Annotated in this window: 46 protein-coding genes (1 of these 46 running past the window's edge); 21 read left to right on the forward strand and 25 right to left on the reverse strand. The window is 44.7% G+C overall.

Annotated elements, in window-relative coordinates:
* The first annotated feature begins 442 nt into the window (after positions 1-442).
* On the forward strand, positions 443-1,711 hold the full coding sequence (locus AB4503_RS21925) for an O-acetylhomoserine aminocarboxypropyltransferase/cysteine synthase family protein (RefSeq protein WP_017061406.1): 1,269 nt from the start codon (positions 443-445) through the stop codon (positions 1,709-1,711).
* Positions 1,712-1,813: 102 nt separating this feature from the next.
* Here the strand turns inward: AB4503_RS21925 and glmS are convergent, their stop codons facing one another.
* Both glmS and AB4503_RS21935 read right to left on the reverse strand, forming a co-directional pair.
* Positions 1,814-3,646 (reverse strand): glutamine--fructose-6-phosphate transaminase (isomerizing), encoded by a 1,833-nt coding sequence (glmS, locus tag AB4503_RS21930; protein ID WP_017061405.1) that lies wholly within the window; start codon positions 3,644-3,646, stop codon positions 1,814-1,816.
* Between the two features lie 107 nt (positions 3,647-3,753).
* Positions 3,754-4,524 carry a DeoR/GlpR family DNA-binding transcription regulator gene (locus AB4503_RS21935; protein ID WP_017061404.1) on the reverse strand — a complete coding sequence of 257 codons (771 nt, stop codon included), beginning with the start codon at positions 4,522-4,524 and terminating at the stop codon, positions 3,754-3,756.
* Positions 4,525-4,953: 429 nt separating this feature from the next.
* On the opposite strand from AB4503_RS21935, the gene pykF reads away from it, so the two are divergent.
* Positions 4,954-6,366, forward strand: a complete 1,413-nt coding sequence (gene pykF, locus AB4503_RS21940) for a pyruvate kinase PykF (RefSeq protein WP_017061403.1) — start codon at positions 4,954-4,956, stop codon at positions 6,364-6,366.
* A 176-nt stretch (positions 6,367-6,542) separates the two neighbouring features.
* Positions 6,543-7,214, forward strand: coding sequence for a GntR family transcriptional regulator (locus tag AB4503_RS21945; protein WP_136979312.1), 672 nt, complete (start codon positions 6,543-6,545; stop codon positions 7,212-7,214).
* Between the two features lie 581 nt (positions 7,215-7,795).
* Here AB4503_RS21945 and AB4503_RS21950 read toward each other — a convergent pair.
* From AB4503_RS21950 to AB4503_RS21995, 10 genes are all read right to left on the reverse strand, one after another.
* Positions 7,796-9,679: a diguanylate cyclase gene (locus tag AB4503_RS21950; RefSeq protein WP_372115723.1), complete on the reverse strand. Its 1,884-nt coding sequence runs from the start codon at positions 9,677-9,679 to the stop codon at positions 7,796-7,798.
* Positions 9,680-9,792: 113 nt separating this feature from the next.
* Positions 9,793-10,287 carry an acetolactate synthase small subunit gene (gene ilvN, locus AB4503_RS21955; protein ID WP_008219984.1) on the reverse strand — a complete coding sequence of 165 codons (495 nt, stop codon included), beginning with the start codon at positions 10,285-10,287 and terminating at the stop codon, positions 9,793-9,795.
* 1 nt (position 10,288) lies between these two features.
* On the reverse strand, positions 10,289-12,046 hold the full coding sequence (locus AB4503_RS21960; RefSeq protein WP_017062926.1) for an acetolactate synthase 3 large subunit: 1,758 nt from the start codon (positions 12,044-12,046) through the stop codon (positions 10,289-10,291).
* Positions 12,047-12,506: 460 nt separating this feature from the next.
* Entirely contained in the window at positions 12,507-14,315 is a 1,809-nt protein-coding gene (locus tag AB4503_RS21965) for a long-chain fatty acid--CoA ligase (RefSeq protein ID WP_136973936.1), read from the reverse strand.
* Between the two features lie 201 nt (positions 14,316-14,516).
* Entirely contained in the window at positions 14,517-15,476 is a 960-nt protein-coding gene (gene leuO / locus AB4503_RS21970) for a transcriptional regulator LeuO (protein WP_017062928.1), read from the reverse strand.
* A 346-nt stretch (positions 15,477-15,822) separates the two neighbouring features.
* Complete coding sequence (locus tag AB4503_RS21975; protein ID WP_372115724.1) at positions 15,823-16,878, reverse strand: MJ1255/VC2487 family glycosyltransferase; 1,056 nt, start codon at positions 16,876-16,878, stop codon at positions 15,823-15,825.
* A 54-nt stretch (positions 16,879-16,932) separates the two neighbouring features.
* Positions 16,933-17,457, reverse strand: coding sequence for a phosphatase PAP2 family protein (locus AB4503_RS21980; RefSeq protein ID WP_017062930.1), 525 nt, complete (start codon positions 17,455-17,457; stop codon positions 16,933-16,935).
* A gap of 294 nt (positions 17,458-17,751) precedes the next feature.
* Complete coding sequence (locus tag AB4503_RS21985; RefSeq protein ID WP_017066938.1) at positions 17,752-20,859, reverse strand: efflux RND transporter permease subunit; 3,108 nt, start codon at positions 20,857-20,859, stop codon at positions 17,752-17,754.
* Positions 20,856-22,193, reverse strand: a complete 1,338-nt coding sequence (locus AB4503_RS21990; RefSeq protein ID WP_017062932.1) for an efflux RND transporter periplasmic adaptor subunit — start codon at positions 22,191-22,193, stop codon at positions 20,856-20,858. The genes AB4503_RS21985 and AB4503_RS21990 overlap by 4 nt, the downstream gene beginning before the upstream one ends.
* Complete coding sequence (locus tag AB4503_RS21995; RefSeq protein ID WP_372115725.1) at positions 22,193-22,852, reverse strand: TetR/AcrR family transcriptional regulator; 660 nt, start codon at positions 22,850-22,852, stop codon at positions 22,193-22,195. Before AB4503_RS21995 ends, AB4503_RS21990 begins: the two co-directional genes overlap by 1 nt.
* Before the next feature lie 568 nt (positions 22,853-23,420).
* On the opposite strand from AB4503_RS21995, the gene leuA reads away from it, so the two are divergent.
* The 5 genes from leuA (at position 23,421) to AB4503_RS22020 (ending at position 29,244) form a co-directional block, all read left to right on the forward strand.
* Positions 23,421-24,968: a 2-isopropylmalate synthase gene (gene leuA / locus AB4503_RS22000; protein WP_017066940.1), complete on the forward strand. Its 1,548-nt coding sequence runs from the start codon at positions 23,421-23,423 to the stop codon at positions 24,966-24,968.
* 98 nt (positions 24,969-25,066) lie between these two features.
* Positions 25,067-26,158, forward strand: coding sequence for a 3-isopropylmalate dehydrogenase (gene leuB / locus AB4503_RS22005; RefSeq protein WP_017061390.1), 1,092 nt, complete (start codon positions 25,067-25,069; stop codon positions 26,156-26,158).
* Positions 26,159-26,275: 117 nt separating this feature from the next.
* Entirely contained in the window at positions 26,276-27,688 is a 1,413-nt protein-coding gene (leuC, locus tag AB4503_RS22010) for a 3-isopropylmalate dehydratase large subunit (protein ID WP_017062936.1), read from the forward strand.
* A gap of 14 nt (positions 27,689-27,702) precedes the next feature.
* Positions 27,703-28,305, forward strand: a complete 603-nt coding sequence (gene leuD / locus AB4503_RS22015; RefSeq protein WP_017062937.1) for a 3-isopropylmalate dehydratase small subunit — start codon at positions 27,703-27,705, stop codon at positions 28,303-28,305.
* A gap of 156 nt (positions 28,306-28,461) precedes the next feature.
* On the forward strand, positions 28,462-29,244 hold the full coding sequence (locus AB4503_RS22020) for a DUF547 domain-containing protein (RefSeq protein ID WP_372115726.1): 783 nt from the start codon (positions 28,462-28,464) through the stop codon (positions 29,242-29,244).
* Between the two features lie 95 nt (positions 29,245-29,339).
* Here AB4503_RS22020 and AB4503_RS22025 read toward each other — a convergent pair whose 3' ends face one another.
* Both AB4503_RS22025 and djlA read right to left on the reverse strand, forming a co-directional pair.
* Positions 29,340-29,885 (reverse strand): DUF924 family protein, encoded by a 546-nt coding sequence (locus AB4503_RS22025; RefSeq protein WP_017066942.1) that lies wholly within the window; start codon positions 29,883-29,885, stop codon positions 29,340-29,342.
* A gap of 57 nt (positions 29,886-29,942) precedes the next feature.
* On the reverse strand, positions 29,943-30,797 hold the full coding sequence (gene djlA / locus AB4503_RS22030; protein WP_017061385.1) for a co-chaperone DjlA: 855 nt from the start codon (positions 30,795-30,797) through the stop codon (positions 29,943-29,945).
* A gap of 149 nt (positions 30,798-30,946) precedes the next feature.
* On the opposite strand from djlA, the gene lptD reads away from it, so the two are divergent.
* The 6 genes from lptD (at position 30,947) to AB4503_RS22060 (ending at position 37,715) form a co-directional block, all read left to right on the forward strand.
* The gene (gene lptD, locus AB4503_RS22035) at positions 30,947-33,280 is read left to right on the forward strand and encodes an LPS assembly protein LptD (protein WP_081326293.1); all 2,334 of its coding nucleotides are present in this window, start codon (positions 30,947-30,949) and stop codon (positions 33,278-33,280) included.
* Between the two features lie 43 nt (positions 33,281-33,323).
* Positions 33,324-34,622: a peptidylprolyl isomerase SurA gene (gene surA / locus AB4503_RS22040; RefSeq protein ID WP_372115727.1), complete on the forward strand. Its 1,299-nt coding sequence runs from the start codon at positions 33,324-33,326 to the stop codon at positions 34,620-34,622.
* Positions 34,609-35,601 carry a 4-hydroxythreonine-4-phosphate dehydrogenase PdxA gene (gene pdxA, locus AB4503_RS22045; protein WP_017062941.1) on the forward strand — a complete coding sequence of 331 codons (993 nt, stop codon included), beginning with the start codon at positions 34,609-34,611 and terminating at the stop codon, positions 35,599-35,601. Before surA ends, pdxA begins: the two co-directional genes overlap by 14 nt.
* Positions 35,598-36,413 (forward strand): 16S rRNA (adenine(1518)-N(6)/adenine(1519)-N(6))-dimethyltransferase RsmA, encoded by an 816-nt coding sequence (gene rsmA, locus AB4503_RS22050; protein WP_017062942.1) that lies wholly within the window; start codon positions 35,598-35,600, stop codon positions 36,411-36,413. Before pdxA ends, rsmA begins: the two co-directional genes overlap by 4 nt.
* Before the next feature lie 88 nt (positions 36,414-36,501).
* The gene (apaG, locus tag AB4503_RS22055; RefSeq protein WP_004735899.1) at positions 36,502-36,882 is read left to right on the forward strand and encodes a Co2+/Mg2+ efflux protein ApaG; all 381 of its coding nucleotides are present in this window, start codon (positions 36,502-36,504) and stop codon (positions 36,880-36,882) included.
* Between the two features lie 29 nt (positions 36,883-36,911).
* On the forward strand, positions 36,912-37,715 hold the full coding sequence (locus AB4503_RS22060) for a symmetrical bis(5'-nucleosyl)-tetraphosphatase (RefSeq protein WP_372115728.1): 804 nt from the start codon (positions 36,912-36,914) through the stop codon (positions 37,713-37,715).
* A gap of 74 nt (positions 37,716-37,789) precedes the next feature.
* Here AB4503_RS22060 and folA read toward each other — a convergent pair whose 3' ends face one another.
* From folA to rplU, 6 genes are all read right to left on the reverse strand, one after another.
* Complete coding sequence (folA, locus tag AB4503_RS22065; protein ID WP_017062944.1) at positions 37,790-38,269, reverse strand: type 3 dihydrofolate reductase; 480 nt, start codon at positions 38,267-38,269, stop codon at positions 37,790-37,792.
* Between the two features lie 36 nt (positions 38,270-38,305).
* Complete coding sequence (locus AB4503_RS22070; protein WP_017062945.1) at positions 38,306-38,779, reverse strand: threonine/serine exporter family protein; 474 nt, start codon at positions 38,777-38,779, stop codon at positions 38,306-38,308.
* Positions 38,779-39,546: a threonine/serine exporter ThrE family protein gene (locus AB4503_RS22075; protein ID WP_017061378.1), complete on the reverse strand. Its 768-nt coding sequence runs from the start codon at positions 39,544-39,546 to the stop codon at positions 38,779-38,781. The genes AB4503_RS22070 and AB4503_RS22075 overlap by 1 nt, the downstream gene beginning before the upstream one ends.
* 164 nt (positions 39,547-39,710) lie before the next feature.
* Positions 39,711-40,883 (reverse strand): Obg family GTPase CgtA, encoded by a 1,173-nt coding sequence (gene cgtA, locus AB4503_RS22080; RefSeq protein WP_017061377.1) that lies wholly within the window; start codon positions 40,881-40,883, stop codon positions 39,711-39,713.
* Between the two features lie 323 nt (positions 40,884-41,206).
* A complete protein-coding gene (gene rpmA, locus AB4503_RS22085) occupies positions 41,207-41,464 on the reverse strand; it encodes a 50S ribosomal protein L27 (RefSeq protein WP_004735905.1) in 258 nt (85 codons plus the stop codon).
* 19 nt (positions 41,465-41,483) lie between these two features.
* Positions 41,484-41,795 (reverse strand): 50S ribosomal protein L21, encoded by a 312-nt coding sequence (rplU, locus tag AB4503_RS22090; RefSeq protein WP_004740823.1) that lies wholly within the window; start codon positions 41,793-41,795, stop codon positions 41,484-41,486.
* Positions 41,796-42,063: 268 nt separating this feature from the next.
* On the opposite strand from rplU, the gene ispB reads away from it, so the two are divergent.
* Positions 42,064-43,035, forward strand: a complete 972-nt coding sequence (ispB, locus tag AB4503_RS22095; RefSeq protein ID WP_017061376.1) for an octaprenyl diphosphate synthase — start codon at positions 42,064-42,066, stop codon at positions 43,033-43,035.
* Between the two features lie 103 nt (positions 43,036-43,138).
* On the opposite strand, the gene AB4503_RS22100 is transcribed toward ispB, so the two are convergent.
* Complete coding sequence (locus tag AB4503_RS22100; RefSeq protein ID WP_372112557.1) at positions 43,139-43,321, reverse strand: hypothetical protein; 183 nt, start codon at positions 43,319-43,321, stop codon at positions 43,139-43,141.
* A 124-nt stretch (positions 43,322-43,445) separates the two neighbouring features.
* The gene (gene mdh / locus AB4503_RS22105; protein WP_009847834.1) at positions 43,446-44,381 is read right to left on the reverse strand and encodes a malate dehydrogenase; all 936 of its coding nucleotides are present in this window, start codon (positions 44,379-44,381) and stop codon (positions 43,446-43,448) included.
* 332 nt (positions 44,382-44,713) lie between these two features.
* Between mdh and argR the strand changes: the two genes are divergently transcribed.
* From argR to AB4503_RS22125, 4 genes are all read left to right on the forward strand, one after another.
* Positions 44,714-45,184, forward strand: coding sequence for a transcriptional regulator ArgR (gene argR / locus AB4503_RS22110; protein ID WP_004740827.1), 471 nt, complete (start codon positions 44,714-44,716; stop codon positions 45,182-45,184).
* A 342-nt stretch (positions 45,185-45,526) separates the two neighbouring features.
* Positions 45,527-46,495, forward strand: coding sequence for a TAXI family TRAP transporter solute-binding subunit (locus AB4503_RS22115; RefSeq protein ID WP_017061374.1), 969 nt, complete (start codon positions 45,527-45,529; stop codon positions 46,493-46,495).
* Between the two features lie 255 nt (positions 46,496-46,750).
* Positions 46,751-49,330 (forward strand): TRAP transporter permease, encoded by a 2,580-nt coding sequence (locus AB4503_RS22120; RefSeq protein ID WP_372115729.1) that lies wholly within the window; start codon positions 46,751-46,753, stop codon positions 49,328-49,330.
* A 104-nt stretch (positions 49,331-49,434) separates the two neighbouring features.
* Positions 49,435-49,872, forward strand: a complete 438-nt coding sequence (locus AB4503_RS22125) for a universal stress protein (protein WP_017061372.1) — start codon at positions 49,435-49,437, stop codon at positions 49,870-49,872.
* Positions 49,873-49,955: 83 nt separating this feature from the next.
* Here the strand turns inward: AB4503_RS22125 and AB4503_RS22130 are convergent, their stop codons facing one another.
* Positions 49,956-50,918 carry a D-2-hydroxyacid dehydrogenase gene (locus AB4503_RS22130; protein ID WP_372115730.1) on the reverse strand — a complete coding sequence of 321 codons (963 nt, stop codon included), beginning with the start codon at positions 50,916-50,918 and terminating at the stop codon, positions 49,956-49,958.
* A gap of 36 nt (positions 50,919-50,954) precedes the next feature.
* Positions 50,955-51,689 carry a pseudouridine synthase gene (locus AB4503_RS22135; protein ID WP_372115731.1) on the reverse strand — a complete coding sequence of 245 codons (735 nt, stop codon included), beginning with the start codon at positions 51,687-51,689 and terminating at the stop codon, positions 50,955-50,957.
* Positions 51,690-51,847: 158 nt separating this feature from the next.
* Here AB4503_RS22135 and AB4503_RS22140 point away from each other — a divergent pair, with 158 nt between their 5' ends.
* Positions 51,848-53,125, forward strand: coding sequence for an NRAMP family divalent metal transporter (locus AB4503_RS22140; RefSeq protein WP_372115732.1), 1,278 nt, complete (start codon positions 51,848-51,850; stop codon positions 53,123-53,125).
* Between the two features lie 92 nt (positions 53,126-53,217).
* On the opposite strand, the gene rapA is transcribed toward AB4503_RS22140, so the two are convergent.
* Positions 53,218-56,127 (reverse strand): RNA polymerase-associated protein RapA, encoded by a 2,910-nt coding sequence (gene rapA, locus AB4503_RS22145; protein WP_017062952.1) that lies wholly within the window; start codon positions 56,125-56,127, stop codon positions 53,218-53,220.
* Positions 56,128-56,593: 466 nt separating this feature from the next.
* Between rapA and AB4503_RS22150 the strand changes: the two genes are divergently transcribed.
* Positions 56,594-57,671: the 5' portion of a PhoH family protein gene (locus AB4503_RS22150; RefSeq protein WP_017062953.1), read on the forward strand. 302 nt of this gene lie beyond the right edge of the window; the window shows 1,078 of its 1,380 coding nt (coding positions 1-1,078); its start codon is at positions 56,594-56,596; its stop codon lies beyond the right edge, outside the window.

Genomic DNA, 57,671 nt, shown 5'->3' on the forward strand with positions numbered 1-57,671 from the left:
TCCTGTCTTTCCCCCCAACTTTACCCCCATAACCTCGTCGGCGTCGTCGTACTAAATTCCCCCCATCATCCTCATCAACCCCGTCGTCGACGTCAGAGAATTCATGCTGATAATCAGGTGATGTGATTTTGCTGGTGGATTTCAGAGTGATTCGGGGCAGGGTTACTATGTTGGTTACAGGGCTGAAGCTTGGCTCATAATCGTTCGGTCCCCAGTTCAAATCTGGGAGGGGCCACCAAATTAGAAAAGCCAGAACAGTTCATGCTGCTCTGGCTTTTTGCTTTTCTAAATCTGTACAACTTACGCCCTGCATTTCCTAACCAATAACGAATCATCCCGCACACAATTCCAATTGCCTCTCTGTGACTAAACATACTTTTCTTTTATAAAAAAATCGGCAATATGAGAGTACATAAATCGCTCAATAGTTCAGGGAAGACTCATGAAAGACGAAACACTCTCGATTCACTTCGGTTACGACACTGATCCAACAACCAAATCGGTTGCCACTCCAATCTACCAAACCGTCGCGTACGAATTCGATGACGCACAACACGGCGCCGACCTCTTCAACCTTGCGGTGCCAGGCAATATCTACACTCGCATAATGAACCCAACCAATGATGTGTTAGAAAAACGCATGGCCGCCTTAGAAGGAGGTATCGCAGGCTTAGTGGTAAGTGCGGGCAGTGCTGCGATCAACTATGCGATTCAGACGTTGGCGCAAATCGGTGACAACATTGTTTCAACACCTCAGCTTTACGGTGGTACTTACACCCTATTTGCTCATATGCTGCCAAACCAAGGGATCGAAGTTCGTTTTGCTAAAGACGATAAACCAGAAAGCTTAGCGGCACTGATTGACGAAAAAACCAAGGCGGTTTACTGCGAAAGTATCGGTAACCCAGCAGGTAATATTATCGACTTAGAGCGTGTTGCTGAACTTGCTCACGCACAAGGTGTACCTGTGATTGTTGATAACACGGTGGCGACGCCTGTACTGTGTAAACCTATCGATTTTGGTGCTGACATCGTGGTGCACTCACTAACTAAATACGTGGGTGGTCACGGTACAACGTTAGGTGGCGTGATTGTCGACTCAGGTAAATTCCCATGGGCACAGCACAAGGACCGCTTCCCTGTGTTTAATCAGCCAGAGCCTTCTTATCATGGCGTGGTTTATACCGAGGCCTTTGGTGAGGCTGCGTTTATTGGTCGTGCTAGAACGGTTCCCCTACGTAATACAGGTGCAGCACTGTCACCAATGAATGCTTTCATGTTGATGCAAGGTTTGGAGACGTTGTCGCTACGCATGGAGCGACACACAGAGAATGCCTTGAAAGTAGCGGAATACCTCAAGCAACACGAGAAAGTCAGTTGGGTAAGTTACGCTGGCCTGCCTGATTCAGAATTCTATCCACTCGCTGAAAAGTACATGCAAGGTAAGCCATCGGCCATTCTATCTTTTGGTTTAAAAGACGGTTATGAAGCCGGTGTTCGCTTCTATGATGCACTGCAAATCTTCAAGCGCTTAGTTAACATTGGCGATGCGAAATCTCTCGCTTGTCACCCAGCTTCGACGACACACCGTCAACTAAGCGAAGCTGAACAGAAACAAGCCGGTGTATCACCGGAGATGATTCGCCTATCAGTAGGTATCGAGCACATTGACGATATCTTGGCTGACCTAGAGCAAGCACTGAGCGCTTAATGACGCTACAGCTAGCTCTAACACTGATCGTTAACTAACAGACATAAAAAAGCCCATCACAGGATGGGCTTCTTATTATCTATATCTTAGGTAAGCTGTCGATTACTCAACTGTTACCGCTTTCGCTAGGTTACGAGGTTGGTCAACGTCGGTACCTTTGATTAGTGCGACATGGTAAGACAGCAGCTGCATCGGTACTGTGTAGTAGATAGGCGCTGTTACTTCACTTACGTGAGGCATCTTGATGATCTTCATGTTCTCATCGCTTTCAAAGCCCGCATCTTCATCAGCGAATACGTAAAGTAGACCGCCACGAGCACGCACTTCTTCAACGTTCGATTTCAGCTTCTCTAGCAAGTCGTTGCTTGGTGCAATAACGACTACAGGCATATCTGCATCGATAAGAGCCAAAGGACCGTGCTTAAGCTCACCAGCTGCGTATGCTTCTGCGTGGATGTAAGAGATCTCTTTCAGTTTAAGAGACGCTTCCATCGCGATTGGGTAGAACTCACCACGACCCAAGAACAGTGTGTGATGCTTATCAGCAAAATCAGGTGCCAGTGCTTCAATTTCTTTATCGAACGCTAATGCTTTCTCGATATCAGCAGGCAGTTGGTGAAGTGCTTGAACGATTTCCGCTTCTTTTTCTTCATTGATACGACCTTGTAGACGACCAATTGACGTTACCATCATCAGCATCGCTGCTAGTTGAGTTGTGAAAGCTTTAGTAGAAGCAACACCGATCTCTGTTCCTGCGCGAGTCATGAAGGCAAAATCAGATTCACGAACCAGTGAAGAACCCGCAACGTTACAGATAGTCATTGCAGACATATAACCCTTCTCTTTTGCAAGACGAAGTGCAGCAAGCGTATCCGCCGTTTCACCAGATTGAGACAGAGTCACCAATAGGCTGTTCGGACGAACAACGAAATCACGGTAACGGAATTCAGAAGCAATCTCTACGTCACAGCTTACGCCAGCTAGAGATTCAAACCAGTAACGCGCTGCCATGCCTGAGTTGTAAGACGTACCACATGCGATGATCTGCACGTGTTCAACCTTGCTTAGGATCTCTTCAGCTTTAACGCCGATCGCGTTAGTGATAACCGAAGTGTCAGAGATACGGCCTTCCATTGTATTGATCAGCGCTGTTGGCTGCTCGAAGATCTCTTTCTGCATGAAGTGGCGGTATTGACCTTTGTCGCCTGCGTCGTGTTCAGCGTTTGACTCAACGATTTCACGCTCAACACGCTCACCCGCTACATCAAATACCGTAACATCACGACGAGTTACCTCAGCAACATCACCTTCTTCTAGATACATGAAGCGACGAGTTACGCTCAGTAGCGCCAGTTGATCAGAAGCAAGGAAGTTCTCGCCGACACCAAAACCGATAACGATCGGGCTACCAGAACGAGCTACAACGATACGGCTAGGATCTTTACGATCAACCGCAACCGTGCCGTACGCACCGTCTAATTGTTTTGCTGTTTTCTGTAGCGCTTCAACCAAAGAAGCTGAAGTGCGAAGTTCCCACTCAACTAAGTGAGCAATAACTTCTGTATCCGTTTGTGAAGTAAATACGTAACCACGCTCTTGCAGCATAGCGCGCAGTGCTTCGTGGTTTTCGATAATGCCATTGTGTACAACGGCAATATCACCAGACATGTGTGGGTGTGCGTTCGCTTCAGACGGCTCACCGTGTGTCGCCCAACGTGTATGAGCGATACCTGTACCACCAATCACTTGTTGCTCTTCTACTGCGTCAGCTAGCTCTTGTACTTTACCTAGGCGGCGTACACGAGTTAGGTTAGATTCAGTATCGACTACAGCGACACCAGCTGAATCGTAGCCACGGTATTCTAGACGACGAAGGCCTTCTACTAAAATTTCAGCTACATCACGCTGTGCTACTGCACCAACAATTCCACACATAGTTTCACTCCATCAATTTTGTTTTATTCCTATTGGCAGCAAGCAAAGGCCAAATCTTCATTAAGATCAATTATAGGAAGGTAAATGCATAATACTTAAATTTGTTTTTACGCTGGATCGGTCAGGATCACTCGAACATCATGTGATTCGATACTTGCTTTGGATTCTTCGCCTAAGTCTGTATCGGTAATTAAGATGTCAATGTGTTCCCATGCCAGCTCTAAGTTAGGGATCTTTCGTCCCACCTTTTCCGACTCAACCATCACGATCACTTCTCGTGACACTTCAGCCATTACTTTGCTCAGGCCAACCAGTTCGTTAAACGTGGTTGTGCCTCTATCGAGGTCGATACCATCAGCCCCAATAAATAGTTGGTCAAAATCGTAAGCACGAAGTACCGACTCTGCAACTTTGCCTTGGAAAGAGTCCGAATGGGTATCCCAAGTGCCGCCAGTCATTAATAACGTCGGCTCGCTTTCAAGCTCATTAAGCGCATTAGCAACGTGCAATGAGTTGGTCATAACAACCAAGCCACGCTTAGCATTAAGCTGCTGAATTAGAGCACCGGTCGTACTGCCACTATCGATCACGATGCGGTTATGGTCGCGAATTAAATCTGCAGCGGCTTTTGCCAATGAAATCTTTCGAGTCGAAACTTGTTGACCCAGTTCTTCGTTGACAACCTCTTTCGGTAACGAAATCGCACCACCATAACGGCGTAAAAGCTGACCGTTTTTCTCTAAAGACGCCAAGTCCTTTCTAATAGTGACTTCTGAGGTTTCGAACTTAGCGGATAATTCATCAACACTAACCTCCCCTTTTTCATTCACTAGGTTAGAAATTGCATGTCTTCTGAGCTGGGTGTTTCGTTTCGACATTTAAAAAAGGCCATTAAGTTTCGATATGAAACATATTATAGTTACAACGAAACTATTTAGTCCATTTATTTTGAACCAAAAAATTAATAAATAGCGATAAAACCTTGTCCTAAGACAATTGTTAAGCAGTGATATTGAACTCATTAGGTGGTAGAATCCGCACCCGAAAAGAAAAAAAATTACAAAACTGACTGTTATTTTTTTGCAACTTACCCCCTATATAGTGGGGTAAGTCACAGAAAACCGATATTGAATCAAAATCTTTTAGTCATAAAATGACTAAAATTGATGAAAGACTTACAACTCTGAAGGACATATTGGAAGTCCCGCGCTTTTACACAACAGGCACAAAATGTTGATGTAGCGGACCAATCTTCAGAACTTAAATAAATTTCAAATTGTAACAATACTTACCGGAGAGTACCTTCCATGAAAAAGACCAAAATCGTATGTACGATTGGCCCTAAAACTGAATCTGTAGAGAAGCTAACTGAACTAGTAGATGCTGGCATGAACGTTATGCGTCTTAACTTCTCTCACGGTGATTTCGCAGAGCACGGCACTCGTATCGCGAACTTCCGTAAAGTAATGGAAAACAAAGGTGAGCAACTTGCTATCCTTCTAGATACTAAAGGTCCAGAAATCCGTACTATCAAACTTGAAGATGGTAACGACGTAGATCTAGTAGCTGGTCAAGAGTTCACTTTCACAACTGACGCAACAGTTGTTGGTAACAAAGACGTAGTAGCAGTAACTTACCTAGGTTTCGCTAAAGATCTAACAGCAGGTAACACTATCCTTGTTGATGACGGCCTAATCGAAATGGAAGTTATCGCAACAACAGAAACTGAAGTTAAGTGTAAAGTTCTTAACAACGGTGCTCTAGGCGAAAACAAAGGTGTTAACCTTCCTGGCGTTTCTGTTCAACTTCCTGCTCTTTCTGAGAAAGACAAAGCTGACCTTAAGTTTGGTTGTGAGCAAGGCGTAGATTTCGTTGCTGCTTCTTTCATCCGTAAAGAAGAAGACGTTAAAGAAATCCGTGAGCTTCTAAACGCTAACGGCGGCGAGAACATCCACATCATTTCTAAGATTGAAAACCAAGAAGGTGTAGATAACTTCGATTCAATCCTTGAAGCTTCTGACGGCATCATGGTTGCTCGTGGTGACCTAGGTGTTGAAATCCCAGCTGAAGAAGTAATCTTCGCTCAGAAGATGATGATCGAGAAGTGTAACCGTGCACGTAAGATGGTTATCACTGCAACTCAAATGCTTGACTCTATGATCAGCAACCCACGTCCAACTCGTGCTGAAGCGGGTGACGTTGCGAACGCAATCATGGATGGTACTGATGCAGTAATGCTTTCTGGTGAAACTGCTAAAGGTAAGTACCCAGTTGAAGCTGTTACTATCATGGCTCAAATCGCGAACCGTACTGATTCAGCTCTTAAAGCTGAGCTAGGTTCTCGTCTAGACAGCCCACGTCTACGCATCACTGAAGCAGTATGTAAAGGCGCTGTAGACACAGCAGAGAAGCTAGCTGCTCCTCTAATCGTTGTTGCAACTGAAGGCGGTAAATCTGCACGTTCAGTACGTAAGTACTTCCCAACTGCAAACATCCTAGCTCTAACAACTAACGAAAAGACAGCTGCACAGCTAGTTCTTACTAAAGGTGTTAAGCCAGTTCTTGTTGACTCTATCGAGAACACAGACGCGTTCTACATCAACGGTAAAGAAATCGCTCTACAATCTGGCCTAGGTAACAAAGGCGACATCGTAGTTATGGTTTCTGGTGCTCTAGTAGCTTCTGGTACTACAAACACGGCATCTGTTCACGTTCTATAAGAATGAACCGATTCGCATAAAATATAAAAGAGGGCTTCGGCCCTCTTTTTTTATGAAACAAAATCTTGCCTAACTTTTCAGTACGCTGTATTATCAATCGCAATAGAACTACGTACTGTTAACCTCCAATTGACTCTTTCTAAGAGACGGATTAGCAGACTAGAAATCATATATAGATGAGGTTTGTAATGTCTAGTCCTACGCTCACTGAAAAAGTATCAAAGATGATTCGCCAAGATATTCTTAATGGTGAGTTAACCCCAGGCCAAAAGCTTGTTGTTGCTGATCTAAAAGCACGCTACAACGTTGGCGCATCCCCTATTCGCGAAGCCTTGGTACAGTTATCTTGGAGCAAATACGTAAAGCTAGAGCCACAAAAAGGCTGCTGGGTATCTCCTGTATCAAAGAAAGAACTGAATGACCTATACGAAAGCCTTCGTGTTGTATCATCGGTTCTGCTTAAAAAAGCGATTGCAGCAGGTGATGAGAGCTGGGAACTGGATGTACTAACGTCTTACCATAAACTATCGCGAGTACAGTACGTATCTGAAGAGTTTGACTGTGTAGAATGGGAAGAGCGCCACCAGCAATTCCATGTCGCACTGCTTGAAGGTGCAGATTCAGAGAACATGTTTAAGTTCTTTGATGACCTAATTAACCAAGTGAAACGTTACCGCTTCCTCGCTATGTCTGCAGAAAGCGCATCTGATGATCTGTTCAATATTGATGAGCACGAAATGATCATGAAACTAGTACTCTCTAAGAATGTAGAACAAGCAACAGAACTGCTTGATCAACACTTACTAGGTTCAATGAAACGAATTGAAGAAGTTATCGAAGCGGCATGATGCCAAGATAGATTCTAACCAAATAAAAACGGAGCCCAGCGGCTCCGTTTTTTTGTTTCCAGTACCACGACTGAACTACCACCCAAAAAACTCTTTGTGATGAGTATTGAGCAGCACAACCATAGGTAAAAAATACAATGCACTAAGTTGAAAGCCAAGAATGGCTAATGTGCCTATGGTTAACCTAACTAAAAAATCGACAAACATACCACGCCTCTTTTAACCAGACTGTATGATCCCCAAACTCTTGCTCCAGCTAACCTAATTCTACTGCTGCCTTTCAAACCATTGAAAAGGCTAGCTAATCAGTTGAATTAAGTTAACGGTGTCATCCTTTTACATCTGGTAAACACTCTAATTATTACACCGTTAAGCACGATGTAATCTGAAGCAAGGTAGTTTACTTATTGTTCATTTTAGCTCAAATTTCCACCAGCATTAGACTTTAGTCTAACTGTATAGATTTTGTGACATAGGTCGCTCAAAAGTGAGATTCCTATAAAAAGGGGGAGAGATAAAGTGAGTCGGGGCCAGCTTGAAGAGGTGAAGCAAATAGAAGACAGGACTAGATAGAAGCGAGCCTAAGCGACATCATCATAGCTAGGACACATAGAGACCGTATTACGGCCAGACGATTTAGATTCGTAAAGCGCAACATCCGCACACTTGTATGAGCGAGTGCTGTTACTGGTTAAATCTGTAAAGCCAACACTCACTGTTACCTTAGTTCCGGCCGCTAGCTCAATCTCGATTCGTAAGCGATCCAATACGCGCTTTGCTTCTGGCAGTGAGGTGTGTGGCATCAAGAGTGCAAACTCTTCCCCTCCGACACGTGCAACAAAATCCGTCCCACGAAGACTGTCTTGCAGAAGCTTAGCAACACCAGCAATCACACGGTCACCTTCGTCGTGGCCAAGTTCATCATTGATTCGCTTGAAGTTATCGATGTCGACTAAGGCTAAGCAAGTGGTCGCTTCGTTCGGGTAACGCTCAACCAAGCGAGAATAGTAGGCCAACTGCTCTTCGAACTTTCGTCTGTTCCAGAGGTTACTCAAAGAGTCACGTTCACTTAAGATCCTCAAACGCACCTCAAGCTCCTTCCTTACGGAAATATCAACCAACGAGGTGATGTAGTAACTGACTTTGCCTGAATTGTTTTTGACCGCATGCACTCGCATGATCGCAGTAAAAGGAATACGCAGCTTGTTCTTACACTGAACCTCCCCTTCCCATACTTCTTCTTGCTCTAAATGACTCCAAATAGCCGAGCTTGAGAGCACTTGGTCGGTATTCTCAAGCAGCAACTGCAATGCATTTTGACCGATCACCTGTTTTTTGCAGTACCCAGTCATGTTCTCAAATTCGTTGTTGATCATCATTGTGCGGTGCTGCTTGTCAGAGATCATCACTGCCGACATACCATTCAATGCGGCTCGTGCCAATTTACTCTCTAGGCTTCGGCGTCGGCAGTGCGTCACCAGGTAAGCAAACGGGAAAGCGAATATCAGCACCGTAATCAGAACAATGATCTCTTCATGGGCCAAATCATCTAGATCACGCTCAGCCCGATCCATCAGTTGCTTTTGATTAAGTTGAATCAGTAAATGGACCTTTTGACTGTTCGCGAGCATAACCGTGTTAAAGGCAAACAAATTACCATCTTCAAAAACGTATCCCACCTGATCATTGGAGATCGCATCCCACGTCTTCGGCGCGATATTTTTCAGGTTATAGCCTTTTCTTTCAGGAATAGAGTCTCCGAACAACTTACCGCTGTTGTTACTCGCGATGAAGTAACCCGCGTCATTGAGAACTTCTGCTCTAAGATCGTTATCTGGTGAAAAGCTCAGACGCGACGATAAGCCCCATACATCAAGATTGATGACGAGGTAGCCTACTCTTTCGTCAGGGGTTTCTACTGGGGTAAAGACACGGATTACCGGCGAATAAGGGAAGGTGACTTCACCATGCTCAGTTTCAAGCTCAATACCCCAACCGCCAATCTGTTCGGCTTCTAGTTTTTGAGCGTATTGGAAGTAGTTAGAATCCGACCTATCTTGCAGCTGTTGAGGAAACGTCACTCTACCGGTATCAGAGGAGTAGTTAACACGCACCAATTCTTTGCCAGTGACATCTAACAGATGGATTTGTGTATACCACTTCTGGTTCACGAGAACAGATTGCCAGACCTCTTCAAGTAGATGTTTGGTTTGGTCTGAGGGAGAGGAAGCAAAGTTAACCAAGCTCTGGCTATGACTGAGTAGCTCCATGACCGAGACTAACTGAGTCTTGAGAAGATCATAATCTCGCTTGGCATACACTAACTGATAAACGGCTTGCTTAGCTGAGTAGTCAAAGCTCTGCTGTTTTACTTCTTTGTAGCGCTGCAAATAATACAGACATACTGCAGAAGACAATATGATAGAGATAATCAGCAATGTAATTATTGATTTTTTATTTCGCATTGCTAACTCAGATGAATGGAAGTGCAGCGCGGGATTATAGCACTCTAAAAAATTAACAAAATAAAAGCCGCTTAAAAAAGCGGCTTTAAAGTTATTTTTTAAAGACTTATCGTCTAGGCTTTCAACGCACGTTCGCCTCGTGCGATACCAACAACACCACTTCGAGCTACTTCAAGCACTTCCGTCACTTCAGACAGCGCCTGAATGAAGGCATCCAGTTTCTCGCTAGTACCCGCCATTTGAACCGTATATTGAGAAGCCGTAACATCAACGATCTGACCACGGAAGATATCCGCTGTGCGCTTCACTTCCGCACGAGCAAAGCCGCTCGCACGTACTTTTACCATCAACAGCTCACGTTCAATGTGTTCAAGTTCAGACACTTCTTGCACTTTTAGTACGTCGATTAGCTTATGCAGCTGTTTCTGGATCTGCTCAAGCTGCATTTCGCTCGAGTTAGTGGTTACATTAAGACGAGACAGCGTCGGATCATCGGTTGGCGATACGTTCAAAGACTCGATGTTGTAGCCACGCTGAGAAAACAAGCCAACTACACGAGAAAGCGCACCAGGTTGGTTTTCCATTAGTAGTGAAATAATGTGTCTCATATTATGTTCTCTCCGTTTTGCTTAGCCACATGTTATCCATACCCTCGCCTTTGATTTGCATTGGGTATACGTGCTCAGTGTCATCCACACTAATATCGACAAATACCAAACGGTCTTTCATCGCTAGTGCTTTTTCCAAACCTGATTCCAGTTCATCCGGAGATGAAATACGCATACCAACGTGGCCATAAGCCTCAGCAATAGCAGCAAAATCAGGAACAGAGTCCATATATGAGTTAGAGTAACGGCCTTGATAAACAATGTCTTGCCACTGTTTTACCATGCCTAGGAAACGGTTATTAAGATTAATAATCTTAACCGGGATATTGTATTGCAGCGCAGTCGACAGCTCTTGGATATTCATTTGAATGCTGCCGTCACCGGTTACCACAACCACCTCTTCATCTGGCTTAGCAAACTTAACGCCCATACCAGCAGGCAGGCCAAAGCCCATCGTGCCTAGACCACCAGAGTTAATCCAACGACGTGGCTTGTTAAACGGGTAGTATAAAGCAGCAAACATTTGGTGTTGACCTACGTCAGAAGCAACATAGGCATCGCCATTGGTTACTTTATGCAGTGTTTCAATTACTTGCTGTGGTTTGATGCGCTCAGACGATTTCTCGTAAGCTAGGCAGTCACGCTCTTGCCACTGCTTGATTTCACTCCACCAGCTTTCAATCGCTTCTGCATCGTTAGTGCCGCCTTGCTCAACGAGCAAGTTCACCATGCTCTCTAGAACCTTTTCAGCAGAACCTACAATCGGTAGATCCACTTTTACGTTCTTAGAGATCGAAGATGGGTCGATATCAATGTGCATGATCTTCGCATCAGGGCAGTACTTATCTAGGTTATTAGTCGTTCGATCATCGAAACGTACGCCAATACCAAAGATCAAATCCGCATTGTGCATCGCCATATTGGCTTCATATAAACCATGCATGCCTAACATACCCAAAGAGTTTTTATGGGTGCCAGGGAAAGCGCCAAGCCCCATTAGGGTGCTTACCACAGGTAAATTCAGTGCCTCTGCTAATTTTAACAGCGGCTTATCTGCCTCAGAAATAACCGCACCACCACCGACATAAAGTACCGGCTTCTTCGCTTCAAGAAGGGCTTTTAGCGCCTTTTTGATCTGACCTTTATGACCCGTAACCGTTGGGTTATACGAACGCATTTTGAGCGTTTCTGGGTATTCATAAGGAAGCTTGATTTGTGGGTTTAAGATATCTTTCGGCAGATCAATAACCACAGGACCGGGACGCCCTGTCGTTGAAATATAGAATGCTTTTTTAACGACTTCAGGGATATCTTCCGCTTTCTTAACTAAGAAGCTGTGTTTAACGATCGGGCGTGATACACCCACGATGTCACACTCTTGGAAGGCGTCATTACCAATGAGGTTATTTGGTACGTTACCAGAAATAACAATCATTGGGATTGAGTCCATGTAGGCTGTTGCAATGCCAGTAACGGTATTGGTCGCACCTGGACCAGAACACACAAGTACTACGCCCGGTTTGCCGGTAGAACGAGTATAGCCATCAGCCATGTGGGTAGCGGCTTGTTCATGTCGTACTAATACGTGTTTAATTTCAGCAGTTTTAGCATGCAGCGCATCGTAGATATCAAGTACAGAACCACCTGGGTAACCAAAGATTTGTTCTACACCCTCTTCAATTAGAGACTGCACCACCATCTCAGCGCCGGATAACATTTCAGCGCCGGATGACATGGCTGTTTCAGGTTTTGTTGTCATATTGCTCTCCTCACCAGTTTCCAATCATATTTGGTGAACATGTTGGGCTGGTTTTTCATAGTCTAGGGCTTATTCGTAGCCTAATTCGAAATACTTCCACTTTTTCGGCTATGGCTGTCTGTCGTGATAACAACAAACAGTAATACGAAACAACTTTAACGCTTTATTATCATCTGGTCTAACACCTGTTATTCGGCAACTATGCCAAAAAACCAACTATTAGCTCAAAGCATTAAATAAAACCCAACTCAGCCCTCCACGCTAGGTTTAAACACTAGTTAGCGAACAAAAAAAAGCACTTAATATTTTAATAGATCGCTATTTATCGATAAACCGCGAGCTTGCTGGTGTGCGCTTTCGCACATTGTGCTGTGTCATTAGATACAAAAAATCCCCCTAAAAATGCAATCACATTCGTAGGGGGATTTTTAAACAACTGAAAATTTATCTAAGCAGAAAACTACTTATCTTTAGGCTTTTCGTTGTACATTTCTTCGATTTCGTCTTGATACTTATCGTTGATAACTTTACGACGCAATTTTTGAGTTGGTGTCAGTTCACCATCATCCATAGAGAATGCTTTTGGTAGCAGTTTGAATTTCTTTACTTGCTCAAACTTAGCCAGTTCTTGCTGTAGGTCATTCACACGCTTTTCTAGCATCTCGACGATTTGGTGATGCTTAACCAGCTCAACGCGATCGTGATACTTGATATTAAGCTCTTTGGCGTACTCTTCTAGCGAGTCATAACAAGGAACAATCAGCGCAGAAACGAATTTGCGCGTATCAGCGATAACAGCAATCTGTTCGATAAAGTGATCTTTACCAATCGCACCTTCAACCACTTGCGGGGCAATATACTTACCACCAGAAGTTTTCATCAGCTCTTTGATACGATCAGTAATGAACAGGTTACCATTTTCATCAAAATGACCCGCATCACCGGTTTTCAAGAAACCGTGCTCATCGAATGTCTTAGCTGTCTCTTCTGGCATCTTGTAGTAGCCACGCATCACCATTGGACCGCGAACAAGAATCTCGTCCTTAGCACCAATTTTTACTTCTGCGCCCGGCATCGACATACCAATCGAATCAGGGTTAAAACAGCGATCATCCCAACAAGATACTGTTGCCGTGGTTTCTGTCATGCCGTAGCCAAGTTTTACGTTGATGCCGATAGCATGGAAGAAACGACCAATCGTCTCATCAAGCTTCGCGCCACCACATGGCATGAAGTTGATGTTACCGCCGAGTAGAGCGCGCAGTTTAGATAGCACAAGCTTATCAGCTAGCGCATGGCTCTTCTTCAGCATCAACGATGGAGTACGACCTTCTTGGTGACAAACTGAAAGCTTTGCTCCCATGTTCACCGCCCAAGTAAATAGCACTTTACGAATAAATGGTGCTTTAGATACCTTCTCGTGAATCGCAGAGAAGATCTTCTCGTAGAAGCGTGGAACCGCACACATTACAGTAGGTTTCACATCACTTAGCGCATCACGCACTTGCATCGTATCTTGCAGGTAGCAGTTGGTTGCGCCTTTATAAAGAACGTAGAACGTCCAAGCACGCTCAAATACGTGTGATAACGGTAGGAAACACAATGAGACATCGTCTTTGCTCAGGCTAAGGCGCTCATCGTGGCCTTCTAACTGGTAGCCAATGTTGGTGTAATCAAGCATTACGCCTTTTGGCTGACCTGTGGTACCAGAGGTATAGATAAGAGTCAGCAGGTCGTCCATGCTTGCATCAGCAAGACGCACGTCAAGTTCAGCTTGTTGTGCTTCAACGCCGCGCGCCATGAAATCAGCCCAAGATACCGCAAAGCTATGGCCTTGAAGATCGATATCATCAGACATCGCGACAACCACTTCTAGCTGTTCACACTCTTCGAATAGGCTCACCGCCGCGTCAAATTGAACTTGCTCACCAACGAATAAGATCTTCACATCCGCATTTTGGATGATGTAAGACGACTGTGCTGCTGTATTCGTTGGATAAATCGGCACAGTCACAAGACGAGCTTGTAAAGATGCAAAATCTGCCACGGTCCATTGAGGCATATTATTTGAATAGATACCGATCTTATCTTGAACTCTCAGTCCCTGAGCCAATAGTGCTAATGAAAGCGTATCGATTTGTTGTCCAAACTGCTCCCAGCTAATACCTTGCCATACATTGTCTACTTTGTGCTTCAAAGCTGTACGGTTGCCGCCTTGGGCAATTTGGTCACGAAGTCTTTTTACGATATGAAAATCTAAATTGGCCATCTCTTTACCTTTGGCTTACACCTGTAAGCTTTTTTGAGCGCACAAGTGTACCTCTGATCATGGAAAAGGCAACTGATGAAGCTCAAAGTTATAAGTAATAGTACGTCTCACGCTAAGTTTTCTATCAACAAAAATAGCAGGTACAAAAAAGCCCCAAGCCAGACTCCTAGCTTAGGGCTTATAAAACATAGGGATTAGTGTCTAGTTAAGTGCCACTACTTCGCCACAGATCATCATTAACTGATCTCGTAACCAAATGTGTCCTTTGTCCTTTTCACTTGATTCGTGCCAGCTTAGGAAGCCTGAAATTGCCGCATTATCACATGGGAAATCTAGAATCTGAAGCTGCTCTTTGTTTGCTGCATGTTCTACCATCCAACGAGGAGCAATCGTTACTAGTTCAGACTGACCTACAACGTAAAGAACGTTGCTTAGGCTCGTGCCTTCGTAGAAAGGCATGCAGTCTAGGTCACGGTAAGCTTGCTCAGAGAAGCTACGTTGACCGTGAATGCGAGACAATTTCGCGTGCTTTTCGTTAAGCAGCTCTGCCGCTGTTACTTCACCGTTAATGCGTGGGTGAGAAGCAGAAGCGACAACAACCAACTCATCTTGGAAGATTTCAGTGCTTGAGAAACCTTGCTCATCAAAGCGAGCGTAATCGATCACGAAGTCGATTTCTTGGTAGCGCATACGCTCAGAAAGTTGACGATCGAATTCAGCATCCATGTGCAGTTTAACGCTAGGTGCTTGCTCGTTGATAGTCGACATAATCTTAGGTGCAAAACGCATGTCACAAGGGCTGCAAATCGCAAGCTTGAACAGGCGAGAAGAAGACTCTGGAGAGAACACAGAACTTGGTAATTCGTTGCGTACTAATTGTAGCGCTTGGCGGATAGGACCAAACAACTGACGTGCACGTTGAGTCGGTTGAATACCACGACCTTGGCGCATGAATAGTTCGTCGTTAAACATCACTTTTAGACGAGCAACAGCGTTACTTACAGCAGGCTGAGACATACCCAGATTGTGAGCTGCACGTGTAATGTTTTGCTCTTGCATAACTGCATCAAATACAGTCAAAAGATTTAAGTCGACTCCACGAAGTGTGCTTTCCATTCTGTAGCTTGCAATAGCACTCATTGCGTCTTTCTTATCTAACATTCAAGTTGCCTCTTGTCGGTTCGACAGCGTTAAATTGGTAATGGTATGAGAATAGATAACCACTAATTCTTATATTTATCAGACCGATGTTTTTCGGATTGACATTACTATTAACCAATACATCTCGAGCTACCAACAAGATTGATAAAGAATAATTTTATTTTACCTTAATGATTAAACAACATCTAAAAATCAATTATTTATAGAGTTATAAAAAAACATAAAATGCGTCACTTATGAGTTTAATTTCGACTTATTTAGCTGTTCTATCGTTTGGTTACATTTGTTACAATTTATTGAGCTCGTGAATTGTTCAGCCGGTCAATTCAGAAATGGCACTTATGAGTTAGGTGAGCGATGCATAACTTGGAAAGTCGACCTTGTCCCAAAGTTGCTTTCTTAAATCATCTTGATTAGACCAATTCCCTGCTAATACCCACTCAACGAGTGCACTTGCCACGTCTGGATAGGTGACCACTTCGGCCTGTTTTTCACTGAGCCAAGCGCGCAAGATAGCCGCATCTAAAAAGGTCATGGTTTGAGCTAACCCAAGGGCCTCTAGCGTCGCCACATTGCTCTGTTGTTCGAACTGTCCTTCGAGTGGTTTGAGAAGCAATTTCTTCCCCAAAGTTAGGGCTTCAGATGGCAATTCAAAGCCGCCATTTGCGACCACACCAGAGCACTGATTGAGGTCGAATTGAAAGCCCGCATGACTCAGTGGTTTGAACTCAATATTTTCAACTCGGCTATGCTCAATCACATCCGGGTGGTAACAGACAAAGTTTTGCGAAATGAACTTCATCAGCAGCTCTGAGATCGACTCAAGATCCTCAAATGGCAAATAGACCAACGTAAAGTCTTGTGCTGTTTTGGTTTGTTGCTCACCAACCAGCGTGTGAACGATAGGCGGCAAAATCGGCTGTTCAAAGTGATACCAGTGCAAGCCAATAGAGTGCTCGGTTGGGGCGAAATGTTGAATCACTGAATGTTCAATCCAGTTGCCCCCTTCTTTGGGTACATCATAACGAAACGCATTCTGGTGGCTTATCCCAATGCATGGCACACCTTGTCTCTTAGCCGCCCATGCAGTGACAGGCTCAAAATCATTAATCACTAAGTCATAAGGCGTAAGATCGATCTGGTTAATCTCACGGAGAAGTCGCCAGATGTTGTTCTTCATGAATGTTTTGCCGTATTTAACCTGCCCCTGCTCGCTGTAAAAAGTTAAGCCGCTGCGGGTCTGATAGTTGCCAAACGCTTCCATCGAAAAGTATTTGCTCTCATCTCGCCCAGAGAACAGAAAATCGACATCAATATTTTGCTGACGAAAAGCGACGGCCATTGCTCTCGCTCGAGCGATGTGCCCATTTCCTGTGCCTTGTACGCCATATAAAATTTTCATGCATGTTCCTTTAAATTTACCACTTAAGCTCGGCAGTGGTTGCCAACAAAATAATTACAGGATGAAGCTGATAGCTAGGCTGGTACAAGCGATGCCCAAAGCTGCGCCAATCAGTACGTCCGTTAAAAAGTGCACACCGAGCAGGATTCGAGAGCCTGCAATCGCAGTTGCCCACACCAAGCTAAAGAGGTACAAGCTCGGATAGAAATGCCCGATTAGGGTCGCCATAACAAAAGCAGCAGCGGAATGCCCTGAAGGCAGACTGTATTTATCGGATGGCACAATATGAGAGTGAAGTAGTGAAGAGAATTCAGCTGGTCGACGGCGCTTGAGGGTATTTTTAGCAAACCAGTAAATAGGCAGTTCGATTGCGAAGGCGGTTAAGCCCACCAAAAGAAAGTCTCGACCGGTGTTGCTATCGACCAGCAGTGCAATCAAGGCAATCAAAACATAAAGGTGTCCATCTCCAGTATGAGACACCGCTTTACTGAGCGTTGCATGTTGCCCGCCATAGCGGTTGTTTAAACAGAAAACAGAAAATGCCACATCCCAGCGGACAATAGGTTCGATAGTACGCATACGATCTCCTTAACAATCCTTATTCAGTTAAGGCTCAAGTTATGCCCAACAAATGACAGTTAAGTGACGTTTTGAATGAACTAAAATGAAATTTCCCATGCTTGATAGACAGGTCAATGGATCAAGTCAGGATGGCGATAGATGCAACCGATAAAAATAAAGCGACCCAAGGCCGCTTTATTCTTCTATGTTTTTACTTCTTAGTATAAGTAAGCAAACGCTACTTCTATCGTGTTAATGGTTATAGCGTTCGCTAATAATAGTAGTACTCGCAAATGATAATAGCGCTAAAGGCTATAGGGCTAATGGCTCGTGCTTTTTAACCAAACCGAAATCCGCCAATATCGCGTAAGCAGCAGGGGTCATAAACAGCACCAGTAAGGTCGAGGCAAATATGCCGAATACGATCGAAATAACCAATGGCTGGATAACCTGAGCCTGTAAGCTGGTTTCCGTCAACAGCGGTAGCAAACCTGCCGCAGTCGTCATTGAGGTCAAGAATACCGCTCGGAAACGCTCGCGACTGGCTTTCACCACCGAGTCATGCACGCTATCTCCCTCATCGACATGGTGACGAATGTACTGCACCAACAAGATGGAATCATTAACCACAATTCCGGCAAGCGACACAAAGCCCATCATGCTTGGCATACTCAAAGAATGGCCAAGTATCCAGTGACCCACGACCACCCCAATAAAAGCGAGTGGAATCGCTAACATCACGACCACAGGCTCTAAATAGCTTCTGAACTGATAGCTAAGAATCGCAAACACGCCGAATAAGCCGAGCAAGAATCCTTTGCCCATCGAAGCGCCAGTCTTGGCTGCATCCTTGGCCTCCCCTTCGAAATCAAAGCGTAAACCCGGGTACTTCTGAATAAGTTTGGCGGCTTCATCTTTTTGGAACTGAGCCAAAATCGCGGATGAACTCGCTTTCTTATTATCAATATCACCAAAAATACTGATGGTTCTCAGCCCATCAATACGCTGAATTCGCACGTAGTTACGCTGGAAATCTAATGTCGCCAACGTTGCTAGCGGGATCTGACTGCCATCTGCGGTAATGATTGGGAAGTTAGCTAGCTGCTGTATGTCGCCCGCTTGTTCCTTATCAAGACGCACTTCAATCGAGATATTTTCAACGCCGATTTGAATCTCATCCGCCGTTTGCCCAAAGAAAGCCGCTCGTAACTGAGACGCAATCATCTGCCCATTCACATTGTAGGTTTCGGCTCCAGGGCGCAGCTTAACCAAAATCTCTTCTTTACCCATGCGCATATCATCCAGCACGCCGTGCACGCCATCAAACTGATTAAGGTATTCCTGAATATCCAAAGAAGCCGATTTCAATGCGCTCAGGTCATCATGCTTAGCACGAATCTCAATCGCACGGCCGCCCGGTCCCATGGTCGGTTGCTTGAAAACTAACGAGATAGGATCAGCCAAGTCACCGATGTCTTCTCGCCATGCATCAATAAAGTCATCAATAACCGTGTTACGGCTCTCAGCTCCGCGTAAGTCTAAGCGCACTGTGGCTAAGTGCGGGCCGGATTCATTGGCATCGGCGTTAGCATTGAATTGGCTAGTTATGTGCTCGACCAGTGTATTGCCTTCTTCAACCTCTTCGCTCCATTGCTTGTTCAAACGCTCAGCAGACGCGACAATTTTGTCGACCACTTTCTCGGTTTGAGACAGTGATGCGCCCGGCGGAAGAATAATACGCGCCTCAGCAATATCACCATCCAGCTCTGGGAAAGGTTGAAACTTAACAACACCACCAGCAATCAAGGCGACTGAAAGCAGCAACAGCGTAATCACTCCGCCCATAAAGGCGTAGCGGAAGGTCACGACTTTCTCAACCATGTTCATCAAAGTGGTATTACGGAAGTTCTCAAACTTCTCAAGCAACACCACTTTAAAGCGCAACGCTGGCTTATCATTTTTTTCTTTATGTAATGAATGAGATAAGTGATTAGGTAGAATCAGGAAGGCTTCAATCAAGCTCAACGACAGCACCAAAATCAATACTTGAGGAACGGCCTTAAGCACCGCGCCCATCTCGCCATCAAGAAACAGTAAGCTACCGAAAATACACACCGTGGTTAAGAAAGAAGACAGCACTCCGGGAAGCACTTTCTTAACGCCGTTGTACACCGCATCATCGACGCTTTGTCCCCTATCTAAGTGGGAGGCTATCGATTCGGCGATCACGATGGCGTCATCCATCATAATACCGATTGCCATTAACAACCCGACCAGCGACATAATGTTGATCGACAAACCAAGGTTGGCCATTAAGAACAAGCCACCAAGGAAGGCCACTGGCAACCCTGCCGCCACCCAAAATGAATAACGTAAGCTGAAGAACAGCCACATGGTGGCGAACACCAGAACAATACCTTGCCAGCCATTGCTCACCATCATGGTTAGACGATCCCAAAGTACAGATGAGAGATCGTTGGTCATTTGTAGTGTCACGCCATCAGGAGCAATCGCGCTTTGATCTTCAACGAATCGTGTTACGTTCTCTTTGATTCGCAGCGCATCGTCTTCTTTGTTCTTACTGATCTTAAGCAGCGCTGAAGGCTTGCCATCAAATAGCACCTTTTGCTCATCAAGTTCAAAGCGGTCGGTTATTTTGGCTATGTCTCTCAAACGAATCACCGAGCCATTAGGCGCAGATCCAACCACGATGCTTTCCAGCTCAACAGGCGTAACTCGTCTCTCGTCGAAACGAATCAGAAAGTTTTTGTCTGGTGTTTCAACGTTACCACTCGGCAGTTTTACATTCTGTCGACCAATTTGATCCGCGATATCACCGACACTCAAACCCAACTGACGAATAGCTTGGGTATCCAGTTCCACTCGATATTGATGATCCGAGAAGCCGCTAACCTCGACCAAAGATACATCGTAATCAAGCTTCATGGTGCGCTTAAGATCTTCCGCGTAGGCCTTAAGTTCTGGCCACGACGTTTCGGCTGTTATAGCGATATCGACAACCGGTTCATTCCAATCTAGCTCTTGAACAACAGGCGATTCAATCTCAGTTGGGAAATCATTGATCGAGTTGATCTGGGTTTGGACATCCACCAGCATTCGGCCGATGTCCGCTTTTTCATTTAACTTTAGAATTAAACGAGCGCTGCCTTCGATGGCTTCACACTGAGTTTCTTCAATGTTGGCTAAGCCGTCTACTGCATCTTCCATTCGCACACACAAGCTCTCTTCCACTTCTTTTGGAGAGGCGCCGGGATAAACAATCGCAGCCATAATGTAAGGCGGATCGTAAGCGGGGAAGGTTTCACGTTTGATGGTTGATAGTGAGCTTATACCCAAGATCAACAACCCAAGCATCAACAAGTTTGCTGCTGTTGGGTGCCGAGAGAAAAACTTGATCATGACGCACTCTCCTGAGTATCTGATTCAAGCTCAGCCTCTTCAGAGTTGGACTCTCTCAGTAACATGCCTTCTATTGCTGGCAGGACATCATTGAGAACCAGTTTATCTCCAGTTTGTAGCTCTCCACTCACAACCACTTGATTGTCTCTGCGATAAAGCACTTCAACATTGACCACTTGCAAACGCTGGTTGTCATCCATCAGGTAAACCTTATCACCATGCAGTGCTCGCTCTGGAACCACCCAACTTAGATTGGCGACACCCTCAATCTCGGCTTTGACAAACATACCGTTAACCAAAGGCGTTGCGCTGTCTGGTTGCAATTGCGAGTAATCTTGAGCGATCTCGAGAATAATCCCCGCCGTCGCTTGGTTTTCATCAACCGTTTCACTGATTCTTGCCACCTTCGCAGGCCAACTGAGGTTAAGGTTGCCACTGTTAAGTTGAATGCTTGCTTTGATTGGCGCTTCATAAGGATTAGGGATTCCTGCAGCATCACGAGGGAACTGGTTAAAGCTGGAGGCTAAAGTTTGCATATCGTGAATAGAAAGTTGCGCCTCCACTTCCATGACATTAATCCCGTGAGCAATAAACATCTCCTGCTGAAGGTTAACTACTTGATTTTGTTCGATATCAACCTGAGCAATTCGCATCGCTCTTGGCAAAGTGATGGTGGTCTTATCGAGAGAGCGCTGCGCCTCTTTTACCTTAGACACGTTGACCTTAATCACCGCTTCCGCAACACGCTTTTCATCTGGCATCAACGCGATTTGGTTCGCGATATCTAATACCAACTTCTGCTGAGACAATGCGCTTTGTTGTTGCAGGTCGACATCCGATTGAGAGGTGAGCCCTTTCTTACGCAGATCCTGTTTACGTTGTAGCTCTTTATTGCTGATCACCAAACGATTCTTTTCGATCTTAAGAGTCTTATTAAGGTTGTCTTCTTCTTGATTCAATTTCGCTAATGAGGTTTGGCTTGATTTTAGATCCGCCTCTGCTTGTATCAGTTTCAATTCGTAATCCAATGGATCAACCTTGAGCACGACCGTTCCTGCAGGGATCACCTGGCCTTTTTCAAGATCTGGATGTCGATACACGATCTGTCCTGTCACCTCAGCAATCGCTTTCCATTCAACTTTAGGCACCACTTTGCCAAAGCCGACCGCTAACGGCGCTATCAGTTGTTGTTCTAGGCTCACAGTATCAACTAAACGAGCCCTATCACCCGCAGGTTTGGTTGGAAGATCCGGCTTCAAGTTAATCGCGGCGACAAGGCCAATAACACCAACCGCAAGTGCTGGAAAGAAGAGTAGTTTTTTATTTATTTTCATTATCTTTGGTCCTGCACGGAAGAAGGGCTCGGTGCGTTAATAAAGCCTTCAGCCATCAATTGAATGTTGTGTTCGATTAAACGATTAAGAAATTCTTCATTAATCTCAATCCCATGAATTGCCAATAAAGGCGGCGGAGCGATGAAAGGAAACACCATCAAGCTTACATACGAAATACGGCACAATTTTGGATCCATGTTCTGTTTTAAGATGCCTTGTTCAACCAACTTTTCAAAAATGACATCTTGGGCTGGCTTTGCAACATCGAGGAAAACCTTTTCGAGCAACTCTCTTTGCACTTCAGAGGGAGGCATATTCATCACTTGGGCTATCAAGCGAGGAAACTTCGGCACTTTGACCATCTCTTTGTAGTAAGTCCGCATTAAATCAAGAAAGTTCTCATGACTGCTTTCATCAACGAGTCTCTGCATTTGTAATTGCATAGGGCGTAATGTTTCACGCAGCATCGCCTCAAACAATCCGGCTTTACTGCCAAAGTAATAGCGAATCATCGCAATATTCACACCCGCTCGCTCAGCAACTAAGCGAGTCGATACCTTGTCGTACGGTTGAACCACGAACAGATCTCGAGCGTGCTCAATGAGTAACTGCCGTACATCTAGATTCTGTTGAGGTCGCCCTGCTTTACGCGCTGCCATCACTGAGACCTATCCCTATAATTAATCACACGATTAATTATAGGGATAAATCGACATGGTTGTAGAAGATTAATTACTCACTATTTAATCAAATGATTAATTAATTTAGCCACCCTTTTAATTTTATTGGTGAATCGTTCCATCAAAAAGATTTACTACAAAGTTTTAACCTACACATCAGCCAAACGATAAACTAACCGCCCAGTACAAAACACTCAATCAGCTGATAACACCAGCAAACAACACGCAAGCAGCACAAACCAAAAAAAAACACCGCCAAAGCACGCTGATATTGGATTTTCTTGTTTGACGCTCAGAATAAATTGCGGTAAATATGGTGTTAACAGTTTATTTACGGATATTTGTGTAATGATTTTTTCTTCTTCTCGACTGCTGAAACTTCTCCTTATCGTGAACCAATCGCGCGGGTAAGTTGTGGGTCAAGAACTACACAAATATTAAAACCCGCGCTGAGCGGGTTTTTTTGTAACTGGCACTTTTAAAAGAACATCATTCTTAATAATAATTTGGATAGCAATCGATTCATTATCGATATAAGGAAGCACCCATGAACGATCAAGTGATAATTTTTGACACGACCTTACGTGATGGCGAGCAAGCGTTGGCTGCAAGCTTAACGGTAAAAGAGAAATTACAGATCGCTTATGCACTTGAACGACTGGGTGTAGATGTTATTGAAGCGGGCTTTCCGGTGTCATCACCAGGCGACTTTGAGTCAGTACAAACCATCGCAAAAAATATTAAAGACAGCCGAATCTGTGCACTTTCTCGTGCTGTAGCGAAGGATATCGATGCCGCTGCAGAAGCGTTAAAAGTCGCTGAGCAGTTCCGTATTCACACCTTCATTTCTACATCAACGGTTCACGTGCAAGATAAATTACGCCGTAGCTACGACGATGTTGTCGATATGGCAGTAAAAGCGGTAAAGCATGCGCGCAACTACACAGACGATGTTGAGTTCTCTTGTGAAGATGCAGGTCGTACGCCTATCGATAACCTATGTCGTATGGTTGAAGCGGCAATCAACGCGGGCGCGAAAACCATCAACATTCCAGACACAGTGGGCTACACAGTACCTAACGAGTTTGGTGGCATTATCAAAACGCTATTTGATCGCGTTCCAAACATCGACCAAGCAATCATCTCTGTTCACTGTCACGATGACTTGGGTATGTCGGTTGCTAACTCAATCGCAGCGGTACAAGCAGGTGCTCGCCAAGTTGAAGGTACCATTAACGGCATTGGTGAACGCGCGGGTAACTGTTCTCTAGAAGAGATCGCAATGATCATCAAGACTCGTCAAGAGTTATTAGGTGTTCATACCGGCCTAGATCACCAAGAGATCCACCGTACCAGTAAATTGGTGAGCCAGCTTTGCCACATGCCGATTCAAGACAACAAAGCAATCGTTGGTGCTAACGCATTCAGCCACTCTTCAGGTATCCACCAAGATGGCATGCTAAAGAACAAGAACACTTACGAGATCATGACACCTGAGTCTATTGGCTTGAAAAACAAAGCATTGAACCTAACAAGCCGCAGTGGTCGTGCAGCCGTTAAGAGCCACATGGACGCAATGGGCTACAAAGACAATGAGTACAACCTAGATTCATTGTACGAAGACTTTTTGAAACTGGCTGACCGTAAAGGCCAAGTATTCGATTACGACCTAGAAGCACTAATGCACTTCGCAAATCTACGTGACGAAGATGACTTCTATAAACTTAACTACCTAAGCGTACAATCTGGTAGTGTTATGTCTACCACTAGCATCAAGCTGCAATGTGGTGATGAAGAGAAATGCGAAGCGGCTGTCGGTAACGGACCTGTTGATGCTTTATACCAATGTATCTACCGCTTAACGGGTTACGAAATTGCATTGGATAAATTCGACCTTACCGCGAAAGGTGAAGGCGAAGATGGCTTAGGCCAAGCTGATATTATTGCTAACTATAAAGGCCGTAAGTACCACGGTACGGGCGTTTCAACGGATATCGTTGAGGCCTCTGGTCAGGCGCTACTGCACGTTATTAATAGCATTCAACGCGCAGACACCATTGCTGAAATGAAACAGCAAAGAATCGCAACAGTTTAAACACCCAATAACAGAGCCCTAGAGCCGATGTTATTGGCTTTAGGGACAAAATTTAAAACGAGCTAAATAGCTCAGTAACAAAGAATTAAAGGATTAACATGACTGATAAATCATACAAAATTGCCGTACTACCTGGTGATGGCATTGGCCCAGAAGTAATGCAACAAGCGCATAAAGTGCTAGACGCGATCGAAAAGAAGCACGCGATTAGCTTTTCTCGCGAAGAGTATGATGTTGGTGGTATTGCAATTGATAACCACGGCTGTCCACTTCCAGAAGCAACAGTCACTGGCTGTGAAGAATCTGACGCAGTACTTTTTGGTTCTGTTGGCGGTCCTAAATGGGAACACCTTCCACCGAACGACCAACCAGAGCGTGGTGCCCTACTTCCTCTCCGTAAACACTTCCAACTGTTCTGTAACCTACGTCCAGCTCAAATCCATAAAGGTCTAGAGTCTTTCTCTCCTTTACGTGCTGACATCTCAGGTAACGGTTTCGACATCGTGGTAGTCCGTGAGCTAACAGGCGGTATCTACTTCGGCCAACCTAAAGGCCGTGAAGGCGAAGGCGCAACTGAAAAAGCTTTTGATACAGAGGTTTACCACCGCTACGAAATCGAACGTATTGCAAAGATTGCGTTTGAATCGGCACGCCTACGTAACAAAAACGTTTACTCAATCGATAAAGCGAACGTTCTACAGAGCTCTATCCTATGGCGTGAAGTCGTTGAAGAGATCGCAAAAGATTACCCAGATGTAACGCTAAACCACATGTACATCGACAACGCGACCATGCAGCTAATCAAAGACCCATCTCAGTTTGACGTAATGCTATGTTCAAACATCTTTGGTGACATCATCTCTGATGAGTGCGCAATGATCACTGGCTCTATGGGTATGCTTCCTTCTGCAAGTTTAAATGAAAGCAACTTCGGCCTATACGAACCAGCAGGTGGCAGCGCACCAGATATCGCAGGTAAGAACATCGCAAACCCAGTCGCGCAAATCCTTTCTGCAGCCCTAATGCTTCGTTACAGCCTAGGCGAAGAAGCGGCAGCACAAGACATCGAAGCAGCGGTTTCTAAAGCACTTTCTGCAGGCGAGCTAACGGCAGACCTTGCTGGCAAAAACCAAGCGCTGACTACCTCTGAAATGGGTGACAAGATCGCTGAGTACATCTTAGCTTCATAAGCTAAAGGCTCCGATTAGAAGCAAGTACATAAGAATAATATCAAGCCAAGTCAGCGTAAACCGCATGACTTGGCTCGAAACAAACACTGGGACTGATGCTCCCAAGGAAGAAAAGCTATGTCGACAAACCAGCACGCAAAAACCTTATACGAAAAAGTTTATGACGCTCACGTTGCGGTTGCAGCGAAGGGCGAAACACCAATTCTTTATATCGATCGTCACTTAGTTCACGAAGTAACGTCACCTCAAGCATTTGATGGCTTGCGTGAGAAAGGCCGCAAAGTTCGCCAAGTAGGCAAAACTTTTGCGACCATGGATCACAACGTATCGACACAAACTAAAGACATCAACGCTTCTGGTGAGATGGCTCGTATCCAAATGGAAACGCTATCGAAGAACTGTGAAGAGTTTGGTGTCACGCTTTACGATCTAAACCACAAATACCAAGGTATTGTGCACGTAATGGGTCCTGAGCTAGGTATTACGCTACCGGGCATGACCATCGTATGTGGTGACTCGCACACGGCTACACACGGTGCATTTGGTTCTCTAGCATTTGGTATCGGTACTTCAGAAGTGGAACACGTTCTAGCTACGCAAACGCTAAAACAAGCTCGCGCTAAAACCATGAAGATCGAAGTAAAAGGCAAGGTTACTCCTGGCATCACTGCAAAAGACATCGTGCTAGCGATCATCGGTAAAACAACGGCTGCTGGCGGTACTGGCTACGTAGTTGAATTCTGTGGTGAGGCAATTACCGACCTTACGATGGAAGGTCGTATGACAGTATGTAACATGGCAATCGAGCTTGGCGCTAAAGCAGGCTTAATCGCTCCAGATGCAACGACATACGAGTACATCAAAGGTCGTAAGTTCTCTCCAGAAGGCGAAGACCTAGAAGCAGCAATCGAATACTGGGATACGTTAAAAACCGATGCTGATGCAGAATTCGATGCAGTTGTTACATTAGAAGCGGCAGACATCAAACCACAAGTCACTTGGGGTACCAACCCAGGTCAGGTTATCTCAGTAGACACACCAATCCCTGCACCAGAAAGCTTCGCAGACCCTGTAGAAAAAGCATCAGCTGAAAAAGCGCTGGCTTACATGGGTCTTGAAGCCGGTAAATCTCTATCTGATTACAACGTAGATAAAGTGTTCGTGGGTTCTTGTACTAACTCTCGTATCGAAGACATGCGTGCAGCAGCAGCGGTAGCGAAAGGCCGTCAAGTAGCGAAACATGTTCAAGCGCTTATCGTTCCGGGTTCAGAGCAAGTTAAAGCACAAGCTGAGGCTGAAGGCCTAGATAAGATCTTCATCGAAGCAGGCTTTGAATGGCGTTTACCGGGTTGCTCTATGTGTCTTGCGATGAACAACGACCGTCTAGGTCCACAAGAGCGCTGTGCTTCTACATCAAACCGTAACTTTGAAGGTCGCCAAGGCCGTGATGGTCGTACGCACCTAGTTAGCCCAGCAATGGCAGCCGCAGCGGCTATCGCTGGTCACTTTGTCGATATTCGTGAACTTTAATTAGAGGATTTAACATGTCAGGTTTTCAACAACACACCGGATTAGTCGTTCCTCTAGATACGGCCAACATCGATACTGATGCGATCATTCCAAAGCAGTTTCTACAGAAAGTAAACCGCATCGGTTTTGGTAAGCACTTGTTCCACGATTGGCGCTTCCTAGACGATGCAGGCCAACAGCCAAACCCTGATTTTGTAATGAACGAAGCTCGCTACCAAGGCGCTTCAATTCTTTTAGCTCGTGAAAACTTCGGTTGTGGTTCATCTCGTGAACACGCACCGTGGGCGCTTGCCGATTACGGTATCCAAGTAATGATCGCACCAAGCTTTGCCGACATTTTCTACGGTAACTCGATCAACAACCAAATGGTGCCAGTTCGATTGACTGAGCAAGAAGTGGATGAGCTATTCCAATTCGTTGAAGCGAATGAAGGTGCAGAAATTACGGTTGATCTAGAAGCAATGAAAGTCAGCGCGAACGGCAAAGAGTACTCGTTTGAAATTGATGAGTTCCGTCGTCACTGCTTACTGAATGGTTTAGATAATATCGGCCTTACACTTCAACATGCCGATAAGATCTCAGAGTTTGAAGCTAAGATTCCTAGCTTCCTAAAATAATGAGACGTTTCTGAATAAATCTAAAGGTTGGCCAAGTGCCAACCTTTTTTATTTGGCTAAGCTTTTAACTTAACTTCATATGTTTATTTAAATGAAGAGCAATGAAAGAAAATGGTAAGCCTTAAGGTCTTAGTAGTCAGTCATCAGGAGAATGCCATGAAACAACTACTTTTTATTGTCAGCCTACTTTTCTCAACCTTAGCTTGGTCTGCGCCTAAGTCCGATCTTTGGCCATACTGGAACCAAAGCGACGAAACCAACCTAGAACAGGTATCTCATCAAGATTGGCAGCAATTCCTCGATAGCTACTTGGTTAAACAGGGACAAAATACGTTAGTTAGCTATAAAGCGGTGAACACTGCCGATAAAACAAAGCTTAAACAATACATCAAGCAACTCGAACAGGTGAATCCGCTCAACTATTCAAAAGCGGAGCAGTATGCCTACTGGGTTAATCTATATAACGCCGTGACTGTCGATTTGATTCTTGATGCCTACCCGATCAAATCCATAACTAAACTTGGCGGACTATTTAGTTTCGGTCCGTGGGGAGATGATGTGGTAGTCGTTAATGGGAAATCACTGACACTCAATGACATTGAACACCGAATCCTAAGACCAATTTGGCAAGATCCCCGCACGCATTATGCAGTGAACTGTGCCAGCCTAGGTTGCCCTAACTTACAACCTGACGCTTTTACCTCTAAAAATACTGAAGCCTTGCTAGAGCAAGCTGCAACTGAGTTTGTAAGCAGTGACAAAGGCGTGATGGTTACAAACAATAAGCTTCAACTATCATCGATTTACGAATGGTTTGCTGTGGATTTTGGTACGAAGAAACAGCTTATTCAGCACTTAGAACAATATCGAATTGAAGCAGTAACCAATACTCAAAACATCAGTTATGAATACGATTGGTCGCTCAACCAAGCAAACTAGCTCTAAGGCTAAAGTTGATCACTAAAGTAAAAAAGAGGCTAGAGGTTTTTATTAACCTCTAGCCTCTTCTCAATTCTTTGACCGTATTTCTACAATTAAAAGCTTGAGCTCGGTTGCTGCAAGAACTCAATCTCTTCGGGAGTCGAAGCTCGCCCTAACACCTCATTACGGTGCGGATAGCGACCAAATCGCTCAATGATAACCTTGTGCTTAAACTCAAAGTCCAGATTATGCTCTAATCCCGTTTGAGAAAAGAGTTCCACGGCTTGTTCATGGACTAACAAAGATTCACTGTGCATATAAGGCATATACAGGAAGCTTTTCTGTTGCTCGTTAAGCTGGTGATCAAAACCACCCGCTACCGCCTCTTGGGCTAGAGCCAACGCCATCGGATCAGCAGAAAATGCTGTCGGACTTTTTCTACCAATATTTCGAGAAAACTGATCAAGTACGATAATCTCAGCCAATCGTCCTTGCGCAGTTTGGCGCCACTCAAATAGCTCGCCTTGAATGGCTGCTTTATGCAATTCAGAAAATCGAGACTCTATCAAAGTGTCAATCTCGGCGCCGCCAGTAAACCAATCTTTAGGCGTCAACTCATCGAACCAAAACTCTAGAACATCCTGATACGTTACCGTCATATAATTCCCTTTAATAAAAAACCGAGTAACTTTGTTATTACTCAGTTTAGTGTTCAATTACTTAAAACCTTTTACTTTCTTTATCAGGTCATAAGCATTCTGAATTTCTTGCGATTTCTCTTTCGCAACATTCATCATCTCAGGCGGTAAGCCCTTCGCCATCAGTTTATCTGGGTGATGTTCATTCATCAGCTTGCGGTAGGCTTTCTTCACCTCTTTACCGTCAGCACTTTCACTCACACCAAGAACCTTATATGCGTCGCCAAGTTGGTTCTGTTGCGAAGCCTGTTGCCAACCTGATGATTGCCCATGCCCCTGATGGCCACCAAAGCTTCCACCTTGCTGTTGGAAACGGAACGCAGCTTCTTGCATCTGCAAGCGGCGTTCTAGTTGTGCTGCCGAAAACCCAAGCCCTTGCGCTATTTTATGCAGAACTTGACGTTCACTCGGGTGCAAACTTCCATCCGCAAATGCGGCAGATACCTGAAGCTCTAGAAAGAACTGCAGAAGATCAAAACGACCACCCGATGAGATTTTAACTCGCTCAAGTACGTCGTTCAGAGGGAAGTCGCTCTCTTTGCCGTCACGGAATGCATCTTGCGCTGCTTTACGCTGTTCGCCATGCAGGTTCATACGCTCCATCATGGTAGAAGCGAGTTGAATCTCTTCTGGCGTTACCTGCCCTTTCGCTTTAGCAACGTGCCCCATAACCGCAAAAGCGGATTTAAAAAACTCGTTCTGTCTTTCTGCTTGGCTTGGACCTCGACCAAAACCAGAGCTATTGAAGCCTGATTGGTTCAATCCGCGAGCTTTATCGAATTGGTGTCCTAAAAACAGACCAAAAACTAAACCGAGTGGCCCTCCAAATAAAAAGCCAAAAAACGCGCCCAAAATTTTGCCAAATATTTGCATTATGTGTTCTCTATCTATGAATTTTATCTGAGTAATGCTGTCTGATGATGCTGAATGCTATTATTTCCTTTATCATAAGGAAAATGCTTTATTAATTGGATTGATACTAGATCAACCCTTCATCTAGTGACACAGGATAGTTCAACTTCATGCAATCTTTTTCCCGCACCTTGTTAGCCGCGTCTATAAGTACGGCGTTATACGTGTCGACAACTCAAGCTGAAACAATCACCGATAGTAGTGTGCAGGAAATGCCCTCTATAGATCAATGCTTGATCGAGCCCGCTGCAGAAAACGAGACACAGCTACCCGCTCATGTTGAGTCAGATCGCTTAGAAGCTATCAATGGTGACAAGGCAATATACTCAGGTGACGTAGTCGTTACGCAAGGAAATAAGACCATCCTTGCAGATAACGTAACCCTGCACCAACAAGAAAATATCGTTGTAGCCGAAGGCAACGTAAACTTTAGTGATGGTCAAATCAAATCTATCTCAGACAGAGCGACCAATAATCTGACTACAGATGAAATGACGCTTGAGAACACCGATTACGAATTCCTTTGCGAGCCCGGTCGCGGAGATGCTGTTTATATAGCAAAAACAGGTAAAGCGGTTTATGAGATTGAAGATGGCTCCATTACCTCTTGCCCGATTGGCGATAATGCTTGGCGTCTAAGAGCATCGAGCATCAGTGTCGACCAAGACGAAGAACAAGCCACTTTTTATAATCCACGTTTTGAAATCCAAAGTGTTCCCGTCTTTTACTTACCTTACTTAACAGTACCGGTGGGTGATACACGTAAAACCGGTTTCTTGTACCCAACAGTTTCGTATGGTTCAAGCGATGGTTTTGAAGCTGAAATTCCTGTTTATTGGAACTTAGCACCAGACTACGATTTGGAAACTACCTTCAAGTACATGCAAGAGCGTGGCACTCAACTCAACAGTAAATTCAGATATTTAAGCGATTTTGGTTCCGGTAGTATCGAGTCTGAATATTTACCAGACGATCAAAAGTACACTGATCTAGGCGATCGTTGGGGTTTCCAACTAGAACATTCAGGAATATTCCAACAATCTTGGTTATTCGAAATTGATTACTCTAAAGTCAGTGATATTGACTACTTTTCGGACATGAGCTCAAATATCGGTAACCGTGAAGATGGACAACTGCTTCAAGAAGGGCAAGCAACATACCGTTCTCAAAATTGGGATGCGTCTGTACTTGTTCGAGACTTCCAAGTTCTTACCACCAGCAATAACTTGCCTTATCGTCTAATGCCACAACTCGAGTACAATTACTATGCTCCAGAGGTAATGGATTACCTAGATTTTGACTTAATCAGTCATATATCAATGTTCGATACCGACGCATCAGGCAAACCATCAGCCACTCGTGTTCACGTTGAACCTGGTATTACAATCCCAGTAGGTAACACTTGGGGTACTTGGACAACAGAAGCTCGACTACTTGGTACTTACTATCAACAAGACCTTGATGGCGTTGATACCGGCGCAGGCTCTGATTATGAAGGCTTGGAAGAATCAGTAAGTCGAGTTATTCCAGAGTTTAGAAGCCACGCAGGTATCGTTCTTGAACGTGATACAAAAATTGTGGGCAATTACACTCAAACACTCGAACCGCAAGTCCAGTATCTTTACGTGCCAGAAGAAGATCAAAGCGATATTGGTCTTTATGATACTACGCTGTTACAAACCGATTACTACGGCCTATTTAGAAGCCGTAAATACAGTGGTGTAGACCGTATCGCATCTGCGAATCAAATTAGTTATGGTGCATCGTCTCGTTTCTTCGATGATGAGTATAAAGAGCGTTTGAATATTTCTTTTGGTCAGATTTTTTATATCGATAAAGATACAAAACAGACTTTAGACAACGACGACTCTGATAACAAAACTAATTATTCGTCTTGGGCTATAGAAATGGACTTCAACTATGATGACTACCTGTTCTACCATGGTGGCGTGCAATACGATATTGACTCATCTTCGATGCAATTAGCGAATAGTACACTTGAATACCGCTTTGCTGGTGGTTACATACAAACCAACTATCGCTATGTTACAGAAGAATACATAAATGAAACTGTAGATTTTGACGTATCATCCATAACAAGAGATGGTATTTCGCAAGCGGGTTTACTTGGTTCCTACCAAATTTCACCGAAATGGAGCACCAGTGCTCAATATTTCTATGACTTAACCACACAAGAAGATCTAGAGTGGTTAGCTCGTTTAAACTATAGATCGGATTGTTGGTACATCGGCTTTACGTATAGTAACCAGCTGACAAATAACATTAGTGATCCAAATGTCACGCCTGAATATGAAAATAACTTTGGTGTGAATTTCGGTATTATCGGCTTTGGTACTAACTTAGGCTCTGATTCAGGCGCTGTTGGGGATAGCAGTTCTGATAACTCATTGAGCTACGGTCGCCCATTCTTCTTAAACAACTAATTTTCTTTACTGATAAGAAATCAGTAAATTTAAAGGATTACACATGACATTGTGGAAACGCACATTAATTGCTATCGCAGCGACTTGTACTTTATCAACAAGCTTTGCAGCGCCAGTCGAGCTAGACAGCGTAAAAGTTATCGTTAACGAAGGCGTTATCTTACAAAGCGACATCGATGCCTCGATGAAGACGCTGCGCGCAAACGCTAAGAAAAGCGGGCAAACATTGCCATCGCAAGATGTGCTCAATGAGCAAGTACTAGAAAAACTGATCATCGATACTATTCAAACTCAAGAAGCAGAACGTATCGGTGTTCGTATTGATGATGCTCGACTTGATCAAGCAATTGAAGGTATCGCTAAAGACAACAACCAAACGGTAGAACAACTTACCGCATCGGTTGCTGAAGAAGGCCTTAGCTACAATGCATTTCGAGAGCAAGTAAGAAAAGAAATTGCGGCAAGTGAGGCTCGCAATGCTCTAGTTCGCCGTCGTATTAACATCCTTCCTGCAGAGGTCGATAACCTAGCGGATATCTTAGCGCAAGAGACTAACGCAACCGTTCAATACAAGATTGGACACATTCAACTGCGCTTTAATTATGACCAAACCAAAGAAGAGTTAGAAGCTCAAGCTACTGAACTGGTTGAAGAACTGAACTCAGGCAAAGATTTCAGCACCATGGCATATACTTACTCTAAGGGTCCTAAAGCGCTGCAAGGTGGTGATTGGGGTTGGATGCGTAAAGAAGAGATGCCAACCATTTTTGCTGACCAGATCAAAATGCAAAATAAAGGCAGCATCATCGGTCCTTTCCGTAGCGGTGTAGGTTTCCACATTCTAAAAATTGAAGATGTGAAAGGCTTAGAAACCGTAGCAGTAACGGAAGTGAATGCTCGTCATATCTTGATTAAGCCAACCGTAATCTTGAGTGACGATGGCGCGAAAGAACAACTTGAAGAGATCACGCGCCGCGTAAACACAGGTGAAGCGAGCTTTGGCGACCTTGCACAGCAATACAGCCAAGATCCAGGTTCTGCAGTACAAGATGGTGAGCTAGGCTACCAAACACCAGATTTGTATGTACCAGAATTCAAACACCAAGTAGAAACGCTACCAGAAGGCAAAATCAGTGCGCCATTCAAAACCGTACACGGTTGGCACATTGTTGAAGTACTAGACCGTCGCGAAGTCGACCGTACCGATTCAGCTTTGAAAAACAAAGCTTACCAAATTCTATTTAACCGTAAATTCAACGAAGAAGCTGGTGCTTGGCTACAAGAAGTAAGAGCAAGTGCCTTCGTTGAGATGGTTGAGGACGACCAAGATGACAACAACTAAACGTATTGTCATAACCGCAGGTGAACCAGCAGGGATAGGCCCAGATTTAACTTTGGCTCTATCTCAAGAAAGTTGGCCTCATCAACTCGTGGTTTGTGCTGATAAAACACTGCTATCCGAGCGAGCTAAAATTCTTGGTATCGAAGTCGATCTTCTGGACTACGATGCAAATGCAGCTAAGCAACCGCAACGCGCTGGCACACTGGTAGTGAAACACGTTCCACTTGCTGAAACGGCAGTTGCAGGTCAACTCAATGAGGCTAATGGTCATTACGTATTAAATACTTTAGAAACCGCAGCAATTGGCTGTATGAATGATGAATTTGATGCTATTGTCACCGGCCCCGTTCACAAGGGTGTAATTAACCGAGCTGGCGTTGCTTTTAGCGGCCATACCGAGTTCTTTGCAGAGAAGTCCAATACACCACTGGTGGTGATGATGTTGGCAACTGAAGGGCTGCGTGTTGCGCTAGTAACAACGCACATCCCACTAGCTTATGTATCTCAAGCTGTGACCGAAGACAGATTAGAGCAAATTATTGCTATTCTAAATAAAGACTTGGTTGAAAAATTTGCTATTGAGAAACCAACTATCTATGTGTGTGGCTTGAATCCACATGCTGGTGAAGATGGTTGTTTAGGGCGTGAAGAGATTGAAACTATCACCCCGACGCTAGAAAAAATTCGCCAAAAAGATGGCATCAATTTAGTTGGCCCATTGCCAGCAGACACCATCTTTAATGAAAAATATTTGCAAGATGCAGATGCTGTTTTAGGTATGTATCACGACCAAGTACTCCCGGTATTGAAATACAAAGGGTTTGGTCGCTCAGTGAACATCACGCTTGGCTTACCGTTTATTCGCACATCAGTCGACCACGGTACCGCCTTAGACTTGGCAGGGAAAGGCCAAGCCGATACAGGGAGCTTTAGAACAGCGCTCACGCACGCCATTGAATTAGTAGAGAAAAAGCAATGAGAAATGATGTCCACTTAGGGCACAAAGCGCGTAAACGTTTTGGTCAAAACTTCCTTAACGATCCATACATTATTGATGGCATCGTATCGAGTATTAACCCACTACCAGGTCAAAACTTGGTAGAGATCGGTCCTGGTCTAGGCGCAATTACTGAGCCTGTGGGTAAGCTTGTCGATAAATTTACTGTTATCGAATTGGATAGAGACCTTGCAGAACGTCTTCGTAACCATCCAGATCTTGCGGACAAGCTAACGATCCGTGAAGGCGATGCGATGAAGTTCGATTTCCAAGAACTGGTTAAGCCAAACAATAAGCTACGCATCTTTGGTAACTTGCCATATAACATCTCTACACCATTGATGTTCCACCTTTTTGAATTCCATAAAGACGTGCAAGACATGCACTTTATGCTTCAAAAAGAAGTGGTTAACCGTCTAGCTGCTGGCCCTGGCAGTAAAGCTTACGGTCGTCTTACTGTAATGGCTCAATACTACTGTAAAGTAACGCCTGTGTTAGAAGTTCCACCAACGGCCTTCGTTCCGCCACCGAAAGTAGACTCAGCAGTCGTGCGCCTACAGCCATACGAAGTGCTGCCTTATCCGGCAAAAGATCTGAAATGGCTAGATCGCGTCTGTCGTGAAGGCTTTAACCAACGTCGTAAAACAGTTCGTAACTGCTACAAGAGCTTAATCGATAAGGAAGTGCTTGAAGAGCTAGGTATCAACCCAAGCATGCGTCCTGAGAACTTAACGCTCGAGCAGTTTGTCGACATGGCAAACTGGTTGTACGACAGTCATAACGCTGACAAATAAATAAAAAAGGCTCCTACACTTCGGTTAGGAGCCTTTTTTATGTAATACTTTAATTACATTAAGTATATCAACAACAAAAGGTGCGAATATGGATATATCTACGCCTTGTATCAAATGCCAGGTTCACTCTAAGTACATAGAAGAACAATCTGAGCCAACGAAGAATCGTTATGTCTTCGCCTACATTATTACCATCAAAAATCTAAGTAAAACAACGGTGCAACTTATGTCTCGCCGCTGGTTAATTACCGACTCTAACGGCAAGCAGCTCACCATTGAGGGTGATGGTGTAGTTGGCCAACAACCCGTGATTGAAGCCAACGACGAGTACACCTACACAAGTGGTACGGTCATCGAAACCCCTGTTGGCGTTATGCAAGGTCACTATGTGATGACCGATAACAAGGGCATTGATTTTATTACCGAAGTTGACCCATTCAGACTCGCAATCCCTAATATTCTTAATTAGCCGTACATCCGTATCTACAGGAAATTATTGTGCCGAATTACATTGTCGGAGACATCCAAGGGTGCTTCGACGAACTTCAAGGACTACTTGAAAAAATTAACTTTGATAAACACCAAGATACTTTATGGGTCGCCGGAGACTTAGTTGCTCGAGGCCCTAAATCATTGGAGACGTTATGCTTTATTCGTAACCTTGGTGACGCAGCTAAGGTTGTATTAGGCAACCACGACTTACATCTTCTGGCGGTGTCCTTAGGACTATTTCCAGCGAAACCAAAAGATAAGACTCAAGCGATTCTTGATGCTGAAGATCGTGAACTGCTAATCGAATGGTTAAGACAACAGCCTTTGCTTCAAGAACACCCAGAGTTCGTGATGTGCCATGCGGGTATCTCACCGCAGTGGAATCTAGAAAGAGCACGTGTTGAAAATCGAGAGATCGTATCCTTGTTAAAGTCCGATAAATGGCAATGGCTAATCGAAAACATGTACAGCAACGCGCCTGATTTATGGCATCAGGATTTACATGATATTGAGCGCTATCGCTATGCGATCAATAGCCTGACAAGAATGCGTTTCTGTTTTGAAGATGGCCGTCTCGACATGGCATGTAAGCTACCACCGAATGAGATTACCGATGAACCATTAGTGCCATGGTTTGACCTTCCGCAACGCATAAAGCTCGATAAAACCGTTGTTTTTGGACACTGGGCTGCGCTTGAAGGCTATAACGGAAAAGACGTAATTGGACTTGATACTGGATGCGTCTGGGGAGGTGAATTGACAATTCTTCGCTGGGAAGATAAACAGTTTTTCACTCAGAAAGCGCTATAAAGATACGAGAAACTTGCGCTACCTTGGTAGGGTAACGCAAGCATTTTTCAGAGACTAGCTATTGATAACCACAGTTAACGCTCGAGAATCACAAACTCCATGTTGTGTTTGTTTTTCTCGTCAGCTTGATAGCTCTCGTTAAAGCTCTGCTTCCAACCTTCACCCCAGTCAGGAAATTGTGTATCTCCATCGACGGCGAAATCGATGTAAGTCAGATACAACTTGTCCGCTTTAGGTAAGCAGCTCTCATAAATAGAGCCGCCACCAATGATCATCACCTCTTCAACATCACTGAGTAGCTCTAGAGCCTGTTCAATAGAAGTTACCGTCGTTACACCTTCAATCTTTAAACTCTCATCACGGCTGATTACGACATTCAACCGACCCGGCAAAGGGCGTCCAATAGAATCGTAGGTCTTACGTCCCATCACGACTGGTTTACCCATAGTCGAGCGTTTAAACCATGCAAAATCCGCAGGTAAATGCCAAGGCATCTGATTGTCTTTACCAATTATACGGTTGTTTGCCATTGCCGCTATCATGCTGATGATCATAAATCGAAAGTCCTGTCCCTAAAAAGAAAATTAACGCTAAACGATAGGTCTACGGCGATAGAATAACAGCCCTGGCACAGCTAAGCCAACCGCCAACCCTGCGATAATGAACATCGATTTTAAAAAGTTCTCCATCAACATTGCCAACAACTCAGGCGTGTAGCCTGCCCTGTTAATCTCCACCATCGCAATCATCGCCTTGAAGGCGAACACACCTGGCACCATAGGAATTAGAGCTGCAACCGTAAACACCTTCGGATGTGCTAACAGTTTATGTGACCAATGAACCCCTATCATACCAACCACGGTTGCGGCGAAGAACGTCGCCCATTCGATTGGAATACCAAAGTGCATCATCAGATACCGGCTACCATGACCGATAGAACCACCGAGTGCACAATAAATTAAAGCACGTTGCGGAACGTTAAACACCAATGCAAACCCAACCGCAGGAATAGCGGCGAAAAACATATCGTTGAGCAGACCTAAAAACAGTTCGAAAATACTCATTAGCTTGCCCACCCCCAAACATCTGATAGACTCATCGCCGCGACAATGCCCAAGCTCGTCGCCAGAGTTAATAAGCTGGCCATGGTAAAGCGCGCTAACCCCATATTAATATGGCCTTTAAGCATATCAGCGACGGAGTTAATCAGAGGAAAACCAGGTACTAACATTAATACAGATGAAGCCATCACGATCGTGGGTTGGCCGCCAATATTGTAAAGTACGGCTTGAGCTGAAATGGTCGTGGTAACGAATGCTGTGATAGCAAAGTTTAATAGCGGATTGAAATGGCGGTGCCCAATCTCTTGCCTGACGATCATACCGCAAGCTGAAGCAATAAAAGTCATCATGAAGACTTGCCAGTCTCCGCCCGCAAGGTGGCTAAAAGAGGCGCACGACAACCCTATCATCACAACCACTAACCAACGGTTGTAGCGCTCGGGGCTGATGTTTTGAATCTTTTTATACGCCAAATCATAATCGAGAATTCCCTTCTCCATCATGATGCAAATGCGTTGAATGTCGGTGATAACCTGCATGTTAATGCCACGATCAGCACAACTTCGAGTAGTGGTAATACAGTGATCATCCATTACGGTAGTTACAACAAGCGCATTGGCTGACAGTGCGACTTCAACCTCATTCACCCCACAAGCAATACCGATGCGACGCATGATATCGCCGACCAGTGTGCTCTCTGCCCCGTGCGCCAATAACATTTGTCCTGATTGAGCGACGAGTCTTGAGATCGCTCTTTGCTTTGATGCCATGATTTCCTTCCCATAGGCGTTAATTATCTAAAGATAAATTTTGCATAAAAAACAGTAAGACGTCATGATTTAGATACAAGAAAACCGCAATTTTCATTGCGGTTTAATAAAACTATCAGTGTACTTGTAAGAAGCGACCGATGCGTTATGAGAAACTAAGAGGATTAGTCACGAACATAGATAACATGGCCGTCATCCTCTTCGTCATCCCAATCGTCCCAATCGTCGTCATCTTCAGTAACGACATTCTTACCGCTCATCGCATCTTTATGGTAGTCATCCCACATAAAGTCTACTTTTTCTTCTTCTTCAACTTCTACAACTTCACGAGGTAGGTTTTCCATAAACTCACCTAGTTTGAAGCAAAGATCTTTGGTGCCGATTTTATTCACAGCAGAGATCTTGAAGTACTCGCCTTCCCAGCCCAAAGCATCGATGATTTCTTGAATCTTTTCGTCTGCTTCGTCTTCTGGCATTAGGTCAACTTTATTGAACACTAACCAGCGAGGTTTTTGTGAAACTTTTTCACTGTATTGCTCAAGCTCATCGATGATCGTTAGTGCATTCTGAATAGGATCAGATTGATCGATCGGCATAATGTCGATCATATGCAGAAGAACACGACAACGCTCAAGGTGCTTAAGGAATCGGATACCAAGGCCAGCGCCATCAGCTGCGCCTTCGATTAGTCCTGGGATATCGGCAACAACGAAGCTCTTTTCAGGGACAACACTTACCACACCCAAGCTTGGGATCAAAGTAGTGAACGGGTAATCAGCCACTTTTGGTTTCGCAGCAGATACTGAACGAATAAAAGTAGATTTACCTGCGTTTGGTAGGCCAAGCATACCAACGTCAGCTAATAGAAGAAGCTCTAAACGCAGTTCACGAACTTCGCCTTTAGTACCCATTGTCTTTTGACGAGGAGCGCGGTTAACAGACGATTTAAAACGCGTGTTACCAAGACCGTGCCAACCACCTTTACCAACCATTACTTTCTTGCCGTGTTCAGCAACTTCAGCAACGATTTCGTTGGTGTGGATATCAACTGCACGCGTACCAACTGGTACTTTCAGCGTAATGTCTTTACCACGTTTACCAGTACAGTTACCGCCGCGACCATTCTCGCCACGCTCTGCATTGTAAAAACGTTGGAAACGGTAATCGATCAGTGTGTTTAAGTTCTCATCCGCTTGGATGTAAACATCACCGCCGTCACCACCGTCGCCGCCATCAGGACCACCTTTAGCGACGAATTTTTCGCGCCAAAAGCTAACTGTACCATTACCGCCATCACCGGCTTCTATTTTTACTACCGCTTCATCAACGAATTTCATTTTTTAACTCCGCACTTACGTTGCGTTACCACTCATCAAGGAGTGATATAAATTCTAGCAGATCCGTGTTTAGATCGATCACCTAAGATCTAGGCCGACCTGCAACCAAGGAACAAATAAGGAGAGGTTCTTTGCTTCTTATTTCTTAAAAACAAACGGCTTCTTAAAAACTAATCTGTTTATCAAAAAATAAAACGGCTTCTCAAAACCAAAACAAGAGCGTCTGCTTTTTTATTCTTGCTATAAATAAAAAACCCTGCCGAATCGGCAGGGCTTTTGAATTCAGCTTGAAAGCTAATAAAATAATCTAGTTAAAGATTAAATTACTCAGCTTCGATGCTTACAAACTTACGGTTTTTAGGACCTTTAACAGCAAATTTCACTTTACCTTCAGTAAGAGCGAAAAGAGTGTGGTCTTTACCGATGCCAACGTTTGTGCCAGCGTGGAACTTAGTACCACGTTGACGAACGATGATGTTACCTGCAAGAACAGATTCACCACCAAAACGCTTAACACCAAGACGTTTGCTTTCTGAATCGCGGCCGTTATTAGTAGAACCGCCAGCTTTTTTATGTGCCATTGTTAAACTCTCCTAATACTTAAGCGTTAATGCCAGTGATTTTCACTTCAGTGAACCACTGACGGTGACCAGCTTGCTTACGCGAGTGCTTACGACGACGGAACTTAACGATTTTTACTTTATCGCCACGACCGTGTTGTACTACTTCTGCAGTAACCTTGCCACCTTCAACAAGAGGTGCACCAACAGCGATTTCTTCGCCGTTAGCAACAAGAAGAACTTTATCAAATTCAACAGTTGCACCAGTTTCAACGTCTAATTTCTCTAAACGAAGTGTTTGACCTTCGCTTACTCGGTGTTGTTTGCCACCAGATTGGAAAACAGCGTACATATTTTACTCCGCTTTTTCCGCACAGCCTATGGTTGTTAATTGTACAACTCGGGTGTGCGCTAAACTAATCAATAGGGCGCAGATTCTACGGGAATCATGGCGCTATGACAAGCCATATTTTTAAAAAATTGGCGAAAACCTGTTCGCCAAAGAAAAGTGCGGCAATCATGCCCTTTAGCGATGTATTAATCAACGTTTTTTAGTGTATTATTCAACAATTAAATACAACGTATAAGCCTTACAGGGTCTAACTTCAGCCGGATGAACAATGGATTTTAAAGCTATCCAAACGCTTACTGCCAATGATATGGCAAAAGTGAATGAAACAATTCAAGCCCAACTTAATTCTGACGTAAGTTTAATCAACCAGCTTGGTTTTTATATCGTTAGCGGTGGTGGCAAACGCCTACGCCCTTTGCTTGCTCTTTTATCTGCTCGCGCACTTGGTTATCAAGGTGAAGCTCATATCACCTCTGCAGCCTTTATCGAGTTTATTCACACCGCAACCCTGCTTCACGACGATGTTGTCGATGAATCAGACATGAGACGCGGTAAAGCGACGGCCAATGCCGCTTTTGGTAATGCCGCTAGCGTTTTGGTGGGTGACTTTATCTACACACGCTCATTCCAAATGATGACAACGCTAGGATCTTTAAAGATCCTTGAGCTAATGAGTGAAGCGGTAAACGTGATTGCCGAGGGTGAAGTTCAACAATTAATGAACTGCAATAACCCAGACACCACAGAAGAAAGCTACATGCAGGTGATCTACTCTAAGACTGCTCGTTTGTTCGAAGCTGCGACCCAAATCGGTGCGATTCTTACTGAGTCATCACCAGAGATCGAAACAGCAATGCAGAACTATGGTAAATACCTAGGCACCGCTTTCCAACTGATTGACGATGTGATGGATTACACTGCAGATGGTAAAGAGATGGGTAAAAACGTTGGTGACGATCTAGCCGAAGGCAAACCAACACTGCCTCTACTTTACGCAATGCATAATGGCTCTCCTGAACAAGCAAGCATGATTCGTGAAGCGATTGAGAAAGCGAACGGCATGGAACGTCTTGACGATATTATGGCTGTAATGAAAGAGACAGGCTCTTTAGAGTACACAACAAATAAAGCCTACGAAGAGGCCGATAAAGCCATCGCTGAGCTTTCTGTACTTCCTGACTCAGAATATAAGCAAGCGCTAACCACGCTCGCACACTTAGCTGTTAAACGCAGTAAGTAAGCAGGTTAATAGACAACTCGCTTCTAGCTTCTATATAAATAACAAAAAGAGCCTCAGGGCTCTTTTTTTTGGTTTTCAACAAATATTTGTAGGTGAGCCAAATTCAATATCGACTGGCTTCTAATGACAACGGCAGTTGTGCTTCAAGCTCTTCCATTGGCACCGCGTACTGCTCATGCCCGTTGTAAGTCTCTACTAGTGCGTACTGCTCTTGCTCATCAATTACCAATACTTTTCCTAAGTGCCCCAAATATTCGACATTCATACCCTTCTGAACAGTAGCCATAACATTTACCTTCACATTAATTTTAAAGCTAAATACGAGTAGCTTGAACTTCAGGATCAAAAAAGCCGATCATAATGACCGGCCCTTATTAATTAGCTTAAGTCTGAGTTAAATAGCGTTTCGCTTATTTAGCGAATTCAACACCAATCTCGATGTCACCATTTAGCGTTTCAAGCATGCTATCTAAAGCGTTACGTTCGAAGTCACTTAGCTCACCGTAGCTAAGGATCGCTTCAGCGCCCTCTTTGCCTAGTTTAACTGGCTGTGCGAAGAATGGAGCGTGCTCGCCTTCACCTTCAACGTATGCACATTCAATCACGTTTTCTTCACCTTGAAGTGCTTTAACTAGTGCAAGACCGAAACGACAAGCCGCTTGACCCATAGACAGTGTCGCACTGCCGCCGCCAGCTTTAGCTTCTACTACTTCAGTACCTGCATTTTGGATGCGAGTCGTTAGCGCTGCAATTTCTTCATCAGTGAACTCTACGCCTTCAACTTGAGAAAGTAGAGGAAGAATCGTTACGCCTGAGTGACCACCGATAACAGGAACACGGATGTCGCCTGGATCTTTGTCTTTTAGTTCAGCAACGAACGTTTCAGAACGAATCACATCAAGAGTCGTAATACCGAATAGACGACGCTTGTCGTAAACGCCCGCTTTCTTCAGTACTTCAGCCGCGATTGGCACTGTTGTGTTTACTGGGTTAGTAATGATACCAACACAAGCAGTCGGACAAGTAACTGCGATTTTCTCTGCAAGAGACTTAACAATGCCAGCGTTCACATTGAAAAGATCCGCACGATCCATACCAGGCTTACGAGCAACACCCGCTGAAATAAGTACAACATCCGCACCTTCTAGTGCTGGTGTTGGATCTTCACCCGCGTAACCTTTGATCGAAACAGGCGTTGGGATATGGCTAAGATCGGCAGCAACACCCGGTGTTACCGGAGCGATGTCGTAAAGTGCAAGATCTGAACCAGCAGGTAGGCGGTTCTTAAGTAGTAGGGCTAGGGCTTGACCGATGCCACCAGCGGCACCAATAACAGCTACTTTCATTGTTATTCTCCTTGAGAGCTTTCTCTTATAGATTCTTTGTAGGGTGATTCTTGAGCTAAATCTAAGTTAAAAAACTATATTAATCACAAAGTGATTACAATCAATTAACGCTAGCTTTGCGACTTCGCGCAAGTCAATAAAACCGTGCTACACAGCAAGTTCGCATTATGGCGATAATCGACTGAAATAACAAAATAAGTCGTCGCAAATAACACATTATTCTATTAAATATTTACAGTGATATGACTAACAAATTACAGGGATGTTTTGGCTAAAATTGAATATGTATGCGAGAATATGCAAACATCTTTGTTAATGAATAAGAATGACATATGCGCAATACAGAAAAGCAAGACAACTTAGTTCGTGCATTTAAAGCCTTACTAAAAGAAGAACGTTTTGGCTCACAAGGCGAAATTGTGGATGCCCTAAAACACGAAGGTTTTGAAAGCATCAACCAGTCTAAAGTCTCGCGTATGTTAACCAAGTTTGGTGCCGTTCGAACTCGTAACGCAAAAATGGAGATGGTTTACTGTCTTCCTGCTGAGCTAGGTGTTCCGACCGTTTCTAGCTCTCTAAGAGAATTAGTACTAGATATTGACCACAACAATGCATTGGTGGTGATACACACAGGTCCTGGTGCGGCGCAGCTGATTGCTCGTTTATTAGACTCACTAGGTAAGTCGGAAGGTATACTGGGCGTAGTCGCAGGTGATGATACTATCTTCATTACCCCAACGTTATCGGTTACCACTAAGCAACTGTTTGATTCAGTGTGTGAACTGTTTGAATACGCAGGATAATTGATCGCTGTTTCATAACTATCAGCCTTATTAATGGATCACGAGTATCTATTTGCTTCGTGATCCAAATCACATCCTAGAATATCCATACCTCCCTTCCAAAATCACACTAAACCATTGATTTTAAAAAACTCAGTAGCAAATCAAACACGAGATCAAGACATCATTTGTTAGATTTTTTAGCTATATCTTTTAACATTCGAGTAATTTTCTGCCAATTTTTGATATTATTCAGCCACTTTTTCATCACATGGATTGAAAAAGGTGCCGTTTCCAAATAGGAAACTCCTGAAGCAACTACACTTGTTTCAGGGTTAATAATGAATAAAGGAAGGGAAATTCATGGCATTTACCAAACTTATTAAAGTTGGTGCTATTGCAGCTGCTGTAATGGGCGCTGGCGCTGTTAACGCTCAAGAGTTCATCACGATTGGTACTGGTTCAGTTACGGGTGTTTACTACCCAACTGGTGGTGCGATTTGTAAGCTAGTGAACAAGGGCCGCAAAGACCACAACATTCGTTGTTCTGTAGAGTCTACTGGTGGTTCAATCTACAACGTTAACACCATCCGTGCTGGTGAACTAGATTTCGGTGTTGTTCAATCGGACTGGCAATACCACGGCTACAACGGTACAAGTAAGTTCAAAGATCAGGGCGAATACAAGAAACTTCGCGCGATGTTCTCTCTACATACAGAACCGTTCAACATCATCGCTCGTACTGATGCTGGCATCAACAATGTGTCTGACCTAGCAGGTAAGCGTGTAAACATTGGTAACCCAGGTTCTGGTGACCGTGCAACGATGGGTGTTGTAATGGACGCTATGGGCTGGACTAACGACAGCTTCAAGCTTGCTTCTGAACTTAAAGGTTCTGAGCGTTCACAAGCACTTTGTGATAACAAGATTGATGCATTCATCTACATGGTTGGTCACCCGAACGGATCAATCAAAGAAGCAACAACGTCTTGTGATGCAAAACTGGTTTCAGCAACAGGTCCACAGATCGACAAGATCGTAGCTGAAAACCCATACTACGCTTACAGCACAGTTCCTGCTGGTATGTATCGTGGTACTGACGCTGACGTAAACAGCTTCGGTGTTGCAGCTACTATGGTAACAACTTCAGACGTTTCTGAAGAAGTTGCATACAACGTTGCTAAGGCAGTATTTGAAAACTTTGACACTTTCAAACGCCTACACCCAGCATTTGCTAACCTGAAAAAAGAAGACATGGTTAAAGCGGGTATCTCTATCCCTCTTCACCCAGGCGCAGCAAAATACTACAAAGAAGTGGGCCTTCTAAAGTAACTCTACTTTAAGCCTACTACACCAATAAGGAGGCTAGCCCTCCTTATTGGCTTTTCACGTTTTATAAAAATAATTTAAGTGAAAAGAACAGCCCTTTAAGTTTCTCCAATTTGGAGGACTTACCTTCGTATCAAGCCTAAGACAAAGACGAACAAAAAACGCATTTCCCTATCCATTCACTACACTAGATAGGAAATAACTAACGTTTGGTTGTTCGTAAGAAAAGGCAGACCATCAATAATAAGGATAAAGTACATGACGCAGACAACATCACCGTCTCCAGATGTGCAAGAAATGGTGGCACAATCAGATACTGGTGCGCGTAGCCCTCGTGGTATCCAAGGCCGTATTTTATGGTTTGTGCCTCTATGTTGGTCACTGTTCCAACTTTGGTATGCATCTCCGCTGCCGTTCATTTTTAACTTCGCAATTTTAAACGACACTGAAGCTCGAGCAATTCACCTTACGTTTGCTATTTTCCTAGCCTTTACCGCTTATCCAGCCATGAAGAATTCGCCTAGGGATCGCATCCCCGCAGTCGATTGGATATTAGCGCTTGTAGGTAGCTTTTCAGCTTCTTATATCTATATTTTCTATACTGAACTCGCTGAGCGATCGGGCGCACCAACAACATTCGATATTGTTGCGGCTGTATTCGGTATGGTTTTACTGCTTGAAGCAACACGACGCGCTTTGGGTCCACCTCTTATGGTTGTGGCAGCAGTATTCCTACTTTATACCTTTGGCGGCCCTCACATGCCGGACGTTATTGCCCACAAAGGTGCGAGCCTGAACAAGGCAATGTCGCATCTGTGGCTAACAACTGAAGGTGTATTCGGTGTGGCACTTGGCGTATCAACGTCATTCGTATTCTTGTTTGTACTGTTTGGTGCAATGCTAGAACGTGCTGGCGCCGGTGCTTACTTTATTAAAGTTGCATTCTCACTGCTTGGTCACATGAAAGGCGGCCCAGCGAAAGCAGCCGTTGTAGCGTCTGGTTTATCTGGTCTGGTATCAGGCTCTTCGATTGCAAACGTTGTTACCACAGGTACCTTTACTATCCCGCTAATGAAGCGTGTTGGTTTCCCGGGCACAAAAGCTGGTGCAGTAGAAGTAGCAGCTTCAACCAACGGTCAGCTAACGCCACCTATCATGGGTGCTGCGGCATTCCTGATGGTTGAATATGTGGGCATCTCGTATGTAGAAGTAATCAAGGCGGCGCTACTTCCAGCTCTGATCTCTTATATTGCTCTGATTTACATTGTTCACCTAGAAGCATGTAAAGCAGGTATGACTGGCCTACCTCGTCGCCACACACCAACTATCGTACAAAGCCTACTCTCTTTCACTGGAACCATTTTAGGTCTATGTGTTATCAGTGCTGCGGTTTACTACGGTGTCGGTTGGACGAAAGATGTCTTTGGCGATGCTGCAACACCAATCGTAACTATGGCGCTATTGATCGCTTATGTTGCTCTGGTTCGCGTATCAGCAAAATACGCAGCTGAAGGCGGCATGGAAATCGATGCGGATCTCAAAGAAGTTCCGGATCCAGGCCCAACGATTAAATCAGGTTTACACTTCCTACTGCCTATCGTAGTGCTAGTTTGGTGTCTGACGGTTGAACGTTTCTCACCTGGTTTATCTGCCTTCTGGGCCACAGTGTTCATGATCTTCATCTTGATCACCCAGCGTCCTTTGATGACTCTGATGAACAAATCAGACGATCTTGCAGAGCAAACCAAAGCTGGTTTCGTTGACCTAGCAGAGAGCTTAGTTTCAGGCGCGCGTAACATGATCGGTATCGGTGTGGCGACAGCGGCTGCTGGGACTGTTGTAGGTGTGGTGACTCTAACGGGTATCGGTCTTGTAATGACTGACTTCGTTGAGTTTATCTCAGGCGGTAGCATCATCCTTATGCTGCTATTTACTGCGGTAATCAGCTTGATCCTAGGTATGGGCTTACCAACCACAGCAAACTACATCGTTGTATCAACGCTGATGGCGCCGGTAATCGTTACTCTGGGCGCTGCGCACGGCTTGATCATTCCATTGATTGCGGTGCACTTATTCGTGTTCTACTTCGGTATTCTTGCGGATGATACACCTCCGGTAGGTCTCGCGGCGTTTGCAGCAGCGGCAATTGCGAAATCCGACCCAATTCGTACAGGTATTCAAGGTTTTACCTACGATATCCGGACCGCTATCTTGCCATTCATGTTCATCTTCAATACCCAACTACTGTTGATGGGTATTGATTCTTGGTGGCACTTAGCACTAACGATTTTCTCTTCTGTGACTGCGGTACTTATCTTTGCCGCAGCAACTCAAGGTTGGTGGTTCACCAAGAACAAGTGGTGGGAAACTATACTGCTTATCGTTCTGACCTTCTCTTTCTTCCGCCCAGGTTTCTGGTGGGACATGATTTATCCAGAGAAAGTTCTTTCACCTGGAGTTGAGATTGCTCAAATCACGGAAAAGCTGGATGTGGGACAATCACTTGAACTTAGAGTGGGTGGCGAAAACTTAGAAGGTGACTATTCTGAAAAGACAGTTCGCCTGCCGTTTGAAGATTCTGCGACCTCAAGTGAAGATCGTATTGCCTCTATGGGTCTAATGCTGACTGAATCAGAAGGCAAGATGATTGTTGATATGGTTGAGTTCGGTAGCCCAGCAGAAGCGGCTGGTATTGATTTCGATTGGGAAATCAAATCCGTTATCCAAGATGCAGATCGACCAATGAAAGAGTGGGTATTCTTACCAGCTCTGATCATTTTGATTGGTTTAGCGATGAACCAAAGAAGACGTGCTCGTAAGGATGAGATTAGCGCGTAATGGATAAGGCTGAGTAGTGCTTAGCGCTATTTGGCTTTATTACATGGAAAGGATAATTACAGTACTAAGTGAAAGCTTAGCGCTGATTAAAAAGAGACGAATACATGTATAAACAAATCCTTGTTCCTGTTGATCTTAATGACAAAGGCTTTTCTGATAAGGCAGTCGAACTGGCGGTATGGCACGCAAAACACAGCAATGCTGAAATCCACATTCTGAACGTACTACCAGGCATTCACATGTCGATGGTGGCGTCTTACTTCCCGAAAGATGCAGCGAACCAAATGAAGCTTGATGTTAAAAATCAGCTGAAAGAGTTTGCCGACAAACACATCGACGATGAAGTGGTGTATAAAGTTCACGTTGCCGAAGGCAAGACTTACACAACGATTCTAGATTACGCAGAAAAACTGGGCGCTGACCTTATCGTGATGCCTAGCCATAAGCGTTCGAAAATCGACAAAGTTGTGCTTGGTTCTGTTGCAAGCAAAGTGGTACAGAACTCACCAATCAATGTATTGGTGGTTAAACCGCAAGGTTAAGTCATTTAATCGACACACAATCTAAAAAGGTTGGCCTACAGGCCAACCTTTTTTGTTTTAATTCATGCTACATAGCTTTAGAGTCAATTCACTATGTTTTGCGGGCTACCCGCAATAAAGCCTTCAATATTATCCATTAAGATATCAGACAGTTTTTGAATCGAGCTGTCGCTACCCCACGCCACATGTGGAGTGAGTAATAAGTTCGGTAAGTGGCTATTAGCCAATAGTGGATTTGAGTTGTCGGCTGGCTCTTGTGTAAACACATCCATACCTGCGCCTGCAATCTCATGTTTTTTCAAAGCCTCAACTAGGGCTTGTTCATCTACTAGACCTCCGCGCCCGGCATTAATTAATACCGCGCTCGATTTCATCATTGTGAGTTCTCGCTCTGAAATCAGATTTTGGGTCGCGTCAGTCAATGGGCAATGTAGACTGATCGCATCCGCTTGCTTCAATACCGTATCAAAAGGTAGATACCCTTCTCGACAAGACTCTGCTCCTTTTCGCTCGGCAAACATCACCTTCATACCAATCGCTTTGGCTAACATTGCGGTGGCTTGACCTAAGCTGCCACTCCCCATCAACCCCAGTGTGCTACCAGCCACATCTTGAATCGGATGAGTAAAGAAGCAGAACTGCTTGTCCTTTTGCCACTCACCTGCCTCAATGTCTTTGTGATAACCAACAAGGTTTCGTTTAAGTGCAAACAGCATTGCGATGACATGTTCAGGAACCGATTGAGTCGCATAACCTTGTACGTTTGTCACTGCAATGTTTTTAGATTTGCAGTATTCCACATCGACATTATTGACACCGGTCGCTGAAACCGCGATCAACTTGAGTTTTTTCGCACCAGCGAGATTCGACTCATTGAGCACTACCTTGTTAGTGATCACCACATCAGCTTCTTCAACTCGCTCTGATACTTGCTCAGGAGCTGTGAAATCATACTCTACCCATTCATGCTCAAAGCTCAGAGGCTTTAAATGAATTTGAGATGGGATAGTCGCTCTATCGAGAAACACAACTTTCAGCGTTGGCATTCTTCTTCCTTGGTTAGATCTATGAATCAGTCCATTCTAAGCTTTTAGCTTACTGTAGTCTGGAAGCTCAGGCGCAATTTCAAAGTGCTGTTCGATTTGTGGCGATGCTTGAGGATAAAACTCACACGGAACAAAGGCTTTGAATAACTGATCATTGGCCGGGTGATAAAAACTGAGTTCACACGCGTGCAGAGCTAACCTCTCGCTATAGATAAATGCATCTGGCGTTGCATAAAACTCATCACCCACAATAGGATTCCCCACCTCCATGCAGTGCACACGCAACTGATGAGATCGTCCCGTGATTGGCAGTAGCTTCAACAAGGTGGTTTGAGTATCTGTTTGCTCTACCACATAACGTGTCTGTGAAGGTTTGCCATTATCCAAACACACTTTCTGCCGAGGGCGGTTCAGCCAATCACAGATGAGTGGCAGATCGATCAATCCTGCTTTTTGTTCAACCGCTCCCCATACGCGTGCGTAATACAGTTTGTGTGTCAGGCGATATTGGAACTGCTTCTTCAAGTGACGTTCTGCCTGCTTGTGCTTAGCCAGCAACATCAAGCCTGAGGTCGACATATCCAAACGGTGCACCACTTGAATATCAGCAAACTCCTCCACCAAGCGACTCCACATGCTGTCGTAATGCTCTGGCAACCTACCCGGAACAGAAAGCAGGCCTGCAGGCTTGTTCACCACAAGAATATCGTCATCTTGATAAACAATATCAATCCACGGTTCACGCGGTGGTGTGTACTGTTCTAACGCCATTGAAGCCTCTTAATTGCTAGTGAATAAATAATTTACGGTTGATTCGTTTATAAATAAATACAACTTTCAACATTTTCGTACATAAAAGTTGACGACTTTACAAAACATGGTATTGATAGGGTAACGGATAATAAGAAGTCAGCATCAAAGGAAAAACGATGGACAGTACGGTTAAAACCACCAACACAAAAACACCAACCTCAGCTCCCCTATCAAGTTTAATTAAGTCTCTTGGCCCAGGCGTTATGATGGCCGCAGCGGCTGTAGGTGGTTCTCACTTAGTCGCCTCAACCAAGGCGGGTGCGATTTATGGTTGGCAGCTTGCCGCTCTCATTATCCTCGTTAACGTATTTAAATATCCATTCTTCAGAGCCGGCATCCAATACACGCTAGGAACGGGTCAAAGCTTGGTGGAAGGTTACTCTAACCTAGGCCGCTCATACCTTGTGATCTTTTCGATCTTGAGTGCCATATCTGCGGTCGTGAATACCGCTGCCCTGCTATTATTCAGTGCAAGCCTACTCAGTTACTTTGTTCCTTTCGATTTAGCCACTAGCACCTTGTGCATGATCGTTTTAGCGACCTGTTTGATCATTCTGTTTGCTGGCCATTATCGTGCTCTAGATACACTATCTAAAGCGATCATGGCGATCTTAACCATCACAACCTTAGCTGCAGTCGCCATTGCTATCGGCTCTCCAGTCGAACCTGATGCTGCTTTTGTTCCACCGTCGCCTTGGTCATTGGCTGCTATTGGTTTTATCGTGGTGACCATGGGTTGGATGCCTGCGCCTATCGAAATATCAAGCATCACCTCTATGTGGCTAAAAAGCCAAAAAGAGAAGCAGGAAGTGACCGCACAATCAGCGCTGTTCGACTTTAACGTTGGCTACATTGGTACGGCGCTGCTTGCTTTAGTATTCGTTGCGTTAGGCGCGCTAGTACTTCACGGTTCGGGAGTTGAACTGTCTCGCTCCGGTGTTGGCTTTACTCATCAATTGGTCGGCATCTACGCTTCGACAATTGGTGAATGGTCTCGCCCGTTAATCGCTCTTATCGCTTTCTTCTGTATCTTTGGTAGCACCATTACCGTTATCGATGGCTACTCACGCGTGCTTGCTGAATCACAACGTCTATTATTCAAAAAAGATTCAAGCCCAAGAATGCTGCAAGGCTGGATAATCATTGTCTCTATCGCGGCACTCGCGATTGTGATGTTCTTTAGCGCAGCACTGATGCCTATGCTCGATTTCGCAATGGTACTCGCGTTTGCAACAACGCCATTCTTCGCTCTGCTTAATTTCATCTTGGTCAACAAAGCTAAGCTTCCAGAAGCGCTAACCATTGGCAGCAAACTAAAATGGTTGTCTGTAGCAGGTCTTGTTTACCTATTTGGTTTCCTAGCGGTATTTGTTTGGTGGAAGTGGTTAATGTAACCAGCTACTTGAATTGTTAATTAAGCTACAGATACAAATAAGGCCTTCATAATGAAGGCCTTATTTCGTTGAAGCATTTCGCTAATTCAAAACTAGTTGTGAGAAACCACAATCAAGCGTAATGAATCTAGCTGAACCTGAGCTTTGCTGATGTAACCGGTCAGTTCATTGATTTGAGCTTCGATTACCTCTAGCTCTTCATCACGAATATTAGGATTCACGGCTTTAAGCGCTTGTAGACGCTCTAATTCACCGTTCAGGTTAGTCTGCATATCTCGTTGAGCTTGTTCACGCACTTCTTCCACTTTAGGAAGTACGTGCGTCTCACCCGCTTCGATTAGCTTGTGAATTTCACCTTGTACCGAGTTAACTAGCTTGCTCGCTAGGTGACGGTTTACAGGGCTTAATTGACGGTTAAAGCTGTCGAACTCAACCTGAGCTGATAAGTCATTACCACGGCCATCCATCATCAAACGAATTGGCGTCTTAGGCAAGAACTGGCTGATACCGCTGCGTTTCGGCGCTTGCGCATCCACAAGGTAAACCAGCTCAAGCAGGATAGTACCCACTGGCAGCGCTTTGTTTTTCAGTAGTGATACCGCTGATGCACCAACACCTTCACTCAGTAGCAGATCGATACCGCCCTGAATCATTGGGTGTTCCCAGCTAATGAAGTTCATGTCTTCACGAGAAAGCGCAGTATCACGATCAAACGTGATGGTTGCGCCTTCGTATGGTAAGCCTGGGTAGCTTGGCACCATCATGTGCTCAGACGGCGTTACAACCAGAGCATTCTCACCCTTGTCGTCTTGGTTCAAGCCAATCGTATCGAACAGGCTTAGTGCAAACGTTACTAGGTTAGTGTCGCCGTCAGTCGAGGCAATCTTCTCTGCAATTTCATGCGCTTTGTCGCCGCCGTTTGAGTGCATTTCTAATAGGCGATCACGGCCTTTTTCTAGATCTGATTTCAGGCTTTGATTTAGCTTGGCAGACTCTTCAATCACTTCATCAAGTTGCTCAGTGTTACCAGAAGCCAGCATCTCGATAAGAACATCTGAGTACTTATCGTAAACCGTGCGACCCGTTGGACAAGTTTCCGCAAATGCATTCAGACCTTCATCGAACCAACGCGCAAGGATCGCCTGTGATGTGCCTTTTAGGTAAGGAACATGAATGTCGATATCACGCAGCTGACCGATACGGTCCAAACGGCCAATACGTTGCTCAAGCAAGTCTGGGTTGAATGGAAGATCGAACATCACAAGTTGGTTAGCGAACTGGAAGTTACGACCTTCAGAGCCGATTTCACTACAGATAAGAACCTGAGCGCCGCCCTCTTCTTGAGCAAAGTAAGCCGCAGCTTTATCACGCTCTAGAATCGACATGCCTTCGTGAAATACGGTTGCACGCACACCTTCACGCTCACGCAGTGCTTGCTCTAATTGAAGAGCCGTACTTGCACGAGAGGCGATCACTAGGATTTTCTCGCTGCGCTTGTCTTGGATCTTTTCAATCAACCAGTTAACGCGTGAGTCGAACTGCCACCAGCTTGAATCTTCACCTTCAAACTCTTGGAAGATCTCTTCTGGATACAGCATCTTCATTGCACGAGCTTCGGGAGCCATTTTGCCACCGATCATGCCAGATACACGCATTGAGGTTGTGTACTGCGTTGGAATCTCCATCGGCAGTAGGTTTACATTACGCTTAGGGAAGCCTTTGATTGCAGCACGTGTGTTTCTGAAAAGAACACGGCCGGTACCATGGCGATCCATAAGGTTATCAATCAGTTCTTGGCGAGCTAACGCTTGCTCTTCTTCGCTGCTATCACCTTCAATCACACGGAACAGAGGCTCAACATCTTGCTCAGAAAGCAGTTCCGTAATCTGGTTCTTCGCGCTGTTTTCAAGCTTCACTCCAGAGAACAGAGCCGTTACTGCATCAGCAACCGGTGCGTATTGGTCTTCTTCTTCAACGAATGCTTCGTAATCGTAGAAGCGATCAGGATCAAGCAGACGCAGACGTGCAAAGTGGCTCTCACGACCAAGCTGTTCAGGCGTTGCTGTTAGTAGTAGCACACCAGACGTATTTTCCGCTAAGCCTTCAACCACTTGGTATTCACGGCTTGGTTTGTCTTGGCTCCACTCAAGGTGGTGCGCTTCATCGACAACCAACAAGTCCCACTCGCCTTCAAGTGCTTGCTCGTAGCGCTTACGGCTCTTACGTAGGAAGTCCAAAGAACACAGAACGTACTGCTGGGTATCAAACGGGTTGTCTGATTCAGCAAACGCTTCAATACAACGCTCTTCATCGAAGATAGAAAAATGCAGGTTGAAACGGCGCATCATCTCTACTAACCATTGGTGTTGTAGAGTTTCAGGAACCACAATCAGAATACGTTCAGCACGGCCAGACAACACCTGTTGGTGGATGATCATGCCCGCTTCAATGGTTTTGCCTAGGCCAACTTCATCAGCCAGTAAAACGCGCGGAGCGTGACGACGACCCACTTCATGAGCGATGTATAACTGGTGAGGGATCAAGCCAGCACGCATACCACACAAGCCACGCATCGGGCTCTTGTGTTGTTGGTACTGGTTGCTTAGCGCACGGTAACGCAACACAAAGTTATCCATACGGTCGATTTGACCTGCGTATAGCTTATCTTGTGGCTTGTTAAAGCGGATCTGGTTGCTTAAGAAGATTTCACGCAGAGTGACTTCTGTTTCTTGGGTATCTTCGCGAGTACCTAAGTAAGTCAGCAGACCTTTGTCTTCGATAACTTCCTCGACAGACAGAGACCAACCTTCTTGGCATTCGATGACATCGCCTACATTAAACGTTACTCGGGTTACGGGAGCATCAGTACGTGCATAAACACGGTTTTCTTCTGACGCTGCAAACATTAGTGTCACTGTGCGAGCATCCATTGCTACAACGGTACCTAAACCTAAATCGCTCTCCGTATCGCTTATCCAGCGTTGCCCCAAAGCAAATGTCATGAATCGACTACCTCAATCTTATAGTTGGAATTTGGTCTTCTTAACTGCAGTTTTAAACAAGAACATTATCGCTCCTGAACTAAAAATATAGCCAAAAATGTCTAGTTTGCAGCCACTTTTTAAGTGCGCTCTCAATAATAAATATCTCGAGAAAATGGTGCAGAAAAAGGTCGCTAATCTTACTCGATGCTGTGATTTAGGTCACGCCTAAAGGAGATGATTTCATGCTTTTTTTCTGTTTTCGCCAGTGCAATCAAACTGTCAAAAATTCATGGTTAATCTATAGGTAGCAGATTGCTGCTCTCAAACGAATACACCATATTCACTCGTAACGATATGGTGCTGTTCCTCTAGATGAAGTTTAGGTGAGTAGTTGACTATCACCAGAATCAGATACTAATCTTTATATGAGCTTTATCTACGTTCAATGAATGCAAGGCAAGCCGCACGTCGGCAAGGAGATGCTATGGGCGAGACCAACCGGAAGCTATTTGTTTTAGACACCAATATCCTACTTCACGAACCCTTCGCTATATTTTCTTTCCAAGAGCACGATGTCGTTATCCCCATGACAGTGCTAGAAGAACTCGACAGAATCAAAGACAGTAAAAGAGACGTTGCTCGAGATGCGAGAATTGCGATTCGAACGCTCGAAGACCTGTTCAGGGAAGCCACACCAGACCAAATATCGGAAGGCATCCCTTTTTCTAAAGACATAAATGCATCTGGCAGTATTTCAATACTCGCTGACTACGAACTTCAAGAAAGCATCAAAGCCTTTGCCGATGACAAGGCGGGCGATAACCGAATCCTCAACGCTGTCCTCTATCTTCAAAATAAACGCGCACCACGCGAAGTGGTTCTCATCACCAAAGACATCAATATGCGTTTACGAGCAAAAGGCGCCGGTGTACGTTTTGTTGAAGACTATCAAACTGACCAACTGATTGATGATATCCAATACCTCACCAAAGGCTTCCAACAACTGGAAGGCTCATTTTGGGATGGTATCGATAATGTCGAGAGCAGAAGTTTAGGCGGCAAGACGCTGCACACCTTAGCAAGAGCGCCGTTCGAGCCAACCTTCCTCAACCAATATGTGATTGACGAAGAAAGTGACTTTGCCGCTCGAGTCGAGGAGATTGAGCCGGAAAGCATTACCCTGAGAGACCTCAGCCGCGAAAGATTGATGAATCGCAGAGCATGGGACATCACACCAAAGAACGTCTATCAAGGCATGGCGATTGATGCGCTGCTCGACCCTGATATTGATCTTGTGATTCTCACTGGCGCCGCAGGTAGTGGTAAGACACTGCTTGCTATGGCTGCTGCACTTGAACAAACCATTGAACGTAAGCAATTCGATAAGATCATCGTAACCCGCAACACCCCTGATATTGGTGAGTCGATAGGTTTCCTTCCGGGTACAGAGGAAGAGAAAATGTTGCCTTGGTTAGCCGCAGTGACCGACACACTGGAAGCGCTGCACAAGAACGACCACTGCACAGAAGGCTCGATGAAATACATCTGTGACAAAGCTAATA

Source organism: Vibrio sp. 10N.222.55.B11 (assembly GCF_041473705.1).
Taxonomy (GTDB): Bacteria; Pseudomonadota; Gammaproteobacteria; order Enterobacterales; family Vibrionaceae; genus Vibrio; species Vibrio crassostreae_C.

What these genes read in the sequence shown, in the direction of transcription:
- AB4503_RS21925 (WP_017061406.1), top strand. Translation starts at nt 443, where the DNA reads ATGAAAGACGAAACACTCTCGATTCACTTCGGTTACGACACTGATCCA.
- glmS (WP_017061405.1), bottom strand. Translation starts at nt 3,646, where the DNA reads ATGTGTGGAATTGTTGGTGCAGTAGCACAGCGTGATGTAGCTGAAATT.
- AB4503_RS21935 (WP_017061404.1), bottom strand. Translation starts at nt 4,524, where the DNA reads ATGTCGAAACGAAACACCCAGCTCAGAAGACATGCAATTTCTAACCTA.
- pykF (WP_017061403.1), top strand. Translation starts at nt 4,954, where the DNA reads ATGAAAAAGACCAAAATCGTATGTACGATTGGCCCTAAAACTGAATCT.
- AB4503_RS21945 (WP_136979312.1), top strand. Translation starts at nt 6,543, where the DNA reads ATGAGGTTTGTAATGTCTAGTCCTACGCTCACTGAAAAAGTATCAAAG.
- AB4503_RS21950 (WP_372115723.1), bottom strand. Translation starts at nt 9,679, where the DNA reads ATGCGAAATAAAAAATCAATAATTACATTGCTGATTATCTCTATCATA.
- ilvN (WP_008219984.1), bottom strand. Translation starts at nt 10,287, where the DNA reads ATGAGACACATTATTTCACTACTAATGGAAAACCAACCTGGTGCGCTT.
- AB4503_RS21960 (WP_017062926.1), bottom strand. Translation starts at nt 12,046, where the DNA reads ATGACAACAAAACCTGAAACAGCCATGTCATCCGGCGCTGAAATGTTA.
- AB4503_RS21965 (WP_136973936.1), bottom strand. Translation starts at nt 14,315, where the DNA reads ATGGCCAATTTAGATTTTCATATCGTAAAAAGACTTCGTGACCAAATT.
- leuO (WP_017062928.1), bottom strand. Translation starts at nt 15,476, where the DNA reads ATGTTAGATAAGAAAGACGCAATGAGTGCTATTGCAAGCTACAGAATG.
- AB4503_RS21975 (WP_372115724.1), bottom strand. Translation starts at nt 16,878, where the DNA reads ATGAAAATTTTATATGGCGTACAAGGCACAGGAAATGGGCACATCGCT.
- AB4503_RS21980 (WP_017062930.1), bottom strand. Translation starts at nt 17,457, where the DNA reads ATGCGTACTATCGAACCTATTGTCCGCTGGGATGTGGCATTTTCTGTT.
- AB4503_RS21985 (WP_017066938.1), bottom strand. Translation starts at nt 20,859, where the DNA reads ATGATCAAGTTTTTCTCTCGGCACCCAACAGCAGCAAACTTGTTGATG.
- AB4503_RS21990 (WP_017062932.1), bottom strand. Translation starts at nt 22,193, where the DNA reads ATGAAAATAAATAAAAAACTACTCTTCTTTCCAGCACTTGCGGTTGGT.
- AB4503_RS21995 (WP_372115725.1), bottom strand. Translation starts at nt 22,852, where the DNA reads ATGGCAGCGCGTAAAGCAGGGCGACCTCAACAGAATCTAGATGTACGG.
- leuA (WP_017066940.1), top strand. Translation starts at nt 23,421, where the DNA reads ATGAACGATCAAGTGATAATTTTTGACACGACCTTACGTGATGGCGAG.
- leuB (WP_017061390.1), top strand. Translation starts at nt 25,067, where the DNA reads ATGACTGATAAATCATACAAAATTGCCGTACTACCTGGTGATGGCATT.
- leuC (WP_017062936.1), top strand. Translation starts at nt 26,276, where the DNA reads ATGTCGACAAACCAGCACGCAAAAACCTTATACGAAAAAGTTTATGAC.
- leuD (WP_017062937.1), top strand. Translation starts at nt 27,703, where the DNA reads ATGTCAGGTTTTCAACAACACACCGGATTAGTCGTTCCTCTAGATACG.
- AB4503_RS22020 (WP_372115726.1), top strand. Translation starts at nt 28,462, where the DNA reads ATGAAACAACTACTTTTTATTGTCAGCCTACTTTTCTCAACCTTAGCT.
- AB4503_RS22025 (WP_017066942.1), bottom strand. Translation starts at nt 29,885, where the DNA reads ATGACGGTAACGTATCAGGATGTTCTAGAGTTTTGGTTCGATGAGTTG.
- djlA (WP_017061385.1), bottom strand. Translation starts at nt 30,797, where the DNA reads ATGCAAATATTTGGCAAAATTTTGGGCGCGTTTTTTGGCTTTTTATTT.
- lptD (WP_081326293.1), top strand. Translation starts at nt 30,947, where the DNA reads ATGCAATCTTTTTCCCGCACCTTGTTAGCCGCGTCTATAAGTACGGCG.
- surA (WP_372115727.1), top strand. Translation starts at nt 33,324, where the DNA reads ATGACATTGTGGAAACGCACATTAATTGCTATCGCAGCGACTTGTACT.
- pdxA (WP_017062941.1), top strand. Translation starts at nt 34,609, where the DNA reads ATGACAACAACTAAACGTATTGTCATAACCGCAGGTGAACCAGCAGGG.
- rsmA (WP_017062942.1), top strand. Translation starts at nt 35,598, where the DNA reads ATGAGAAATGATGTCCACTTAGGGCACAAAGCGCGTAAACGTTTTGGT.
- apaG (WP_004735899.1), top strand. Translation starts at nt 36,502, where the DNA reads ATGGATATATCTACGCCTTGTATCAAATGCCAGGTTCACTCTAAGTAC.
- folA (WP_017062944.1), bottom strand. Translation starts at nt 38,269, where the DNA reads ATGATCATCAGCATGATAGCGGCAATGGCAAACAACCGTATAATTGGT.
- AB4503_RS22070 (WP_017062945.1), bottom strand. Translation starts at nt 38,779, where the DNA reads ATGAGTATTTTCGAACTGTTTTTAGGTCTGCTCAACGATATGTTTTTC.
- AB4503_RS22075 (WP_017061378.1), bottom strand. Translation starts at nt 39,546, where the DNA reads ATGGCATCAAAGCAAAGAGCGATCTCAAGACTCGTCGCTCAATCAGGA.
- cgtA (WP_017061377.1), bottom strand. Translation starts at nt 40,883, where the DNA reads ATGAAATTCGTTGATGAAGCGGTAGTAAAAATAGAAGCCGGTGATGGC.
- rpmA (WP_004735905.1), bottom strand. Translation starts at nt 41,464, where the DNA reads ATGGCACATAAAAAAGCTGGCGGTTCTACTAATAACGGCCGCGATTCA.
- rplU (WP_004740823.1), bottom strand. Translation starts at nt 41,795, where the DNA reads ATGTACGCTGTTTTCCAATCTGGTGGCAAACAACACCGAGTAAGCGAA.
- ispB (WP_017061376.1), top strand. Translation starts at nt 42,064, where the DNA reads ATGGATTTTAAAGCTATCCAAACGCTTACTGCCAATGATATGGCAAAA.
- AB4503_RS22100 (WP_372112557.1), bottom strand. Translation starts at nt 43,321, where the DNA reads ATGGCTACTGTTCAGAAGGGTATGAATGTCGAATATTTGGGGCACTTA.
- mdh (WP_009847834.1), bottom strand. Translation starts at nt 44,381, where the DNA reads ATGAAAGTAGCTGTTATTGGTGCCGCTGGTGGCATCGGTCAAGCCCTA.
- argR (WP_004740827.1), top strand. Translation starts at nt 44,714, where the DNA reads ATGCGCAATACAGAAAAGCAAGACAACTTAGTTCGTGCATTTAAAGCC.
- AB4503_RS22115 (WP_017061374.1), top strand. Translation starts at nt 45,527, where the DNA reads ATGGCATTTACCAAACTTATTAAAGTTGGTGCTATTGCAGCTGCTGTA.
- AB4503_RS22120 (WP_372115729.1), top strand. Translation starts at nt 46,751, where the DNA reads ATGACGCAGACAACATCACCGTCTCCAGATGTGCAAGAAATGGTGGCA.
- AB4503_RS22125 (WP_017061372.1), top strand. Translation starts at nt 49,435, where the DNA reads ATGTATAAACAAATCCTTGTTCCTGTTGATCTTAATGACAAAGGCTTT.
- AB4503_RS22130 (WP_372115730.1), bottom strand. Translation starts at nt 50,918, where the DNA reads ATGCCAACGCTGAAAGTTGTGTTTCTCGATAGAGCGACTATCCCATCT.
- AB4503_RS22135 (WP_372115731.1), bottom strand. Translation starts at nt 51,689, where the DNA reads ATGGCGTTAGAACAGTACACACCACCGCGTGAACCGTGGATTGATATT.
- AB4503_RS22140 (WP_372115732.1), top strand. Translation starts at nt 51,848, where the DNA reads ATGGACAGTACGGTTAAAACCACCAACACAAAAACACCAACCTCAGCT.
- rapA (WP_017062952.1), bottom strand. Translation starts at nt 56,127, where the DNA reads ATGACATTTGCTTTGGGGCAACGCTGGATAAGCGATACGGAGAGCGAT.